We start from the raw sequence: 56,541 nt of genomic DNA, 5'->3' as shown, positions 1-56,541 counted from the left end.
ACCGCTGCGCGATGGCGCAAGAGCACGAAGAGCGGCAACAACGGCGGCTCTTGTGTGGAGGTCGCCGACAACCTCGCGGGCGTCGTGCTGGTCCGGGACACCAAGGACCGGGCCGGCGCGACGCTGGCCTTCGCGCCGGCGGCCTGGCAGGGATTCGTCGACCTGGCCAAGGAGATCGGCGTCAGTGAGCGTCGATGACACCAGCACCGACGCTCGGTGAAGATCTCGATGCCGAACTGGCCCGGCGGGGGATGGCGGTCTCCGCCGAGGGCTGCGCTCGCGCGGGGAGGCAACGTGCTCAGGTGGAGCAGCAGTGGCCTCGCGGTCGTCGGGTCAAGCTGCGCGAACGCATGCGTCAAGCAGCACAGGAGATATCCTCCAGGATCTATGACTGAGCAGCGTGGCTCAGCTGATCCGCCGGACGACGGGATCGAGCGCTGCCGTCAGGAGGTCCGTCTCGCCGGTGTTCAGGTGCTGGATGCAAGCGGCGATGTTGTCCGCCGCATCGAGTTCCGACCAGTCGAGCAGGTAGCCGGCCGCGGCGCCGAGCTGGCGCAGGAAGGCGCGCAGGGTCCGTCCGTTGCCTTCCCGGAACGGATGGCAGACGTTCAGCTCCCCGTAGTAGTGGGCGAGCGACTCGACGAACGCCTCGCGCCTCAACCCGAGCAGGAAACCGTCCTCGGACAGTCCGGTGAGGACGGTACTCACCTGGTCGTCGATGAACCGCCAGTGGCAGAAACGGGCCCCGGGCTTGCTGATGTCGACCGTACGGGTCTGACCCGCCCACTTGTACAGGTCACCGAAGAGATGGCGGTGGAACGCCTGGAGGTGACCCAAACCGTAGTTGCCAGGGATGATGGTCCGAGCGGCCTGCACGTCCCGGATCGAGACGAGGCGGAACTCGGCGTCGCGTAGGGCGGCGGCATCCCTCAGGCCCAACTCGTTGGCCAGGCAATCCGTACCCGGCCAGCAGTACGGATCGGTCATCCGCGCAGGCGGGCGATCTCTTCGGCGATCAGGTCCTCAGCGCTCACCAGACCCGAGGCCACATCGCGAAGGCGCTCCTGCCACTCCTCGTCGAACTCCTCGCCCTCGATCGCGGCGTTCGCAGTGGCCAGGGCGACAGCCGTTTCTGTGCTCGCCATCTGCCTCGCGTAGTAGGTCCGCATCAGGTCGGTGTCGAGATGTTCGGAGGAACTGGCGGACTCGGGCAGTGCCCCCCGAGCGGCTCGCCACGGCAGCTCGTTGTGCGTCATGGTCGACAACTCGGCCGCCGAGAATTTTCCGTACTCGCGGGTGACCCAGCGGACACAGTCGAGCTGGGCGTCCGTGAGCCGGGAGGCATCCCCGAGCGGCCAATCCGACACGTAGAGCTGCTGGCGGTGCTGCCGGTAGAGCAGGGGAACGACAGGGCCTTCCCGCCAGGCCTCGATCGGCTCGGCGAACAGCGGTGCTCCGGTGCGGGCCAGGTGCCACCCCTGGCAGTAGTAGACGAGCTTCTCCAGCTTCATCGCCGTGACGCGGCCGACCTCGGCGAGCACCGCCGCGGCAACGTCGTGTGCGTTGGCCATCGGGGGACACCTCCTTCTTCGGCCCTGCTCAGAGCGTACCGATGATCCGCCTGGCCAGGCGACCCGTGCATCGGTGTCGAATGGGACGTCTGTCGCAGACCAGCACTGCTCGGCCGGCGGCTCCCGAGCGAGAACCGCCGGCCGCTCACCGTCCCGTCAGCGGTGCCCGTTACCCGGCCGCCCCCACGGCCCGGTGATCGCGAACACGTACCCCGGCGACTGGATGTTGGCGAACAGCGTCCTGCCGTCCGCGCTGAACGTCGGCCCGGTGAACTCGCTGTCGTTCAGCTCGTTGCGCGCCAGCGGGTACGCCTCGCCCTGCTCGGTGACGCCGACCAGGTGCGACACGCCCTCGCCGTCCTCGGCCAGGATCACCCCGCCGTACGGCGACACGGTGATGTTGTCCGGCCCGTCGTAGTTGCCGTGGTCGGCGTCCGGGTCGGTGTTCACCCCGAAGATGGTCTTCAGCGTGACGGTCTGCCGGCGCGGGTCGTAGAACCACACCTGCCCGTCGTGCTCGTTGGCGCTGCCGTCGTCGTGCCGGGCGTAGCTGGCCACGAAGTACGCGCCGCCGTCGCCCCACCAGGCGCCCTCCAGCTTGCGGCTGCGGGTCACCTCCGCGTCGGTGAACTGTTTGCGTACGGACACGGTGCGCGCGTCGCGGTCCGGCACCTCGACCCACTCGACCCGGTAGCGGGTGCCGGGGGTGGTGGCCTCGGACAGGTCGGTCACATGGTCGTCGCCGCGCAGGCAGCGCATCGCGGCGAGGCTGCCGGCGGCGCCGCCGTCGGGCCGCTGGGCGAGGGCCCGCAGCGCGCCCTTGCCGGCCCGGAAACCGGGCGGCGGCGTCCACCGGAAGTACAGGCCGTTGGGCCCGCTCGCGTCCTCGGTCAGGTAGATCGAGTGCGTGTACGGGTCGACCGCGACCGCCTCGTGCGAGTACCGCCCGAGGAACGTCAGCGGCACCGGGTCGGTGTTGGCGGACCTGTCGTGCGGGTCGACCTCGAAGACGTACCCGTGGTCCTTCAGGAATCGCCCACCGGCCCGCTGCTCGGTCTCCTCGCAGGTCAGCCACGTGCCCCACGGGGTGATGCCACCGGCGCAGTTGTTGTGCGTGCCGGCCACGCTCACGTACTCGCGCAGCCGCCGCCCGTGCCGGTCCACCTCGATGGTGGTGGTGCCGCCGCGGGCGCCCGGGTCGTAGGTGAGACCGGTCAGCGCCGGCACCGGGTACGGCTCGTCGCCGCCGATCTCGTGGTTGTTCACCAGCACCGAGCCGCGCGGGCCGCGGAAGCAGCCGGTGCCGTCGGCGTCGCTGGGGGTGGGCTGCCCGGACTCCAGCAGCGTCGCGCCCGCCTGCGCGACCACCGTGTACGAGAAGCCCGGCGGCAGCGCCAGCAGGCCGGCCGGGTCCGGCACCAGGTCGCCGTAGCCGACGGCGGGACGGCACGCGGGCCGGGCCGCGGCCGGGCCGGCGATCGCCTCCAGGCTGCCGGCCACCACGATGCCGAGCCCGCCGGCCACGCCGCCGCGCAGCAGGGACCGCCGGGGAAGAGGTGAGGTCACGTCGTCGCCTTCCTGTGCGCCACGATTGCCTGGAGGAAGGCAAGCGGGGCCGGGGGAACGGTGGGCGGCGCGCCCGTCCGCCGCCGGGTGAACAGTGGACGAATCCCCGGGTGCGGAGCGCCATGTGCCGCTGCGCCGCGCGTCCGTTAGGGTTCCCTCGATCGCAAGACGTCGGAGGGCGGACGGTGGGCAGACTCGCGGCGGCGTACCGGCAGGCGGTCGATCGGCACCGGCAGGCACTGCGCCACTGGGAGGCGGCCCGGCGGCTGCTCGGCGCCGCCGGCCCGGCGCCGGTGGGCAGCCCCGAGCTGGTCGCGCGGCTGGCCCGCCTCGGCGGTGAGCTGGCCGCCGCGGTGCCCGGCACCGCCCGCGTCGCGACCCACCCCGTTCCGGTACGCCTCGGCGCGGCGACCACTGTCGACGGCGCTTTCCCGGTGCTCGTGCCGGTGGGGGCGGGCGCGCATCTGGCGCTCGATCAGGACGCCCGCGACCCGCGCGTCGGCGAGCTGCTGCGGGCGGTGGTGGTGCGGCTGCTGACCGCCGCTCCGGCCGGCGCGATCCGGGTCGTCGGCATCGACCAGGCCGCCTTCGGCGCGGCGTTCCTGCCGCTGCGCCCGCTGCACGACGCCGGGGTGCTCGCGGCGGCGGCGACCACCGAGGCGGAGACGGCCGCGCTGCTCGACGCGGCCGAGCGGCACGCGCGTACCGCCCAGCGATCCGCGCCGGAGGACCGGGAGCTGCTGGTGGTGGTGGCCGCGTCCGCGCCGCCGCCCCGGGAGCTGGCCCGGCTCGCCGCGCTCACCCACGCCGGCCCGGCCGCTGCGGTCTGCGTGCTGCTGGCCGGTCACCGGACCACCGGGCCGAGCGCCGCGCCGCCGCTGGGCGCCACCACCCACCTGCGGATCACCGAGCGGTACACGCTCGTCGGTGACCCGCCCGGCCGCCCGTTCAGCGCCGACGGCAGCGGGCTGGCCGCGCCGGTGGTGCTCGACGGCGACCCGTCGCACGCCACGGTGACCGCGCTGGCCCGCCGGTACGCCGAGACCGCCGACCAGGACGTCGTCACGTTCGCCGACCTGCTGCCCGCGCAGCGCTGGGCCGGGTCCGCCGCCTCCGGCCTGCGTACCGTGCTCGGCCGCGCCGGCCGCCGCCCGCTCGCGGTGGCGTTCGACGACGCCACGCCGCACTGGCTGATCGGCGGCCGCACCGGCGCCGGCAAGACGGTGCTGCTGCTCGACGTGCTCTACGGGCTGGCCGCCCGCTACTCCCCGGCCGAGCTGCGGCTGATGCTGCTCGACTTCAAGGAGGGCGTGAGCTTCACCGAGTTCGTGCCCACCGACCGCGACCCGTCCTGGCTGCCGCACGCCGACGCGGTGGGCATCGAGTCCGACCGCGAGTACGGCGTGGCGGTGCTGCGGGAGCTGCGCGCCGAGTTGGGCCGCCGCGCCGACCTGCTCAAGCGGCACGGGGTCAGCCGCCTGGCCGACCTGCCGCCCAACGCCCGGCCGCCCCGGATCGTCACCGTGATCGACGAGTTCCACGTGCTGTTCGCCGGCAACGACGCGCTGGCCCGGCAGGCCGTCGACCTGATCGAGGAACTGGCCCGCAAGGGCCGCTCGTACGGCCTGCACCTGGTGCTGGCCAGCCAGAGCACCACCGGCATCGAGGCGCTCTACGGCCGGGCCGAGGCCATCTTCGGCCAGTTCCCGCTGCGGATCGCGCTGCCCGGCGGGGACGCCGTGCTGGACCCGCGCAACGACGCCGCGCGCGGGCTCACCGTCGGCACGGCAGTGGTGAACACCGCCGCCGGCGCGCCCGGCGCGGACGCGGAGGTGCGGTTCCCCGACGCGCACGCCGCCTCGGCCGACCTGGCGGCGCTGCGCCACGAGCTGCACGCGGCCCGCCCGGCCGGATCGCGCCCGCCGTCGGTCTTCCGGGGACACGAGACCCCCCGGCTCACCGACGACTCCGCCTGGACCGCGCTGACGCCGGGCGCCGACCCGCCGTACGCGCTCGTGGGCCGTGCGGTCGACGTCGCCGGCAGCCCGGCCGGGTTCGCGCTCGACGCCAGCCCGGGCCGGCACCTGGCGGTGGTCGGCACCGCCACCGTCGGCGCGGAGGTGCTCCGGTCGGCCACGCTGTCCCTGGCCCGGCAGCACGCGCCCGGCACCGCCCGGTTCCTGTTCGCGCCGCTGGCGCCCGGCACCACCGACGCCGCCGACGACCTGGCCATGACGCTGGCCGCCGCCGGGCACCCGGTCCGCCGCCTGGCCGCCGAGGCGCTGCGCGCCCAGCTCGCCGAGGCCGCCACCGGTGACGCCCCGGCCTCCGGGCGTACCTACCTGGTGGTGTTCGGGGTGGACGCCGCCGCCACGACGCTCGCCGCCTCCGACCCGGCGACGTTCCGTTCCGGGTACGACGACCTGCGCGCCGTGCTGCGCCAGGGGCCCGCGCGCGGGGTGCACGTGCTCGGCTGGTGGCGCGGGCTGCGCCGGCTCGCCGACGACCTGGGCGGCAGCGGGCAGCGCGACGACGTCACCGGCCTGGTCGCGCTCAACGTGCCCGCCGCCGACCTGGGCCTGCACCTCGGCGTGCACGACCTCGCGTACGTGCCGCGCGAGGGCCGCGCGCTGCTCGTCGACCGGCACGAGCACCGCACCGCGCTGATCGTGCCGTTCGCCGCGGGGAGTGATGTCCCATGAGTGGATTCGACGAGTACGCGGCGCTGCTGCGGGAGTTGTCCACCCGGCAGCGGGGCGGGGAGCGGGAGATCGCGGCCGAGGCGGAGCGCCGCCGTGGCCTGCAGGCCGCCGTCGACAAGCTGGGGCAGCGGCTCGTCGCCCAGGGGCAGCACCTGGACCGGCTGGGCCAGGCGATCGGAACGCCGATGACCTCGGTACCGGCGCCGGCACCGGCGGTTGCGGTGGCCGCCGGACCGGCCGCGCCGGAGGCGGCAGACGCGGGCGGGCGGACGGGCGCCGGGCGGGGGGAGGACGCGGGCGGGCGGACGGGCGCCGGGCCGGGGCACGGCGTGACCGGCGGCGCAGCCGCCGCGCCGGGGCAGGCGGGCGTCGGGGCGTACCCCTCTCCGGGTGTGGCGCCGCGGGCGGGTGACCCGGCGGCGGAGCTGGCTGCGGCGGAGCGGCTCGCCGGGGAGGCCGACGGGTACGGGCAGCAGGCCGACGCGCTGGCCCGCACGCCGGTGCTGTTGCCGACCTGGTCGGCGCCGGCCCGGGCGGTCGCGGTGTACGGCGGTTGCGCGCTCGTCGGCTCGCTGCTGATGCTGGTCGCGCTCGTGGGGTCGCCGGTGCCGGTGGCCGGGCTGGACCTGGTGGCGGCGCTGTCCTGCGCCGGGGTGCCGCTGCTGTCCTTCGTGGCCGGTCAGGTCGTGCTGGCCCGGTGGGGCCGCCCGGCGCTGGCCGGCGGTGAGGCCACGACCGGGCGGTACGTGCCGCTGGGCTTCGTGATCTGCGCGCTGGTCTCCCCGTCGCTGTTCTGCGTCTACCTGCTCCTGTTCCGCCTCCTCCGCTGACCTCAGCCCGGTTCGTCGCCGTCGATCATGGACTTGTGGCCGCGGCGGTGGGCTTGATGTGGCTTTTGCCGGGGCGGAAACTGCAAGATCGCGAAGGCGTGGGGGTGGGGGAGGGGGAGGGCGGTAGGGTTCCCGAGGGTGGGTGAGGTGGGGGAGGGGTTGTGAGCGCGGCGGAGATCATCGCGAGGCTGGCGGCGGCGGCGCAGAAGCTGGACGAGGCCAAGGCGCGCACGGCTGCCGCGGCACAGGACGCGGCGGAGGCGCGGGCGCTGGTGGCGGGCGCGCTGGAAGGGGCCACGGCCGGGCCGTTGATCGGCGTCATCGACTCCTACCGGCAGGCGCTGGCGCAGGCCGCGCAGGGCGGGGAGCCGGCCCGGCAGCACGTCCAGGAGACCATCGCGAAGGTCCAGGCGCTGGGCAACTGAGCCCGGCCCGGCTTGCCGGTTTGCGCGGTGGGCGCGACAAGTGGTTACCGCCGCGTAACTTTTCATTGACGTGTCTGAAATCGGACACGCATCATCGTGTCCACGATCGATCGGATCCCACCCGTCCCCTCCCGGTCCGCCCGGGTGCCTCCCCCTCGGAGGTGCAGCCCATGCTGCTCCGAACGATCCTGGCCGCCACCACCGCCGCCACCGTCCTGCTCGTCCCGGCCGCCGCCCAGGCGGCCGCCGCCGAACCCGCCGCCCCGTCGAACACGGCCACCGTCACCACCGCCGCGCAACGGGCCGCCGCCGCGGCCGCCGACCCGGTGATCGTGGTCGGCGGCCTCAGTGGAATCTCCATCGCGTACGAGCCGATCGCCGCCCGGCTGCGCGCCGACGGCTACCGCGTCTCGATCTTCCAGTTGCCGAACCTCGGCCTCGGCGACATCCGCGAGTCCGCCCGTGCGCTCTCGACCTACGTGGACCAGGTCCGCGCCGCCACCGGAGCGGCCCGGGTCGACCTGGTCGGCCACTCCGAGGGCGGCCTGGTCAGCCGCTGGTACGTCAAGTACCTCGGCGGCGCCGCCACCGTGGACCAGTACGTCAGCCTGGGCAGCCCGCAGTACGGCACGTACGTCGCCAACCTGGTCGCGTTCCTCGGGCTGGGCAGCTGCGCCGGGGTGATCGCCTGTCAGCAGATGTCGATCGGGTCGAGCTTCCTGGCCGACCTCAACGCCGGCGACGACACGCCCGGGCCGGTTCGCTGGGCCACCGTGCGCACCTGGCAGGACGAGCTGGTCCGGCCGGTGGACAACGCGCTGCTCGCCGACGGCGCCACGAACGTGCTGGTGCAGGCGTGGTGCCCGCTGCGGGTCGTCGGCCACCTCGGGCTGGTGCTGGACGGCACCACGTACACGGTGGTGCGCCAGGTGCTCGCCGGCGCCCCGGTCCGGCCGAACTGTTTCGCGGTCTGACACCGGTGCCCGGGCCCGCCGTCGCGCGGGCCCGGGCGCTGTCAGCTCCCGTCCCGCCCGCGGATGACGTCCGCGGCCCGCCAGGCCAGCGCGCTCACCGGGGCGCTGGTCCAGCCCGCCACCATCACCGGCAGCACCGACGCGTCGACCACCCGCAGCCCGTCCACGCCGCGTACCCGCAGCTGCGGGTCGACCACGTGGTCGTCGCCGTCGCCCATCGCGCAGGTGCCGATGGCGTGGTAACCGCAGTAGCCGCGCGCCACCGCCGCCTCGACGATCTCGGCGTCGGTGCGGACCGCCGGGCCGGGCACCGTCTCGGCCCGGATCCGCTTCGCGATCGGCCCGGTGGCGAAGAACTCCCGCATCCGGCGGAACAGGTCCGCCGCCACCCGCCGGTCGTGGTCGGTGGTGAGGTAGTTCGCCACGACAGCCGGCGGCGTACGCGGGTCCGCGTCGGTGATCGCCAGGCGGCCCTCGCTGTCCGGCCGGGTGACGGTGCCCAGGCACATCAGTCCCGGTTCCCGTTCCAGTTCGAGGGCCTTGCCGGGCCGGGGCGGGGCGGCCGAGAACGGCGCCATCAGCAGGTGCGCGTCCGGGCGGTCCAGGTCCGGCCGGGACTTGACGTGGGCCGCCACGTCCAGCACCGGCAGGGCGAGCGGGCCGCCGCCGGTGAGCAGCCAGCGCAGCGTGGCCCGGGCCTGCCCGAGCGGGCTGCCGATGGTCATGTTGTGGCCGCCGGGCTCGGCGAGGCGGTACTGCAGCACCATCGACCGGTGCTCGCGCAGCCCCGCGCCGACCCGGGGCCGGTCGAGCAGCACCGGCACGCCCGCGGCGCGCAGCGTGTCCGCCGGCCCGATGCCGGAGACCTGCAACAGGTGCGGGGTGGCCAGGGCGCCCGCGGCGAGGATCACCTCCCCGGCCGCCCGGCGCTCGACCTCCCGGCCGCCGTGCGCCACCCGTACGCCGACCGCCCGGCCGCCCTCGACCAGCACCCGCAGCACGACGGCGCCGACCTCGACGGTCAGGTTGGGCCGGCGCCGCACCGGGTGCAGGAACGCGTTCGCGGCGCTGACCCGCCGTCCGCCGTGGATGGTGGCGGTGGGGTAGCCGATCCGCTCGTCGTCGGCGGCGTCCAGGTCGTCGGCCCGGCGCCAGCCCAGCTCGGCGCCGGTGGCCACCATCTCCTCGGCGAGCGGGTCGGTGCCGGTGGCGATGGACAGCCGCACCGGCCCGCCCGCGCCCCGGTGCGGCGCGGGGCCCAGCGGGTGGTCCTCCAGCCGCGTGAACACCTGCCGCATGGCCGACCAGCCCCAGCCCAGCGGGTCGAGGGCGTCCCAGTCGCGGGCCGCGCCGCGGCTCCAGATCATGCCGTTCACCGACGTCGAGCCGCCGATCATCCGGCCGCGCTGCCAGATCTCCTGGCGGCCCGGCCCGGTGGTGGCCGGGTAGTGCCAGGCGGTGCGCTCGTCGTCCATCAGCCGGGAGAACGCCTTCGGCACGCGCACGTACGGGCTGCGGTCCCAGCCGCCCGCCTCCAGCAGCAGCACCCGCGTTCCCGGATCCTCGGTTAGCCGGTTGGCCAGCACGCACCCCGCCGCGCCGGCCCCCACGATGACATAGTCGAACTCCTCCACAGCGGACCCCCACTCGTGAGAATCCTTCTGACGGTAGTTGCTCGATCACGTTCCGCGAAAGGGCTGGACGGCGGCCGACTCAGGCCGCCTTGGCCAGCGCCTCGAACTCGTCGTCGGTCAGTTCCACCTCGGCCGCCGCCACGTTCTCCTCCAGGTGCGCCACCGACGACGTACCGGGGATCGGCAGCATCACCGGCGAGCGGCGCAGCAGCCAGGCCAGCGCGAGCTGCGCCGGAGTGGCGCCGTGTGAGGTCGAGATCGCGTCCAGCGGGCCGCCGGGGCGGGCCAGGTTGCCGGTGGCGATCGGGAACCACGGGATGAACGCCAGGTCGTGCCGCTCGCAGTGCGCCAGCACGTCCTCGGCGCCGCGGTCGGCCAGGTTGTAGAGGTTCTGCACGGACACGATCGGGACGATCTCCCGGGCCGCCTCGATCTGCTCGACGCTGACCTGCGACAGCCCGATGTGCCGGACCTTGCCCTCCTGCCGCAGCAGCGCCAGCTCGCCGAGCTGGTCGGCCAGCGGCACCTTCGCGTCGATGCGGTGCAGCTGGTAGAGCGGGATGCAGTCCAGGCCCAGGTGGCGCAGGCTCAGCTCGCACTGCTGGCGCAGATACTCCGGGCGGCCCACCGGCCGCCAGTCGTCCGGACCGGAGCGGGTCAGTCCGGCCTTCGTCGCGATGACCAGGTCGTCGGCGTACGGGTGCAGCGCCTCGCGGATCAGCAGCTCACTGACGAACGGCCCGTACGAGTCGGCGGTGTCGATGAACGTGACGCCCAGCTCGTACGCGCGGCGCAGCACCCGTACCGCCTCGGCCGGGTCCTTCGGGTCGCCCCACACGCCGGGGCCGGTGAGCTGCATCGCCCCGTAGCCGAGGCGGTCGACCCGCAGGTCACCACCGATCCGGTAGCTGCCCGACGCCTTGGCGGGCTGGGTGCTGGTGGCCATCGCGGTCCTCCTGTGCTCGTACGCGGTCGCGGGCGGCGCGCGCCCCGACCCCTGGACATTCCCCGAATCGTGGCGGCGAAGCACTGATAGTTGCGGCGAGCGACCCCGGCGCACCGGACCGCCGTGCGAGGCTGGGCGCAACGGTGGTCAGCAGGAGGTGCGCATGGGCACGACGCCACGGCTCGACTTCGCGCTGGACACGTACGAGTGCATCGTGCTCTACCCGGGGCCGTCCGGCCGGGCCCTGCCGGAGGAGACCGTGCAACGGCTGCAGGCCGAGCATCTGCAGCACATGCGGGCGCTGCAACGGCGCGGCATCGTGCTCGTCGACGGCTCGGTGGACGGCCCGGCCCGGGAACCGGACCCGCCGATCGGCTTCGGCCTGGCCCGCACCGGCTCGGTGGACGACGTGCGCAGCGTCATGGAGGCCGACCCGGCGGTACAGGCCGGGCTCTACCGGGTCGAGGTGCTGACCTTCCTCTGCCCGGCCGGCTCGCTGGAGTTCCCGCTGGTCAAGACGGAGAGCTGACGGCCGGCGCGGTCTCGTCGCCGTTCTCGGCGATCGCGCTGCACCAGTTTCCACGGCGCCGCGAGCCGGGTCCCGCTGGAGCGGACCGCGTCCGGGCTGCGCGCCGACCACCTGCTCGCCGAGATCATCGCGGCCCGGCCGCCCGGCGGCTGCCCGAACCTGCCCCCGGCCGGTCCGGCGGGGCCGCGCCACGGCGAGGGCGGACGGCATCCACGGGAGCACCCGGCCGGCACGTGACGGCGAGGGGTACCATTTCCGCCGCGCGGTCGCCGATGCCCGCCACACACGACGTTCCGGTGCGGTACGCCAACCGCCCGCCCGCGCGGTACACGCGCGTCGTTGGACAACTGTTCCGCTGTCCGCAAGGGGTCGGCCGGGAGGCCGATCCGGAGGAGAGACTAGCCTGATGGGCGTGACACGCCGCGCGAAGATCGTCTGTACTCTCGGCCCCGCCACCTCGTCCCCGGAGCGTATCCGAGGGCTCGTCGAGGCGGGCATGAACGTGGCGAGGCTCAACTTCAGCCACGGCAGTCACGCCGACCACGAATCGGTCTACCGGCTGGTCCGCGAGGCCGCCGAGGCGTCCGGCAAGCCGGTCGCGGTGCTGGCCGACCTCCAGGGGCCCAAGATCCGGCTGGGCCGGTTCGCCGACGGCCCGCACGAGTGGCGCACCGGCGACTCGGTCGTGATCACCGGTGACGACGTCGTCGGCTCGAAGGAGCGCGTCTCCTGCACCTACCGCAAGCTGCCGCAGGAGGTGAAGCCGGGCGACCGGCTGCTGATCGACGACGGCCGCGTCGCGGTCGAGGTCAGCGACGTCACCGGCAACGACATCCGGTGCCTGGTCACCGAGGGCGGCCCGGTCTCCAACAACAAGGGCGTCTCGCTGCCGAACGTGGCGGTCAGCGTCCCGGCCCTGTCCGACAAGGACGCGGAGGACCTGCGCTTCGCCCTCGGCCTCGGTGTCGACCTGGTCGCGCTCTCGTTCGTCCGCTCACCCGAGGACATCAAGCTCGTCCACTCGATCATGGATGAGGAGGGCGTGCGCCGCCCGGTCCTGGCCAAGGTCGAGAAGCCCGAGGCGGTCGACCACCTCGAGGCGATCGTGCTGGCCTTCGACGGCGTCATGGTCGCCCGCGGCGACCTCGGCGTCGAGCTGCCGCTGGACCAGGTGCCGCTCGTGCAGAAGCGCGCCGTGCAGCTCTGCCGGGAGAACGCCAAGCCGGTCATCGTGGCCACCCAGATGCTCGACTCGATGATCGAGAACTCCCGCCCGACCCGCGCCGAGGCCTCCGACGTGGCCAACGCGGTGCTCGACGGCGCGGACGCGGTGATGCTCTCCGGGGAGACGAGCGTCGGCAAGTACCCGGTGCTCACCGTCAGCACCATGGCCAAGATCGTCACCACCACCGAGGCCGGCTCGATCGCCGTCCCCCGGTTGCAGCACGACCCGCGTACGCACGGCGGCGCGCTCACCGTGGCCGCCTCCTCCATCGCCCGGGCCATCGGCGCCAAGGCCATGGTGGCGTTCTCGCAGACCGGCGACACCGTCAAGCGGCTCGCCCGGCTGCACTGCGACCTGCCGCTGCTGGCCTTCACGCCGGTACCGGAGGTGCGCAACCAGCTCGCGCTCTCCTGGGGCGTGGAGACGTTCCTGATGCCGTTCGTCCAGCACACCGACGACATGTTCCGCCAGGTCGACCAGGCGCTGCTGGGCCTCAACCGGGCCAATCCGGGCGACTACGTGGTGATCGTGGCGGGCAGCCCGCCCGGCACCCCCGGCTCCACCAACACGCTGCGCGTGCACCAGCTGGGTTCGCTCGTGGACGCGGCCTCGGCGCGAGCGCTCCAGTGAGTGCTGCGGCGACCGGGCAGGCGGCGGTCGACCAGCTGCTGGAGGTGCTCGACCTGGACCGTACCGGGGAGATGACCTTCCGGGGGATGAGCCCGCCGGTGGGCCCGCAGCGGGTCTACGGCGGGCAGGTCGCCGGCCAGGCCCTGGTCGCCGCCGGCCGCACCGTCGACGCGGAGCGGGCCGTGCATTCCCTGCACGGCTACTTCGTGCGCCCCGGTGACCCGGCCGAGCCGATCGAGTACCAGGTGGAGAACGTCCGCGACGGCCGGTCCTTCTCGGTGCGCCGCTCGGTGGCGTTGCAGCACGACAAGCCGATCTTCTTCATGTCGGCGTCGTTCCAGCGGCAGGACGAGGGGCTGGACCACCACGCCCCGGTGCCGCCGGACGTGCCCGGCCCGGACGACGTGCCGACCATGACCGACCGGCTCTCCCGCTACCCGGAGCGGCTCGGCATCTGGGGGATGATCCCGCGCCCGATCGACGTGCGCTACGTCGGCGAGCCCGGCTGGGTACGCCCCGGCGACCGCCCGGCCGAACCGCACCAGCGGGTGTGGATGCGGCTGGACGGCAAGCTGCCGGACGATCCGCTGCTGCACGCGTGCGCGCTGACGTACGCCTCCGATCTGACGCTGCTGGACTCGGTGCTGTCGGTGCACGGCGAGGTGTGGGGCCCGGGCGGCGTGGTCGGCGCGAGCCTCGACCACGCGCTGTGGTTCCACAGGTCGTTCCGCGCCGACGAGTGGTTCCTGTACGACTGCTGGAGCCCGTCCGCGTCGGGCGGCCGTGGCCTGGCCACCGGCCGCATGTTCACCGCCGACGGGCGGCACATCGCCAGCGCCGTGCAGGAGGGACTGCTGCGCCGCGTCGGCGGCTGAGCGGCGGGTGATGATCGTCCGGGCGCGGGTCGGCGGGGCGGCCCCCACCCGAGCGGACTAACCTGGCCGTATGCGTCTTTCCGCCCGGGTCGACTATGCCCTCCGCGCGGCCGCTGAGCTGGCCTCGGTCGCGGACGGGACCGCCGAGCGGAGCCGCCCGGTGACCGCCGAGCAGATCGCCCGGTCCCAGGACATCCCGCCGAAGTTCCTGGAGAGCATCCTGCTCCAGCTTCGCCGGGGCGGCATCGTGCACGCCCAGCGTGGCCCCGAGGGCGGCTACTGGCTGGCCCGGCCGGCGAGTGAGATCTCCCTGGCCGAGGTGATCCGCGTCATCGACGGGCCGCTCGCGCACGTGCGCGGCCAGCGTCCGGAACAGCTCGGCTATCAGGGCGCGGCCCGCGCGTTGCAGGACGTCTGGATCGCGTTGCGGGCCAGCGAGCGGGAGATCCTGGAGCTGGTCACGATCGCCGACGTGGCCTCCGGTGAGCTGCCCGGCCGGGTCAACGAACTGGCCGCCGACCCGCGCGCCTGGAGCTGACCGCGCCGTCCGGCGCGTCCTACCAACCGGATGGGGGACTTGACCGGGACCACCTTCGTGCCGCATTGTCGACCAAGTCGATAGGAGATACCGAAAAGTCAGGGGGCGCTCGTGCGCAAGCTGCTGGTCCTCGCCCTCGTCGGGCTCGCCGCGCAACTGGTCGACGGCTCGCTCGGCATGGCGTACGGGCTGACCTCCTCGACGCTGCTCCTGTTCGCCGGTGTCGCGCCGGCCGCCGCGTCGGCCTCGGTGCACCTGGCCGAGATCGGCACCACGCTCGCCGCGGGCGTCTCGCACTGGCGCTTCGGCAACGTCGACTGGCGGGTCGTCGGCCGGATCGCGCTGCCCGGCGCGATCGGCGCGTTCGCCGGGGCGACGTTCCTCAGTTCCATCTCCACCGAGGCCGCCGCGCCGTGGATGGCGGCCATCCTGTTCACGCTCGGCGCGTACCTGCTGGTGCGGTTCTCCCGGCCGCTTCGGGCCACCCGCGCCGCCGGCCGGCTGCGGAGCCGCTTCCTCGCCCCGCTCGGCCTGGTCGCCGGCTTCGTCGACGCCACCGGCGGCGGAGGCTGGGGCCCGGTCGCCACCCCGGCGCTGCTGGTCTCCGGCCGGATGGAACCCCGCAAGGTCATCGGCTCGGTCGACACCTCCGAGTTCGTCGTGGCCGGCGCGGCGAGCGTCGGCTTCCTGATCGGCCTGGGCACCGAGGGCTTCCTGCTGCCCACGGTGGCGGCGCTCCTGATCGGTGGCCTGATCGCCGCCCCGATCGCGGCCTGGCTGGTCCGCATCGTTCCCGCTCAGCTGCTCGGCGCCGTGATCGGCGGCGTGATCGTGCTGACCAACGCCCGCACGCTGCTCAGCGCCGGCGGCGTGAGCGGCTCGGCGCCGGTGGTGGTGTACGCGCTGCTCGGTGTCGCCTGGGTGGTCGCCATTGTCCTGGCGGTGCGGGCGCTGCGCCGCACCCGCCGCGCCCGCGCCACCGTCGAAGCGGCGCTGGCCTCCGCGTCCCCGGCCTCCGCGCCGCCGGCCTCCGCGCCGCCGGTCGAGGCCGCGCCCGTCTCCGCGTCGCCCGCGGAGGCGGGGGAGCCCGCTCGGCCGGGGGAATCCGTCGGGTCGGCAGAGGCCGCGAAGTCGGGGCAAGTCCCGGAGCCGGTGGTCACCGCCGAGACCTCCGAGCCTGCCGAGGCCGCGGAGTCGCGGAAGCTCGCCGCCGCCGTCGAGGGCTGAGCCGCTCGCGTTCCCGGGCCGCGCCATCGCCCAGGAGTGCTCTGTCTCGGCGTGTCGCGCGCCGTAGAGACATGTCCTGCTGACCGATATACCTCAGAGTCATAATCATGACTCTGAGGTATATCGGCTTTCAGGCATCTCGTCGGCGTCGGCGTCGGCTGTTGGCCGCCGCGCTCCTGCGCCGCCACTCCACCGCGCCGTTTCGCCGCCCCGCCCGGCCCCGCGCCGCCTCGCCCCGCCGCCCCGCCGCCCCGCCGCCCCGCCCGCACCGCCGCGCCGCCCCGCCCCGCCCGCGCTGCCACGCCCACGCCGCGCCGCCGCGCTGCCCGCCCCGCGCACGCCGCCGCGCTTGTGGGGGTGTCCGGCGGTGACCTAGGCTGACGGAGCGCGGAGCCGAATCATCGACGTCGATGCGTTGACGTCGCCCGTCGCGTCAGGGCACGTATCCGCCGGTCCGGGCAGGCCGGCGTCGTCGCGTGCCTGACCTCCGCGAAAGGCATCTCCGTGCACCTCACCACCCCACGCCGCCGGCTCGCGCTGCTCGCCGCGGCCTCGGCGCTCACCCTGTCGGCCGGCGCGCTCACCACGATGACCGCCGCGGCGGCGGCCGCCGGCTGCCGGGTCGACTACCGGATCACCAACCAGTGGAGCGGCGGATTCGGCGCCGACGTGACAGTGACCAACCTCGGCGACCCGGTCAACGGCTGGACCCTCGGCTGGAGCTTCGCCGCCGGCCAGCAGGTCGTCCAGGCGTGGAACGCGACGGTCAGCCAGTCCGGCGCGCAGGTGAGCGCCCGCGACGCCGGCTACAACGCGGCCATCGGCACCGGCGGCACCGCGAACTTCGGCTTCAACGGCTCGTGGAACAACGCGTCGAACCCGGTGCCGGCCGCGTTCACGCTCAACGGCACCGCCTGCACCGGCGCGCCGTCCACCAGCGCGCCGCCGTCGACGCCGCCTCCGCCCACCACGCCGCCACCCACCACACCGCCACCCACCACACCTCCGCCCAGCACACCGCCACCAACCACGCCCCCGCCCACCGACCCGCCGGCCGGGGCGAAGCAGATGGAGAAGCTCGACCGAGGGCTGGTCAGCGTCCGCTCCGGCAGCGGCAACCTCGTCTCCTGGCGGCTGCTCGGCACCGAGACCACCGGTGTGGCGTTCAACCTCTACCGAGGTGGCACCAAGGCCAACGCCAGCCCGATCACCGGCGCCACCACGTACCTGGACAGCGGCGCGGCGGCCGGGTCCGCGTACACCGTGCGGGCCGTGGTGAACGGCGCCGAGCAGGCGGCGTCGGCCCCGGCGCTCCAGTTCGCCAACGGCTACCTGGACGTGCCGATCCAGCCGCCGCCCGGCGGCACCACCCCGGCCGGGGAGGGGTACGGCTACTCGGCGAACGACGCGAGCGTCGGTGACCTCGACGGCGACGGCCGCTACGAGTTCGTGCTCAAGTGGGACCCGTCGAACGCCAAGGACAACTCGCAGTCCGGCTACACCGGCAACGTCTACGTCGACGCGTACACGCTCACCGGCACCCGGCTGTGGCGCGTCGACCTGGGCCGCAACATCCGCGCCGGCGCCCACTACACCCAGTTCCAGGTGTACGACTACGACGGCGACGGAGACGCCGAGGTGGCCATGAAGACCGCCGACGGCACCCGCTCCGGCACCGGTCAGGTGATCGGCAACGGCTCGGCCGACCACCGCAACTCCAGCGGTTACGTGCTCGCCGGCCCGGAGTACCTGACCATGTTCGACGGCCGCACCGGCGCGGCCCTGTCCACAGTCGACTACGACCCGCCGCGCGGCACCGTCTCGTCCTGGGGCGACTCGTACGGCAACCGGGTCGACAGGTTCCTCGCCGGCACCGCGTACCTGGACGGGCAGCGCCCCTCGCTGATCATGGCGCGTGGCTACTACACCCGGGCCGTCGTCGCCGCCTGGGACTTCCGCGACGGCACGCTGCGCAAGCGCTGGACGTTCGACTCGAACGCCTCCGGCAACGGCGCCGCCGCCGGCCAGGGCAACCACCAGCTCTCCGTGGCCGACGTCGACAACGACGGCCGTCAGGAGATCGTGTACGGCGCCGCCACCATCGACGACAACGGCCGGCTGCTGTACTCCACCGGCAACGGCCACGGCGACGCGCTGCACGTCGGCGACCTCGACCCGTCCCGCGCCGGCCTGGAGGTGTTCAAGGTCGACGAGGACGGCAGCAAGCCCAGCTCCTGGATGGCCGACGCGCGTACCGGGCAGATCATCTGGCAGACCGCGCCGAACGGCGACAACGGCCGCGGCGTCTCCGGCGACGTCTGGGCCGGCAGCCCGGGCGCGGAGTCCTGGTCGTCGGCCGTCGACGGGCTGCTCAACACCCGGGGCCAGAACGTCGGGCGCAAGCCGTCGTCGGCGAACTTCCTGATCTGGTGGGACGGCGACCCGGTCCGGGAGCTGCTCGACGCCACGAAGATCGACAAGTACGGCACCGGCGGGGAGACCCGGCTGCTCACCGGCAGCGGCGTCGCCTCGAACAACGGCACCAAGTCCACCCCGGCGCTCTCGGCGGATCTGCTCGGCGACTGGCGGGAGGAGGTCGTCTGGCGCACCTCCGACAGCACCGCGCTCCGGATCTACAGCACGCCGGTCACCACCGGCCTGCGGCTGCCGACGCTGATGCACGACCCGCAGTACCGGGTGGCGGTGGCCTGGCAGAACACCGCCTACAACCAGCCGCCGCACCCGGGCTTCTACCTTGGCGACGGCATGAGCACCCCGGCCGCGCCGAACATCTACCTGCGCTGAAACGACAGGCACCGGGTCGCCGGCCGCGGAATCCGCTCCGCCGGCGACCCGGTGCACCACACCGCAGCATTCCCGACCCGTCCCGACCGGGAATGCCGTACCACCACCGGGGACAAAGTTATGCGTCCCGCGCGACGCTGCGGTGACGTGGCTATGAAGAGCGTGTTTCAGCCCTCCCGGCGCAGCCCGCCCGCCACCTTCTCGGCGATCAGCTCGAACGAGCGGACCCGGTCCGCCACGTCGTACACCATCGTGGTGAGCATCAGCTCGTCCGCGCCGGTGCGCTCCAGCAGCTCCCCGAGCTGCCGGGCCACCGTCTCCGGCGAGCCGGTCGCCTGGCCGTCGCGGCGCTGGGCGACGAACTCCCGCTCGAACTCCGAGTACGGGTACGCCGCCGCCTCCTCCGGCGTGACCAGCGGCTCCGGGCGCCCCGAGCGCAGCTTCAGGAACGACAGCCCGGCCGGCCCGGCCAGCCACTCGGCCCGCTCGTCGGTCTCCGCGCAGACCGCGTTGACCGCCACCATCGCGTACGGCCGGTCCAGCCACTGCGACGGCCGGAAGTTCTGCCGGTAGAGCTGCAACGCCGGGATCGTGTTCTGCGAGCTGAAGTGGTGCGCGAACGAGAACGGCAGCCCGAGCAGGCCGGCCAGCTGCGCGCTGAACCCGCTCGACCCGAGCAGCCACACCTGCGGCGACTGGCCGCGGCCCGGCGTCGCGGTGATCGGGCCCGGCTCGGCGCCGGAGAAGTAGTTCATCAGGTCGGCCAGCTCACGCGGGAAGTGCTCCGCGGACAGGCCCTCCATGGTGCGGCGCAGCGCCAGCGCGGTCACCTGGTCGGTGCCGGGCGCCCGGCCGATGCCCAGGTCGATCCGGCCCGGGTGCAGGGCCTCCAGGGTGCCGAACTGCTCGGCCACCACCAGCGGCGCGTGGTTAGGCAGCATCACCCCGCCGGAGCCGAGCCGGATGGTGCTGGTGTTCGCCGCCAGGTGCGCGAGCAGCACCGCCGGCGCGGAACTCGCGATCGCGGGCATGTTGTGGTGCTCGGCCACCCAGAACCGGCGGTAGCCCAGTTCCTCGGCGCGGCGGGCCAGCTCCGTGGTGTACCGCAGCGCCTCACCGGCGTTGCCGGTCGCCGCCACCGGGGCAAGATCAAGAACAGACATGGGTACGTCGATCACAGCGTGGTGCAACAGGTCACGTGCCGGAATTGTTCCGCCGGGTGCGCTACCCCATACCCCGGGCCTGCTCGAAGATCAGGCTGGTCTGGGTGTGCTGCACCGCCGGATCGACAGCCAGGTGATCGAGGACGAAGTCCCGCAGCGCGTCACCGGAGGCGGCCCGCACGTGCAGCACGTAGTCCTCCGCGCCGGCCACGTGGAACACCGACACCACCCCTGGTAGCCGCACCGACCGGGCCCGGAACGCGTCCACGGCGGCCCGCTCGTGCGCCGTCAACCGCACCGACACCAGCGCCTGCAACGGCAGCCCCACCGCCGCCGGGTCCACCTCGGCGTGGAACCCGCGGATCGCCCCGCACTCGCGCAGCGCCCGGGTACGCGTCAGGCACGTCGACGGCGCCACCCCGACCCGCTCGGCCAGCGCGTTGTTCGGCAGCCGGCCGTCGGCCGCCAGTTCGGTGAGGATCGCGCGGTCGACGTCGTCCAGGCCGGCGAACGGCCGTACATCATTCGGTGCGGCAGGCATGTGACCATCCTTCACCGAATCGCCGCTGGGCGAAAGCGTGATTTCCAGAATCTTCTTCGCCGCTATTGCCTCTAGTCATCGTCATGTTCGACGCTTCCGGCATGACTTCCGTGGACACCGCAGCCGTACACGCCGGGCGCGCCGACCTCGCCGGGCTCGGCGTCCACGTCCCGCCGATCGACCTGTCCACCACCAACCCGCTGCCCTCGGTGGCCGGCGGCGGTGACGACTACGAGACGCTCGCCACCGGTGGCACCCTCCCGGCCGGCGGCAGCGCCGTCTACCAGCGCCTCTGGAACCCCACGGTGGCCCGGTTCGAGACCGCGCTCGCCCAGCTCGAAGGCACCGCCGAGGCCGTCGCCTTCGCCAGCGGCATGGCCGCGCTCACCGCCGCCCTGCTCGCCGCCACCCGCGACGGCAACCGCCACATCGTCGCCGTCCGCCCCCTCTACGGCGGCACCGACCACGTCCTCGCCACCGGCCTGCTCGGCACCGAGGTCACCTGGGCCACCCCCGCCGACGTTGCCGCCGCGATCCGCCCCGACACCGCCCTGGTCGTGGTCGAGACCCCGGCGAACCCCAGCCTCGACCTGGTCGACATCGCCGCACTCGCCGACGCCGCCGGTGACGTCCCGCTGCTCGTCGACAACACCGTCGCCACCCCGGTGCTCCAGCAGCCCGCCCGCCACGGCGCCGCGCTCGTGCTGCACAGCGCCACCAAGAGCATCGGCGGCCACGGCGACGTCCTCGCCGGCGTGATCGCCTGCGCCCCCGAGTGGGCCGCCCGGCTGCGCCAGGTCCGCGCCGTCACCGGCGCCGTCCTGCACCCGCTCGGCGCGTACCTGCTGCACCGCGGCATCCAGACCCTCCCGCTGCGCGTCCGCGCCCAGCAGGCCGGTGCCGAGAAGCTCGCCGCCTGGCTCGCCGGGCACCCCGCCGTCGAGCGCGTCCACCACCCGTCCCTGCACGACCCGGCCGGGCTGGTCGGCCGGCAGATGTCCGGCACCGGCAGCCTGCTCGCCTTCGAGGTACGCGGTGGCGCGCCCGCCGCGGCCGAGGTCGCCGGCGCCTGCGAACTGATCACCCACGCGGTGTCGCTCGGCGGCGTCGACACGCTGATCCAGCACCCGGCCTCGCTCACCCACCGGCCGGTCGAGGGTGACGCGAAGCCCTGCGGCGGGCTGCTGCGCGTCTCGGTCGGCCTGGAGGACCCGGAGGACCTGCGGGCGGACCTCGCGCGGGCGCTGGCGCGGATCTGACGCCTGCCGGTCGGCCGGGTCGGCGGCGCGGGCCGGTCACGACTTGGGGCCGACGTGCTGGTCGAGGGCGGCGACCGCCTCCCGGCGGGCCACCGACAGGGAGTTGGGGCGGTTCATCCGCCAGGCGATGCCGAGCCGGTCGAGGGCCTGCTGGCACAGGCCCATGATGTCGGCCGACTCGTTGTGGAACATGTAACGGGGATAGACGTACTCCTTTTCCCGGACGACGACGCGGTTGGCGAAGCGGCACCCGTCGGAGTGGAAGAGGCCGCGCAGGAAGTCGCCCGCCTGAGCCTCGACGATGGGGCGCTGCCAGTCCGCCAGGACGATCGGGCGTTGGTGCTTCTTGCCGGGTCCGTGCTGTGGGAACAGGCACGGCCAGTGCTTGCCGTAGCTCTGCACGCTGACGCAGCCCGGATGTTGGACGCGCTGGACCTTCGCCGCCAGGACCCGCCGCATGACGTCGTCGCAAGCCTCGATCAGCCCGGGCCAACTGTCACTGCAGGAGATCCGGAGCACCGGCACCCGCGCCCTGGTCACGAGATGCCCGTCGCCCAGGTAGAGCCCGAGGAGATAGGCATAGGCCGCCGGATCTGTCGGAACGCGGACACCCTCGCGGCAGCGGAAACACCGCAGCGCGGTGCCGTGCTGCCTCGACTCCGGCCGATCCCTGCACCAGTGCCAGACGGTTCGGTAGTTGAGGCCCACTGCGCGGGCCGCCTCCGCGACGGTGGCCCCGGACAGGAAGGCCTGACGTGCTCGCGCGCGTATCTCGGGTGGATGCACGCGGACATCTTCGAACGCGCGTACGACAGTTTCGGTGTCCCCGGTGGGATTCGAACCCACACTGTCGGAGGTTTGAGCTCCGTTTCTCTACCGGTTGGAATACGGGGACAGGCTCGCGCGACGCTCTCGCGTCGTGCCATAGGTTACCTACTACGCTAGGGGCGGCGACACCCGGCAGGGCGGGTGTCGGGCTCGAACCGGTGGGAGTGGCTCGTGGGCGAGATGCAGGCGGACGCCGAGCGCAAGCGCGTTCTGATCGCCGAGGACGAGGCGCTCATCCGGCTGGACCTGGCCGAGATGCTCGTCGAAGAGGGCTACGAGGTGGTCGGCGAGGCCGGCGACGGCGAGACCGCCGTCAAGCTCGCCGAGCAGCTCAAGCCGGATCTGGTCATCCTCGACATCAAGATGCCGATCATGGACGGGCTGGCCGCCGCCGAGCGGATCGCCGGCGCGCGCATCGCCCCGGTGATCATCCTGACCGCGTTCAGCCAGCGTGACCTGGTGGAGCGGGCGCGGGCGGCCGGCGCGATGGCGTACCTGGTCAAGCCGTTCCAGAAGAGCGACCTGGTGCCGGCGGTCGAGATCGCGCTGTCCCGCTACTCGGAGATCGCCGCGCTGGAGTCGGAGGTCGCCGGCCTCACCGACCGGCTGGAGATCCGCAAGACCGTGGAGCGCGCCAAGGGCGCGCTGATGACCACGTACGGCATGACCGAGCCGCAGGCCTTCAAGTGGATCCAGCGCACCGCGATGGACCACCGGATGACCATGAAGGAGGTCGCCGAGCGGATCCTCGCCGAGACCGCCGGCGGCGAGGTGGAGCAGCCGGCTTCCTGACCTGCCGGAAGGTGCCCGATCGATAGGATCGGGTCCATGCCTTCCGTGCGCGTCCGGCCGGCGCTCGCCGCCGTGACCGCTGCCGCGTCGCTCGTGGCGGCCTGTCACGCCACCCCGCGGCCGCTGCCCGTGCCGGCGCCGGTGCGTCCGGAGTGGCGGGCCGTGGAGCTGGCCCTTCCCGCCGGCGCCGCAGGTCGCCCGGTGCCCCGCGATGCCGCGCGCTGTGCCGGCCGCTGGTACGTGGTGGGTGGGCTGGTCGACGCGGCGGGGGAGACCCGGCCGGCGGTGTGGTCCTCATCGGACGGCGTGACCTGGTCGCCGATCCCGGTACGCGGGCAGACGTTCTACGGCCGTCAGCACGTGCTCTACGCGGTCGCGTGCCGCGACGACGGGATGGCGGCGCTGGGTGCGAAGACCGGTGGTGTGCACGGCAATCCGCGTACCGGGACGTGGGTCTGGCGTCCGGGTGGGCCGGTGCGGGAGGTGCCGGCGGCGTTCGAGTTGTTCGGTGGCCCGCGCGCGGTGAGCGCGTCGCGGCTGGCGGCCGGGCCGGGTGGGTGGTTGGTCGCCGGGTCGCGCGCGGACGGCGCGTCGGTGTGGGCGTCGCCGGACGCCGAGGGGTTCGTACTGCGTGAGGGCGTGGCGGAGCTGGCCGGTGACGGCCGGGGCCGGACGGCGGCGTACGACGTGGCGGCGGTGGGCTCGGGTTGGCTGGTGGTGGGGTCGTTGCTGCCGCCCGGCGGTACGGCCCGGGTTCCGCTCGCGTGGTCCTCGGCCGACGGCCGGGTGTGGCGGCGCGCGGCGTTGCCGGTGCCGGCGGGCGCCGCCGGGGCGGCGGAGCGGGTGGTGCCGGCCGACGGCGGGCCGGTGGTGCCGGCCGACGGCGGGCCGGTGGTCCTCGGGCCGGTGGGTGACCGGTTCGCGGTGTGGCGCGGGTGCGACGACTGCGGCTCGCCGTCGGCCGGTTCGGCGGGTGCGGCGCAGGGGTGGCGGCGGGTCGGCGGGTTCGGTACGGCGGGTCCCGGGGTGTCGTCGGTGGACGCGCTCGCGGCGGCGGGTCGGCGGCTCGTCGCGGTGACCGGTGACGGGGCTCAGCGACGGCTCTGGATGTCGCGTGACGGCGGCGCGTCGTGGCTTCCGGTGATCACTCCGGTGCCGGTGCCGGACGGTGGCGACGCGGCGCTGGCGGTGGCCGTCGGCGACGACGGGCTGTTCGTGGTCGCCGACGATGGGAAAACGTCCCGTGCCTGGTGGGGGGCGTTGCCGGCCATCGATCGGTAGCGGGTGATCGCCGATGGGCCCGTTACCGAGGAATAGTTGGTGAAAGCCTTTCCCCGCCTACGGTTCTTACGGCGATCGGCTTGAATCCGCCACCGCGTGTAACGGTTCGGTCAACCCCGCTTTCCAGGTCTTACGCCACCGCTTCCGGTGGGATAACGTCCCGGCCCAGACCGGCGACGACGGTCTTGGTTCGTCCACCCCGCAAGGGCCAATCAGCGGCGGGTGGTTCGGATCATGGACGGAGGAGGGTTCGGGCCTTGAGGCAGAAGCTCGCACGCGTGATCGGCGGGGTCGCCATGCTGGCGCTCGTCGCCGGTGGCACCGCTTGTTCCAGCGGCAGCGACGATGAGGGTTCCGGGGGCAGCGCCTGCGGGAGCAAGATCGCTTTCTTCGGCGCGCTGACCGGTAGCTCGGCCGCGCTGGGCATCAACGAGAAGAACGGCGTCAAGCTGGCCGTCGACAAGTACAACAAGGAGAACCCGGACTGCAAGGTGGAGCTCGCCGAGCTCGACTCGCAGGGCAGCCCGGACCAGGCGCCGGGTCTGGCCCAGAAGGCGATCGACGACACCAAGATCCTGGGTGTCGTGGGTCCGGCCTACTCGGGCGAGTCCGAGGCCGCCGGTCCGCTGTTCAACGAGGCCGGTCTGGTCACCATCACCCCCTCCGCGACCCGTCCCAGCCTCGCCGAGCAGGGCTGGAAGACGTTCTTCCGCGCGGTCGGCAACGACCTGAGCCAGGGCCCCGCCGCCGGTAACTACATCAAGAACGTGATGAAGGCCGACCGGGTCTACGTCATCGACGACCAGTCCGCGTACGGCGCCGGCCTGGCCGACGAGGTCAAGAAGGTTCTCGGCGCCTCGGTCGTGGGCAGCGACAAGGTCCAGGGCGAGGGCAAGCAGGTCGAGTTCTCCGGTGTGGTCACCAAGGTCAAGGCCGCCAACGTGAAGGCGGTCTTCTACGGCGGTTACTACCAGGAGGCCGGCCTGATCCGTAAGCAGCTCACCGCTGCCGGGGTCACCGCTCCGCTGGTCGCCGGTGACGGCGTGAACGACGGCGCGTACATCACCTCCGCCGGTGCGGCCGCCGCCGAGGGCACCATCCTCACCTGCCCCTGCGCTCCGTCCACCGAGGCGCGCGGCACCTTCGCCGCCGACTTCAAGGCGCTCAACGGCACCGACCCGGGCACCTACAGCGACACCGCCTACGACGCGGCGAACATCCTGCTGGCGGGCATCAAGGCCGGCAAGAGCAGCCGCGCCGACCTGCTGGAGTTCGTGAAGGGCTACAGCGGCGAGGGCGTTGCCGCCAGCTACAAGTTCGTCGAGGGCGGCGAGCTCGACCCGGCGCAGGTCAAGGTCTGGGCGTTCAAGGTGCAGGGCGGCAAGGTCGTCCCGGACCAGGAGATCCCCAAGTCCTGATCGTTCGATCGCTGGACTGGCGATTGAGTAGTGATCGCGGGTGCGGCCGGGAGCTGGCTCCCGGCCGCACCCTCTTTTTCTCTTGAGCGACGGAGCGTCCCTCCCTTGGACTTCGACGGATTGTTCTCCAACTTCGGGGAACTCACCACGACCGGCTTGACGCAGGGCGCCATCTACGCCCTGGTCGCGCTCGGCTACACGCTTGTGTACGGCGTGCTCAGGCTCATCAACTTCGCCCACTCCGAGGTCTTCATCGCCGGCGCGTTCGCCGCGATCTGGACCTGGAACGGATTCGGACTCGACCAGAACTCGCAGGTCAGCGGCCTCGGCTCGATCCTGTTCTACCTGCTGGTGGCGATGATCGTGGCGGCCATCGCCTCGGCGGGCACCGCGACGGTGATCGAACGGGTGGCGTACCGGCCGCTGCGCAAGCGCAACGCGCCGCCGCTGGCGTTCCTCATCACCGCCATCGGCGCCTCGATCGCCATCTCCGAGGCGTTCGGCGTCTACACCCGGCGTCGGCCGGAGGGCGCGCCGATCCTGGTCAGCTCGGAGCCGCTGTTCCACATCGCCGGGGTGCCGATCGACGCGGTGCAGCTGCTCACGATCGGTTCCGCGCTGGTGATGATGTTCGCGCTGGACCAGTTCATCAACCGCAGCCGTACCGGCCGCGGCATCCGGGCGGTGGCCCAGGACGCCAACACGGCGGCGCTGATGGGCGTCAACAAGGACCGCATCATCCTGATGGTCTTCATCGCCGGTGGCACCATGGCCGGCGTCGCGGGCCTGCTCTACGACGTGCGGATCCAGACGCTCACCTACAGCGTCGGCTTCCTGCTGGGCCTCAAGGCGTTCACCGCCGCGGTGCTCGGCGGTATCGGCAACCTGCGCGGCGCGCTCGTCGGCGGGTTGCTGCTCGGCGTCGTGGAGAACTACGCCGCGGGCCTGTTCGGCAGTCAGTGGAAGGACTTCGCCGCGTTCGCGGTGCTGGTCGTGCTGCTGATGTTCCGGCCGACCGGTCTGCTCGGCGAATCACTGGGGAGGGCACGCGCATGACGACCACCATCGACCCGCCGGAGCGGCGGGAGACGGCGGCGGACAAGCTGCGGCAGGGCCGGCACGCGATCTCGGAGCGCTGGCACCACGCGCCGCGCTGGGTCCGCTGGGTGCTGCTGGTCGCGGTCATCGCGTTCTTCTACGCGCTGCCGAACAAGGAGTTCTACCAGTACCTCGGGCCGATCCCGACGCCCGGCGCGAACTTCACCCAGGTGATGTTCACGGTCTCGATCTACGTGCTGCTGGCGGTCGGCCTCAACATCGTGGTCGGCTTCGCCGGTCTGCTCGACCTCGGCTACTTCGGCTTCTTCGCCGTCGGCGCGTACACGGTGGCGGTGCTGACCTCGCCGAGCAGTGACCTCAAGACGCTGTGGCCGTGGCTGGCGGTGGTGCCGATCGCGATCGGCCTGACCATGGTCTCCGGCGTCATGCTCGGCACGCCGACGCTGCGTCTGCGCGGCGACTACCTGGCGCTGGTGACGCTCGGCTTCGCCGAGATGATCCGGATCGCTGCGGTCAGCTCCGAGTTCCTCAAGGGACAGCGCGGCTTCAACCAGATTCCGCACCCGCCCGGCCAGTACGCCGACGGCCGGCCGTGGTTCGGCGTGCTCGACGCCCGCCCGTACTACTGGCTGGTGCTCACGCTGATCATCCTGGTGGTGATCGGGGTGCGGAACCTGACCCACAGCCGGGTCGGCCGGGCCTGGATCTCGATCCGTGAGGACGAGGACGCGGCCCAGCTCATGGGTGTGCCGACGTTCAAGTTCAAGCTGTGGGCGTTCGCCTCCGGCGCGGCCATCGCCGGTCTGGCCGGCGCGTTGTTCGCCGGTAAGCAGAACTTCGTCAACTCGCAGAACTTCGAGCTGCTCAACTCGATCATCATCCTGGCCGCCGTCATCTTCGGCGGCTCGGGCAACATCGTCGGCGCGATCGTCGGCGGCGGCCTGGTCGCGTACATGATCGAGCGGTTCCGCGGCATCGAGCTGTTCGGCATCGAGCTGTACGAGTACCGGTTCCTCTTCTTCGGTCTGGTGCTCGTGGTGATGATGATCTTCCGGCCGCAGGGCCTGATCCCGAACCGGCGACGAGCGGCGGAGTTCAAGGACCGCCGCAAGGAGGTGATCGTCGGTGAGTGACACCGAGCAGACCCCGGCAGTTCCGGCCCAGGCGGCGGCCCCCGCCGTCGAGACGGTCGACAAGCGGGAGCCGTTGCTGGAGGTCGACCACGTCACGCTGCGCTTCGGCGGTGTGGTGGCCCTCAACGACGTGGACTTCACCCTCTACAAGGGGGAGATCCTCGGTCTGATCGGACCGAACGGCGCCGGCAAGACCACCTGCTTCAACGCGATGACCGGTATCTACCAGCCCACCGAGGGGCAGATCCGGTTCCTGGGCCAGAAGATCAGTGGCAAGAAGCGCCACCAGATCACCCGGATGGGCATGGCCCGTACGTTCCAGAACATCCGTCTCTTCCCGGAGATGACCGCGCTGGAGAACGTCCAGGTCGGCGCGGACGCGCACCACAAGACCAGCGTGATCGCCGCCCTGCTGCGCCTGCCGCGGCACTGGAAGGAGGAGCGCGAGGGCCGGGAGAAGGCCGAGCGCCTGCTGGAGTTCGTCGGCATCAGCAACCGGATGCACGAGTTCGCCCGCAACCTGTCCTACGGCGAGCAGCGCCGGCTGGAGATCGCCCGCGCGCTGGCCACCGACCCGAAGCTGCTCTGCCTGGACGAGCCGGCCGCCGGCTTCAACCCGGCGGAGAAGGAGGAGCTGCTGCAGCTCATCCGGCAGATCCGGGACCAGGGCGTGACGGTGCTGCTGATCGAGCACGACATGCGCCTGGTGATGGGCGTGACCGATCGGATCGTGGTCCTGGAGTTCGGAAAGAAGATCGCCGAAGGGCTGCCCGCCGAGGTGCGGGACAACCCGAAGGTGGTCGCGGCGTACCTGGGGGTGCCGGACGATGCTGCTTGAGATCGAGGACGTGAGCCTGCTCTACGGGCGGATCCAGGCGCTGCACGGCATCAGCCTGACCGTGGACGAGGGGGAGATCGTCGCGCTGATCGGCGCGAACGGCGCCGGCAAGTCCACTACCATGCGGGCGATCTCCGGCATCCGGCCGGTCGCCTCCGGCACGATCAAGTTCGCCGGTGAGGACATCACCAAGCTCCGCGCCGACCTGCGGGTCCGGCGCGGGCTGTGCCAGGCGCCCGAGGGCCGGGGCATCTTCCCCGGCATGACGGTGCTGGAGAACCTCGACATGGGCGCGTACACCCGGCGCGACAAGGCCGGCATCGCGCAGGACCTGGCCCGGGTGCTGGACCTGTTCCCGCGGCTGGCCGAGCGGCGCAAGCAGGCCGGCGGCACGCTCTCCGGCGGTGAGCAGCAGATGCTCGCGGTCGGCCGGGCGCTGATGAGCCGGCCGAAGCTGCTGCTGCTCGACGAGCCGTCGATGGGCCTCGCGCCGATGCTGATCCAGCAGATCTTCACGATCATCACGGAGATCAACCAGCAGGGCACCACGATCCTGCTGGTGGAGCAGAACGCCCAGCAGGCGCTGGCGCGCGCCCACCGGGCGTACGTGCTGGAGACCGGCCGGATCGTCAAGAGCGGCACCGGCGCGGACCTGCTGCACGACCCCTCGGTCAAAGAGGCCTACCTCGGCGTGGCCTGACCGACCGACCCCTCGCAATAAGGAGTACAGCCATGTTCCACCCCAACCCCGGACGGCGGGCGGCGCTCGGCGTCGCCGGTGCGGCCGTCCTGCTGCTCTCCCTCGCCGCGTGCGGCGAGGAGGAGAGCACCGAGCAGCCCGGTGGCGGCCCCAGCGTCTCGTCGTCGGTCGACGCCGCGCTGGCCGCGAAGGTCCCGGACGCGATCAAGTCGGACGGCAAGATCGTGGTGGGCACCGACTCCACCTACGCCCCGGCGGAGTTCCTGGACACGGACGGTAAGACCGTGATCGGCTTCGACGTCGAACTGTTCACCGCGGTGGCGGCCAAGCTGGGCCTCAAGGCGGAGTTCGTCTCGGCGCCGTTCGGCGACATCATCAACGGCGTCAACTCGGGCAAGTACGAGGCGGGCGTCTCGTCGTTCACCATCAACGACGAGCGCAAGGGCCAGGCCAACATGGTCAGCTACTTCCAGGTCGGCACGCAGTGGGTGACCAAGAAGGGCAACCCGGCCGGGGTCGCGCTGGACAACGCCTGCGGCAAGAAGATCGCGGTGCAGAAGGACACGGTCCAGGTCGAGGACATCCAGAAGCGCTCCAAGGCGTGCACCGACGCCGGTAAGCCGGCCATCACCGTCGACCAGTTCCCGGGCCAGGACGCCGCCACCGCCGCCGTCGTGTCCGGCAAGGACGACGCGATGCTGGCCGACTACCCGGTCGGCGTGTACGCGGTGACGCAGTCCAACGACGCCCTGGAGCTGCTGGACAAGCAGTACGAGGCGGCGCCGTACGGCTACGTGCTGGCCAAGGAGCAGACGCAGCTGGCCGAGGCGGTGCGTGACGCCACCAAGGCCGTGATCGCCGACGGCTCCTACAAGCAGGTGCTCGACAAGTGGAAGGTGGGAGACGGCGCGATCACGGACCCCGCGATCAACCCGTGACGACATGACCACCGAGGAAGCGACAACCGCACGGGCACGGCCGGAACCGATCAAGGCCGTGCCCGTGCGGCACCCCGGACGATGGGTCGCGGTGGCGGTGCTCTCCGTCCTGGCCGCGATGTTCGTCCACCTGCTGGTGACCAATGAGGCCTTCAACTGGTCCTTCATGGTCGACAAGATGTTCCGGCCGCCGATCATCGAGGGCCTGCTGCGCGGCACCGTGCTGATGACGGTCAGCGCGATGCTGATCGGTGTCACGCTCGGCGTGGTGATCGCGGTGATGCGGCTGTCGGACAACCCGATCCTGCGCGGCGTGGCGTGGCTCTACACCTGGTTCTTCCGGGCCGTGCCCCGGCTGGTGCTGCTGGCCGTCTTCGGCAACATCGGCATCCTGTGGAGCCGGGTCGAGTTCGGGGTGCCGTTCGACACCCAGATCGGCCAGCTGTTCGGCATCGACAACCTGCAACTGCGGCTGTTCGGGTTCTCCTCCCGTGACATCCTCACCGGGTTCATGGCCGGTCTGCTCGGCCTCGCGCTCTCCGAGGCCGCGTACATGGCGGAGATCGTCCGGGCCGGCATCCAGTCGGTCGACCCCGGCCAGACCGAGGCCGCCCAGGCGCTCGGCCTGAGCCGTTCCCAGTTGCTGCGCCGGGTGGTGCTGCCGCAGGCGATGCGGGTGATCATTCCGCCGACCGGCAACGAGACGATCGCCATGCTCAAGGACACGTCCCTGTTGCTCTACGTGCCGGTGAGCGTGGAGCTGTTCTTCCAGCTCGACGCGGTCGGCAAACGGACGTTCCAGATCTTCCCGATGTACGTCGCGGCCTGCCTGTGGTACCTGTTCCTGACCAGCATCCTGCTCGTCGGGCAGTACTACCTGGAACGCCACTTCGGCAAGGGCTACGGCGTGACCGGACGGGCCCGGCTGAAGCTGCGGGGGATGACTGCCGAGGCCGGCGGCGGCGCGGGGGTGGTGAAGTGACCGAGCTGATCGTGCCCGCGCAGGCCACCGCGTCGGCCGCCGAGTCCGGGCTGATGGTCCGGGCCGAGCAGGTGCACAAGTCGTTCGGGCCGCTGGAGGTGCTCAAGGGCATCGACCTGGAGGTCCGCTCCGGCGAGGTGTGCTGCCTGCTCGGGCCCTCCGGCTCCGGCAAGTCGACGTTCCTGCGCTGCATCAACCACCTGGAGAAGATCGACGCCGGCCGCATCTGGGTCGACGGCGACCTGATCGGCTACCGGGAGCGCGGCGGCAAGCTGTACGAGATGCGCGACCGGGACGTGGCCGCGCAGCGCCGTGCCATCGGCATGGTGTTCCAGCGGTTCAACCTGTTCCCGCACATGACGGTGCTGCAGAACGTCATGGAGGCCCCGGTGCTGCTGCGCCAGGCCAAGAAGACGGAGGCCCGGGAGCACGCCGCGCAGCTGCTGGACCGGGTGGGGCTGGGCGACAAGCTCGGCGCGTACCCCGGTCAGCTCTCCGGCGGCCAGCAGCAGCGGGTGGCGATCGCCCGGGCGCTGGCCATGCGGCCGAAGCTGATGCTGTTCGACGAGCCGACCAGCGCGCTCGACCCGGAGCTGGTGGGCGAGGTGCTGGACACGATGAAGGACCTGGCCCGCGACGGCATGACGATGATTGTGGTGACCCACGAGATCGGCTTCGCCCGCGAGGTGGGCGACCACCTCGTGTTCATGGACGGCGGCGTGGTGGTCGAGCAGGGGGACCCGCGCGAGGTGATCTCGGCGCCGAAGCACGAGCGGACCAAGGCGTTCCTGGCCAAGGTTCTCTGACCTCGGCCTCCGGTGCGGCGCGCGCCGCACCGGAGGCCGGAGTTGTCGGGCGTACGGACTAGAGTCGCAGCCGTGACAGCTACGACGCCGCGCCTGCTCCTCGTCGACGGACATTCCCTGGCATACCGGGCGTTCTTCGCCCTGCCTGTGGAGAACTTCTCCACCACCACGGGGCAGCCGACGAACGCCGTCTACGGCTTCACCTCGATGCTGATCAACGTGCTGCGCGACGAGCAGCCGACGCACATCGTGGTCGCGTTCGACGTGTCCCGCCGTTCCTTCCGCACCGAGAAGTACTCCGAGTACAAGGCCGGCCGCAGCGAGACCCCCACCGACTTCAAGGGCCAGGTCAGCCTGGTCAAGGAGGTCCTCGCCGCGCTGCGCGTGCCGGTGGTCGAGAAGGAGGGCTACGAGGCCGACGACGTCATCGCCACGCTCGCCTGCCAGGCTCGCGACCAGGGCATGGACGTGCTGATCACCACCGGCGACCGGGACGCGTTCCAGCTCGTCGGCGAGCGGGTCACGGTGCTCTACCCGCGCAAGGGCGTCTCCGACCTGGCCCGGATGGACCCGGCCGCGGTCGAGGCGAAGTACGGCGTCACCCCTGATCGCTACCGCGACCTGGCCGCGCTGGTCGGCGAGACCAGCGACAACCTGCCCGGCGTGCCCGGCGTCGGCCCGAAGACCGCGGCCAAGTGGATCAACCTGTACGGCGGCGTCGAGGGCGTGGTGGCCCGCGCCGACGAGATCAAGGGCAAGGCCGGCGACAGCCTGCGCGAGCGGCTCGCCGACGTGATCCGCAACTACGAGATCAACTGCCTGGTCTCCGACCTGGAGCTGCCGGTACGCCCCGAGGACGCCCGCTGGCAGGGCTGGGACCGCGAAGCGGTGCATCAGGTCTTCGACACGCTCCAGTTCCGCATCCTGCGCGACCGGCTCTACCAGTATCTGGAAGCGGTCGAGCCGGAGGCCGACGCGGGCTTCGAGCTGGCCGGCGAGGTGCTCACCGAGCCGGGCTCGCTCGCGGGCTGGCTCGACACGCACGCCCCGGCGGGCGCGCCGGTCGGCCTGGCGGTCACGCTCGACACCGGCCCGAACCGCCGCCACACCGCCACCGTGACGGGAATGGCGCTGGCCACCGCCGCCGGCGCGGGCGCCTGGTTCGACCCGAGCCGGCTGGACGCCGGCGACGAGGCCGCGCTGGCCGGCTGGCTGGCCGACGCCGACCGCCCGAAGGTGCTGCACGACAGCAAGCCGGCGGTGCTGGCGTTCGCCGCGCACGGCTGGGAGCTGCAGGGCATCGCCCGCGACACCCAGATCGCCGCCTACCTGGCCCGCCCCGACCAGCGCTCGTACGACCTGACCGACCTGGCGCTGCGCTACCTGCACCGGGAGCTGCGCGTCGACGCGCCGGAGACCGGTCAGCTCACGCTCGACGGGTTCGGCGACGAGGGCGCGGCCGAGCAGAACCTCATGCTCCAGGCCCGCGCCACGCTCGACCTGGCCGACGCGATCGACGCCGAGCTGTCCCGCGACGGCGAGCAGTCGGCCCGGCTGATGGCCGGCGTCGAGCTGCCGCTGATGCGGGTGCTCGCCGCGATGGAGCGCACCGGCATCGCCGCCGACACCGACTACCTCTCCGAGCTGGAGGCGCACTTCGCCGCCGAGGTGAAGGCCGCCGCCCAGAGCGCGTACGAGGTGGTCGGCCGCGAGTTCAACCTCGGGTCGCCGAAGCAGTTGCAGGAGATCCTCTTCACCGAGCTGGGCCTGCCCAAGACCAAGCGGATCAAGACCGGCTACACCACCGACGCGGACGCGCTCCAGTGGCTCTACGCCCAGACCGAGCACCCGCTGCTGCACCACCTGCTGCGCCACCGCGACGTCGCGAAGCTCAAGTCGACAGTCGACGGGCTGCTCAAGTCCGTCTCCGACGACGGCCGGATCCACACCACGTTCAACCAGACGGTGGCGGCGACCGGGCGGCTGTCCTCCACCGAGCCGAACCTGCAGAACATCCCGATCCGCACCGAGGAGGGGCGGCGGATCCGCCGCGCGTTCGTCGTCGGTGAGGGCTACGAGTGCCTGCTCACCGCCGACTACAGCCAGATCGAGATGCGGATCATGGCGCACCTGTCCTCGGACGACGCGCTGATCGAGGCGTTCAACTCCGGGCACGACTTCCACGCCGCCACCGCGTCCTCCGTCTTCACCGTCGAGGTCGGCGAGGTCACCGCCGACCAGCGCCGCAAGATCAAGGCGATGAACTACGGCTTGGCGTACGGCCTCAGCGCGTTCGGCCTGTCCCAGCAGCTCGGCATCTCCGCCGAGGAGGCGCGCGGGCTGATGGAGAACTACTTCGCCGGGTTCGGCGGAGTCCGCGACTATCTCCAGGAGGTGGTGGCCCGGGCCCGCCAGGACGGCTACACCTCCACCATCCTGGGCCGCCGCCGCTACCTGCCCGACCTGGTCAGCGACAACCGGCAGCGCCGGGAGATGGCCGAGCGGATGGCGCTCAACGCCCCGATCCAGGGCTCGGCGGCCGACATCATCAAGGTCGCCATGCTGCACGTCGACAGCGCGCTGCGCGAGGCCGGGCTGCGGTCCCGGATGCTGCTGCAGGTGCACGACGAGCTGGTCTTCGAGGTCGCGCCGGGCGAGCGGGAGACGCTGGAGGCGCTGGTGCGCAAGCAGATGGGCGAGGCGTACCCGCTGTCGGTGCCGCTGGAGGTGTCGGTGGGCGAGGGCCGCGACTGGAACAGCGCCGACCACTGACCCTCCGCCCACCCGCCCCCGCCCACTCAGGCGGTGATCAAGGAGTTTGGGTCACGCCCGAGCTCGTTCGGGCACACGAACTCCTTGATCACCGCATGCGAGGCGGTGGCGAGAGCAGAGGCGATGGTGGAGGCGCGGCGGGTGGGGTTGCGGCCTGGAGTGCTGCGGCCAGGCGGTCCCGGACGGCCACCTGGGCGGCGATCCGGGCGTCCAGCACGGCCAGGCGCTCCCGGCCGATGCGCAGCCCGGCCGGTGACGGCGGGGCCGACGCCACGTCCCCGTCCAGGCAGGGCAGGAAGGCGCGCACGTCGTCCAGCGTCAGCCCGGCGTCGAGCAGGTGACGGATGTTGCGGACCCGGGTGACCACGGCGTCGTCGTACTCGCGGTAGCCGTTCGCCGCCCGGGCCGAGGCGATGAGCCCTTCCCGCTCGTAGTGCCGCAGGGCACGCGGCGTGCAGCCCGTCGCCTTCGCCACCGCGCCGATCCGCACCGTCGCCACCGTCCTCTCACGCGACCACCGCGCCCCCGTCCACCGGCAGCACCACGCCGGTGACGAAGTCCGCCTCCGGCTCGCACAACCGCAGGATCGCCCAGGCTACGTCCTCCGGGCGGCCGATCCGGCCCGCCGGGGTGTGCGCGAGCTGCCAGTCCCGCACCGCCGCGCGCCGCTCGGGGGACAAGCCACTGTGCTCGCCGATCGGGGTGTCGATCGCGCCGGGTGCCACCGCCACCACCCGGATTCCCCGTGGCGCCAGTTCCACCGCCCAGCTGCGGGTCAGCGAGTCCAGCGCGGCCTTGCCGCCCGCGTACACCGAACTGCCCGGCCAGGCGCGCGCTCCGACCGACGTGGTGACGTTGACGATCACCCCGCGGGCCTCGGTGAGCGCCGGCAGAGCGGCGTGCGCCAGCCGGATCGGGCCCAGCAGGTTCGTCTCCAACTGCCGCCTGGCGGCGTCCTCGTCCAGTTCGGCCAGCGGACCACCGCCCGCCACGCCCGCGTTGTTGACCAGCACGTCCAGGCGGCCGTACCGGGCAAGGGCCTCGCGGACGATCATGCCGGGCCCGTCGGGGGCGGTGACGTCGGCGGTCAGCGGCGTGACGCCCGGCCGGCCGACGGCGGTCTCCACCAGCGGCGCGGCGCGCCGGCCGACGGCGACGACGGCGTACCCGCAGGTGGCGAAGGCTTGTGCGGTGGCCCGGCCGATGCCGGTTCCCGCGCCGGTGACCACGACGACGCGCGGTGTGCTGTGTTCCATGCCGGCATCGTCCGACCCTGCCGCCGGCGGCAGGGTCAAGTCAGAGGCCGGTCAGCGTGGGCATCGCGTTGAGCGCGCCGTGCACCACCAGCAGCGGCCACATCCGGCGGTACCGCGACCACAGGTAGCCGAGGAACAGGCCGAGCACCCCGTGGTTGACCAGCACCGTGGCCAGGTCGACGGCGGGCCGCCCGCTGCCCTGGATGGCCACGTGCCAGACCGCCCACACCAGCGACGCGAGCACGATCGCCGGCCAGCGTCCCAGCAGCGACTCCCACCGGGTCTGCAGCCACCGCCGGTAGAAGACCTCCTCCAGCAGCGCGTTCACCGCGAAGGCCACCAGCAGCGTCACGACCAGCTCGACCGGCGTGACCGTCCGCCCCCAGTCGCTGGCCGGCACGGCCAGCGGCGTCGCGTAGCTGAGCGCCAGCCACACCGCCACCGGCAGCGCCGGACCCCACCGGTGGGCGGCGTCCGCCGGGGCCGGGCCCGGCGACCACCGTGGCGGCCGGCGGCGCGCGGCCAGGAACACCACGAGGGGTACGCCGAGCAGCAGCGCGAGCTTCAACATCGTGTACGCGGGTTCGCCGCCGAGCAGCGGCATGACGGCGGCGAACGCGATCCCGGCCAGCAGCAGCGGCACCGCCTCGCGGTACGGCGCCACCGGGTCCGGCCACCTCGGGTCGGGCGCGGGCGGGATCAGGCGGATCAGCGCGATTCCGGCCAGCGCCGGGATCCAGCGGCTCCACATCGGTACGGTGCCGTCGTGGTCGGCGCTGTACCGGACACCGGTGTTCCCGGTCGCCACCAGGACGATCGCGGCGACGGCGACGAGCCCGAGGCCGGCCAGGAGGACCACCCGTCCGGCGCGGAGATGACGGCCGGCGGTCGAGACGTCTGTCGTCATCGCCGGCACGGTACCAACGCGCGGCGAACGACCGGCCGGGTCAGCTCTTGAGCGGGTCGTGACCCCAGTTCATCAGCGACCAGCGCCACCTCGTGTCGCGGACGTCCCCGGAGGGGCGCTGGGCCAGGTGGCGGTGGACGTACCCGATCACCTTGCGCATGTGCTTGTAGTCGGCGGCGGTGAGGTCGGCGCGCTTGCGGCGCAGCAGGTCGACGATGCGCCGGCCGGAGTCGTGCCCGACCGACTCGCCGCCCTGCGTGCCCTTCTTGTGCCAGCCGACGTGCTTGGACTCCTCGGTCTCCAGCCAGCGGGTCAGCTCACCGGGCTTCATGTTCACCGCGTCGGTGAACTCCCGGTACGTCTGCTGCGGGTCCTCAGCGCGACTCATGGCGCAGCACCTCCGGGCGGTGGGCGACGTCGCGGCCCGAGTCGTCGTTGGTGATCCGGTACTGCGGCTGCTCCGGCGAGGCGTTCACCGTGTGCCCGCGTACGTGGGTGCGCTCGGTCAGCTTCTCCTTGACCACCCCGTACGCCCGGCCGCTGTGGCTGGCCCAGGAGACGTGGTCGCCGGCGCGGAACTCCTTCTCGGCCATGCCGGCCGGTTACCCGCGGCCGGTACCGAGTAACGGCGTCGTCAGGGCCGGATCTCCGCGATCGGCAGCTTGATCGCGAAGGGCTCGGACAGCTCGATCACCTCGCTGCTGTCGTCGACCAGCTCGTACTGCCGCTCGCCGCCCGGGCCGATCCGGTCACCGAGGCGGTACGCGTAGAGGTGCACCGGATCCTGCTCGATCCGCCAGTAGAACGGGATTCCCGCGGCGGCGTACTCGCCCGGCTTGGCGAACCGGTCGACCCGGCGGGTGCCGGGGGAGACGATCTCGACGGCCAGGACGACGTCCGCCGGCCGCAGGAGGGACCAGTCGCTCGGCAGCCCGGCGTGGTGGAGCAGGACGTCCGGTTGCCGGCTGGTGTTGGGGCTGAGCCCGACTCCGATGGCCTGGGCGACCCGCAGCCCGGCCGGAGCGTGCGACCGCAGCCAGAGGCTGAGCAGGAGGGAGATGTCCTGGTGGCCCAGGGTGGGGGAGGGTGTCACCTGGATGACTCCGTCGACGAGTTCGACGCGGGGGGCGTCGTGCGGCAGGGTGAGCAGATCCTCCAGCGTGTAGTCCGCACGCTGCTGCCGCATCGGGTCCGGACACCAGGGGCCAGGTGATGCCGGGATGGGCTCGGCGCTCATGCGGCGAGCGTACCGCCGGGTGCCGGAGTTCATGTCGCACCGGACGTGCGACGCGCTCAGCCTGCCGGCTTCTCGGCGACGAAGATGGCGGTGCCGGGGAACAGCCGGCCGCGCAGCGGGCTCCACTGGCCCCAGATCCCCTCGTGCCCGGCCGGCCACTCCGGTTCCACCAGGTCCAGCAGGCGGAAACCGGCGCCGACCAGCTCCCGGATCCGGTCGCCGAGCGTGCGGTGCTGCTCGACGTACGTGGCCACCCCGTGCTCGTCCTGCTCGACGTAGGGGGAGCGGTCGAAGTACGAGTGCACGGCGGTCAGCCCGCCCTCGCCCGGGTCGTCCAGGAAGATCCAGCGCATCGGGTGGGTGACCGAGAAGACCCACCGGCCGCCGGGGCGCAGCACTCTCGCCACCTCGCGCATCGCCGCCGCCGAGTCGTCCACGAACGGGATCGCGCCGAACGCGGTGCAGACGGCGTCGAACGCGGCGTCGGCGAACGGCAGGGCGAGCGCGTCGGCCTGCACCAGCGGCACGCGTACCCCGGTGCGGTCGGCGGCCTCGGCGGCGTGCCGCAACATTCCGGCGGACAGGTCCAGCGCGACCGGCCGGGCGCCCTGGGCGGCGAGCCAGCGGGCGGCGGCGGCCGCGCCGGCGCCGAGTTCCAGGATCCGCTGGCCGGTCACGTCGCCGAGCAGCCGGGCGTCGGCCTCGCGCAGGCCCTCCGGGCACCAGACGAAGTCGACGTCGCCGAGGAACGCGCCGTGCTCGGCCTGGTACGCGTCGGCGTCGGTGTCCCACCAGCCGCGGTTGGCCCGGCGGATCTCGCCGGCGTCGACCCGTCGGCGGGTCACCCTGTCGTCGTCCACCCGTCCACGCTAGGTCCGGCGGCCTCCGGCCGAACGGGTGGGGTGGCGGTTGGGACCGGTGTGACGGACGAGACAGCTGTGGCCCCTTACCGCGCAAAATCTCCGCTTTCGCAGACGATGAGTTCGCGCGGACCCGGGAGGGCTTGCACGCTGTGGTAATGCAGCGGGTAGGCTAGACGATGCGCTCGCGGATCGTGTGCCTCGGCAGGGAGCAGGTGCGCGGTCACCGGAGCCACTAATGATCTTCTCGCGTCGATCGTTCGGTGTGCCCGGCGACGGATCCGTTGGCGCGGAAGAGTCACTGCGACACCCATGCCCGCTGTGACAACCCATCCGACCGGAGCAACCGCCCACATGACGAGCAGCATCGAGGCCACCTCGAGCGCCAACAAGGTCACCCACGACGACCTCGGCTCTGAGGAAGCTTTCCTCGCCGCGATCGACGAGACCATCAAGTACTTCAACGACGGCGACATTGTCGAAGGCACCGTCGTCAAGGTCGATCGGGACGAGGTCCTGCTCGACATCGGCTACAAGACCGAGGGTGTCATCCCCTCTCGGGAGCTGTCGATCAAGCACGACGTGGACCCGGCCGAGGTTGTTTCGGTGGGCGACCACATCGAGGCCCTCGTCCTCCAGAAGGAGGACAAGGAGGGTCGGCTGATCCTCTCCAAGAAGCGGGCGCAGTACGAGCGGGCCTGGGGCACGATCGAGAAGATCAAGGACGAGGACGGCGTCGTCCGCGGCTCGGTCATCGAGGTCGTCAAGGGTGGTCTCATCCTCGACATCGGCCTGCGTGGCTTCCTGCCCGCGTCGCTCGTCGAGATGCGGCGTGTGCGTGACCTGCAGCCGTACGTCGGCCGCGAGCTCGAAGCCAAGATCATCGAGCTGGACAAGAACCGCAACAACGTGGTGCTGTCCCGCCGGGCCTGGCTGGAGCAGACGCAGTCCGAGGTGCGCACCGAGTTCCTCAACAAGCTGCAGAAGGGGCAGGTCCGCAAGGGCGTCGTCTCTTCGATCGTCAACTTCGGCGCGTTCGTCGACCTGGGCGGCGTGGACGGCCTCGTGCACGTCTCCGAGCTGTCCTGGAAGCACATCGACCACCCGTCCGAGGTCGTCGAGGTGGGCCAGGAGGTCGAGGTCGAGGTCCTGGACGTCGACCTGGACCGCGAGCGGGTCTCGCTGTCGCTGAAGGCGACGCAGGAGGACCCGTGGCGTCAGTTCGCCCGCACCCACGCGATCCAGCAGATCGTGCCGGGTAAGGTCACCAAGCTGGTGCCGTTCGGCGCGTTCGTCCGGGTGGACGACGGCATCGAGGGCCTGGTCCACATCTCCGAGCTGGCCGAGCGCCACGTGGAGATCCCGGAGCAGGTCGTGCAGGTCGGCTCCGAGGTCATGGTCAAGGTCATCGACATCGACCTGGAGCGTCGCCGGATCTCGCTGTCGCTCAAGCAGGCCAACGAGGGCTTCGTCGAGGGCGAGGAGCACTTCGACCCGACCCTCTACGGCATGGCCGCGACCTACGACGAGCAGGGCAACTACATCTACCCGGAGGGCTTCGACCCGGAGACGGGCGAGTGGCTCGAGGGCTACGACAAGCAGCGCGAGACCTGGGAGCAGCAGTACGCCGAGGCGCGTCAGCGCTGGGAGGCCCACACCAAGCAGGTGCAGACCTCCCGCGCCGCCGACGCCGAGGCCGCCGCCAACCCGGCTCCGCCCGCCACCAGCGGCACCACCACCTCGACCTCGGCCCCGAGCCGTCAGGCCGAGGAGCCGGCCGGCACGCTCGCGACCGACGAGGCGCTCGCCGCGCTGCGGGAGAAGCTCGCCGGCGGCAAGTGACCGGACGCTGACGCCTGCTCGTCCCACCGGACGAGCCGGCGACCGCCTCTGACGACGGGCCCCGTCCCCGCGTTCCGCACCAGCGGAGCGCCGGGGGCGGGGCCCGCGTCGTGTGCCGGGACGGTTTGGCATGTGGACGAGCGATCCGGTTGACTGTCCGGGTGCTGAAAGTGGGGCTGACCGGCGGAATCGGATCGGGCAAGAGCGCTGTGGCGAGCCGCCTCGCCACGCTGGGCGCGGTGATCGTCGACTCGGACCGCATCGCCCGCGAGATCGTCGCGCCCGGCACCGACGGGCTGGCCGAGGTGGTAGCCGCCTTCTCCGACAAGGTCCTCGACGCCGACGGGGCGCTGGACCGGGCCGCCCTCGGCGCGCTCGTCTTCGGTGACGAGGCCGCCCGCCGCACGCTCGAAGGAATCACCCACCCCCGGGTACGCGCCCGCAGCGCCGAACTTGTCGCCGCCGCCCCCGCCGACGCGATAGTCGTCAACGACGTACCGCTGCTGGTGGAGGTGGGGCTCGCGCCGACGTACCACCTGGTGGTCGTGGTGCAGACGGCCGTGCCGACCCGGATGGCCCGGCTGACCCGCGACCGGGGCATGGCCGAGGCGGAGGCGCAGCGGCGCATCGCCGCGCAGGCCGACGACACCACGCGCCGCGCGGTCGCCGACGTGCTGCTCACCAACGACGGCACGCTCACCGAGCTGCACGCCGCCGTGGACGCCCTCTGGCGGGACCGCCTGGTGCCCTACGAGCGCAACGTCCGCGAGCGCCGCGCCGTGCCGCCCGACCCGGCGGCGCTCGCCGAGCCGGACCCGGCCTGGCCCGAGCAGTACGCCCGGCTGGCCGCCCGGATCCGTCACGCCGCGGGCGGTGACATCCGGGTCGACCACGTCGGCTCCACCGCCGTGCCGGGGGTCGCCGCGCCGGACGTGATCGACATCCAGGTGACGGTGTCCTCGCTGGACGAGGCGGACGGGCCGCTCGCGCAGCGGCTGGCCGAGGCGGGCTTCCCGCGGCTGCCGGACGACTGGTGGGACGCGCCGCGACAGCCGGAGCCGGTGCGCTGGCCCAAGCGGCTGCACGGCGGCGCGGACCCGGGGCGTCCGGTGCGGCTGCACCTGCGCGAGGCCGGCTCGCCCGGCTGGCGGTACGCGCTGCTGATGCGCGACCACCTGCGCGCCGACCCGGCTCGGCGGGCCGACTACCTGCAGGTGAAGCGGGACCTGGCGGCCACCGCGCCGGAGCGCGCCGCGTGGGGCACTGTCAACGACCCGTGGTTCGACGAGGAGCACCTGCGCGCCGAGGAGTGGGCCGCGCAGACCGGCTGGCGTCCCTGACCGTTCTCCCACCGCGCCGCACTGATCCGACGCGGCGGCGGGCGGGTCAGCGCGACGTCGGGGCCGACGAGTCGCCGGGCACACGACCCGGGGTGAGGTCGAGCCGGACCCAGACACCGGAGCCGGTGCGTAGCTCCAGCCGGCGCGGCAGCCCACCGTGGTCGAGCCACCAGCGCCTGCCGCCCGGCACCTCGACCACGTCGACGGCCCGGTCGGCGAGCCGGTCCTCCCGCACCCGGACGGCGGCGCCCTCCGGCGCGTGCGTCCCGGCCCGCAGCGCCGCGTCCAGCAGCCGGTCCAGGTCGTCGCCGGGCGGGCGCGCGGGCGCGGCGAGCAGCCCGGCGGGCACCGGCGTCGGCGGCGTGGCCGGCCCGTCGGGGGACCGCTGCACCTCGGCGACCCGGCCCGGCCGGGCCCAGCGCAGGGTGCGCCGGCCGCTGCCGTCCTCGATCACCACCAGGTACGCCGACGAGGTCGCCCAGCTCAGTGTGCCCGAGCCGCGCAGGGTGGCGGACGGGCCGAGCGGGGCGGTCACGGTCACCGCCGCTCCGCCGGCGGCGCGGAGGCGGGCGGGCAGCGCGGCCAGCCGCTCGGCCTCGTCGTCGGTGAGGTCACGGGGTTGCCCGGGCCGGCCGCCGAGGGCGTCCACCGGGTGCAGCGTGGGCCGGTCCGCGCGGCTCAGCTCGACGGTGACCGGGGTGCCGTCGGCCAGCCGTCCGGCGAGCCGGTGCAGGCGGGCGTCGGCGTCCAGCCAGAGCGTGGGCAGCGGGTCGCCCGGCACGGCGAGCGGGGCCTGGAACACGTCCACCGGGATCCCGCCGACGCTGTCGTGGCGCAGCCACCGGCCGTTGGCTCCGGGCGGGTCGACCCGCGCGGCGCCGAGCCCGATGAGCAGGTCGCGTACCGCGCCCAGGCCGTGCCCGCCGGCCGGGGACCGCATCCGCCAGCCGTCCGCGGGTGGCACCAGCGGCGGCCGGGCCGGGGTGGGGAGCGCGCCGGGGTCGGGGCGCACGAGCAACGCGGAGCCGGTGGCCTGGGCCAGGCCCCGGTCGGTGTCCGCGCCGGGGCCGCCGACGTCCAGGTAGACCAGGGGGCGGGCCCAGTCGACCCAGCCGACCAGTTCGGTACGGGCGCCGCCGGCGCCCACAGTGACCCGGACGCCGGCACGTACGTCGCGCAGGTTGGTGACCCGCAGCGCGGCCACCCGGTCGGCCTCGGCGGAGGTGAGCGGGCGAGCCGTCCCGGCCGGTGCGTCGCGCTCGGGCGCCCCGGTCAGCAGCGCGGCGACCAGCGCCGTCGCGGAGATCACGGCGGCGCCGGCGAGCGCGACGAGCATGATCCGGCGGCGGCGCGGCCCCTCCGGTGGGTCGTCGGCGCCGTCCAGCTCCGGGTCACCCCCCGGCCGGGCCGGGCGAGCGGGGGAGCGGCCGGTGACGACCTCGCGGCGGCGCCGGCCGGCCACGGTGGCGGGCCGGGCCGGCGTGCTGGTGCGGGCGCGGCGGTGCCGGCGGCCGGGCTCACGGGGCACGGCCTGGTCGCCGCCTCCCCGGGCGGTGGGCCGGTGCGGGCGACCGCCGCCACGCGGGCGGCCGGTGTCGTCGGCGGGCGGGGGCGCGCCGGTGTCAGTCGGCTCGCGTCGCGGCCGGCGGTCGGGAGAGGTCCCCACGAGTGGAAAACGCGAGAGCGGGGTTTCGGTGACGAGCAGGGGCGCTCGCGGCGGCCGGTCAGCGCCTGCGCGCGACCACCGTCGGCGCGCACGCCGGTCGACCCGGGTGCTGCGGCCCTGGCGCCGGGGGCAACCGGGCCCCGGAAGGGGGCGGTCGCCGGCCCGGTCGGCCGCCGCGAGCGGCCTACGGTACGAGGGTAAACCCGTGAGATGAGCCACACAATGGGAATATCGAAGCTGATCAGGGACGGTCCGTGGTCGTGGCCGGAAGTGTCGGACCGCGGGCGTACGGTTGGTGTCATGGCGCTCGACATTCCCCGGCTCGACGGCCGCTTCCAGGTCGTCAGTGAGTTCCAGCCGGCCGGTGACCAGCCGGCTGCCATCGACGAGCTTGAGCGTCGCGTGCGGCGCGGCGACCGCAACACGGTGCTGCTCGGCGCGACCGGCACCGGCAAGAGCGCCACCACGGCGTGGCTGGTCGAGCGGCTGCAGCGGCCGACCCTGGTGCTCGCCCCCAACAAGACCCTCGCCGCTCAGCTGGCGAAGGAGTTCGGCGAGCTGCTGCCGCGCAACGCCGTCGAATACTTCGTCTCCTACTACGACTACTACCAGCCCGAGGCGTACATCCCGCAGACCGACACCTACATCGAGAAGGACTCCTCGATCAACGAGGAGGTCGAGCGGCTGCGGCACTCGGCCACCATGTCGCTGCTCACCCGGCGCGACGTCATCGTGGTCGCCACCGTCTCGGCGATCTACGGCCTGGGCACGCCGGAGGAATACCTCGACCGGGCCGTGCGGGTGAAGGTGGGGCAGGAGCTGGACCGCGACCAGTTGCTGCGGCGACTGGTCGACATCCAGTACACGCGCAACGACATGGCCTTCCAGCGGGGCACCTTCCGGGTCCGGGGCGACACGCTGGAGATCATCCCGGCGTACGAGGAGCTGGCGGTCCGCATCGAGCTGTTCGGTGACGAGATCGAGAAGCTCTACTACCTGAACCCGCTGACCGGTGACGTGGTCCGCGAGGTCGACAGCTTGATGATCTTCCCGGCCACGCACTACGCCGCCGGCCCGGAGCGGATGGAACGGGCGATCCGCGACATCGAGGCCGAGCTGGGCGAGCGGCTGGCCGAGCTGGAGCGGCAGGGCAAGCTGCTGGAGGCCCAGCGGCTGCGGATGCGCACCACCTACGACATCGAGATGATGCGCCAGGTGGGCTTCTGCTCCGGCATCGAGAACTACTCCATGCACATCGACGGCCGGCTGCCCGGCAGCCCGCCGCACTGCCTGCTCGACTACTTCCCCGATGACTTCCTCACCGTGGTCGACGAGTCGCACGTGACGATCCCGCAGATCGGCGGCATGTACGAGGGCGACGCCTCCCGCAAGCGGATGCTCATCGACCACGGCTTCCGGCTGCCCAGCGCCGCGGACAACCGGCCGCTGCGCTTCGACGAGTTCCTGGAGCGGGTGGGCCAGATGGTCTACCTCTCCGCCACCCCCGGCCCGTGGGAGCTGGAGCAGGCGCAGGGCGAGTTCGTCGAGCAGGTGATCCGCCCGACCGGCCTGATCGATCCCGAGGTGGTGGTCAAGCCGACCAAGGGCCAGATCGACGACCTGATGCACGAGATCAAGCTGCGCACCGAGCGGGACGAGCGCGTGCTGGTCACCACGCTCACCAAGAAGATGGCCGAGGACCTCTCCGACTACCTGCTGGAGAACGGCATCCGGGTGCGCTACCTGCACTCGGAGGTCGACACGCTGCGCCGGGTCGAGCTGCTGCGCGAGCTGCGCAAGGGCGACTACGACGTGCTCGTCGGCATCAACCTGCTCCGGGAGGGTCTCGACCTGCCCGAGGTCTCCCTGGTGGCGATCCTCGACGCCGACAAGGAGGGGTTCCTGCGCAGCGGCCGGTCGCTGATCCAGACCATCGGCCGGGCGGCCCGTAACGTCTCCGGCCAGGTCCACATGTACGCCGACAAGATCACGCCGTCGATGGCGGACGCGATCGACGAGACCAACCGGCGCCGGGCCAAGCAGATCGCCCACAACGAGGCCAACGGCATCAAGCCGGAGCCGCTGCGCAAGAAGATCCACGACATCCTCGACGACATCTACCGCGAGGCGGAGGACACCGAGAACAGCAACGTCGGCGGGGCCGTGCGGCAGCTGTCCCGGGGCAAGGCGCCGGTGAAGGAGACCCGCAGCCGCCGGGGCGCCGCGACCACCCCGTCCCGCGAGGGCATGGCCCGGGCCGACCTGGCCAACCTCATCCAGGAGCTCAACGACCAGATGCTCGCCGCCGCGCGGGAGCTGCAGTTCGAGCTGGCCGCACGCATCCGGGACGAGGTCGCCGACCTCAAGAAGGAGCTGCGCGGGATGGACGCCGCAGGGGTCCGGTGACCGGCGCGACGGCCGGGGCGGCGCGATGCTGACCGAGGCCGTCGTGGCGCGCCCCGATCCGCGACTGCGCCAGTGGGTGGACCGCTACCTCGGCTACCGCGAGGACGTGTCCGTCCCGCTGGCGCGCCGGGAGGTGGCGGGCGCGTTCGTGGTGCTGATCCTGGGCTGGGGCGCCCCGATGGACGTCGCCGACCCGCGTGACCGGGCCCGGGGCGCGTACGGCACGAACGCCTTCCTGGCCGGCCCGTTCGACAGCTGGTGCGCCACCCGCACCGTGGGGACGGGCACCGGGGTCCAGGTGATGCTGACCGCCCCGGCGGCCCGCCGCCTGCTCGGGCTGCCGCTGGCCGAGCTGGCCAACCGGGCGGCGCCGGTCGACGCGGTGGCGGGCTGGCTGGCCCGGCTGCGCGACGAGCTGGCCGCAGCACCGGGCTGGCCGGAGCGCTTCGCCCGGCTCGACGCCGCGCTGTCCGCGCGGCTGGCGGCGACCACGCCGGTGGACCCGCACCTGCTGGCCGCCTGGCGGCGGCTGGACGGCGGCGGGGAAGCGGTCGGTGTGGCCACCCTGGCCGAGGAGCTGGGCTGGTCGCGTCGCCACCTGTCGGTCCGGTTCCGGCGGGAGTTCGGCCTGCCGCCGAGGACCGTCGCCCGTCTGCTGCGTTTCGACCGGGCGTACGCGAGCCTGGGCCGTACCGTGCTCACCGCGCCCTCCGCCGTGCCCGACGACACCGGCTGGGCGGAGCGGGCGGCCCGGTGGGGCTACTACGACCAGTCGCATCTGATCCGGGAGTTCCGCGAGTTCGCCGGCGTCACCCCGGCCGCGCTGGCCGGGCCGGGATCTCATTCGTCCAATCCGGCCTGACCGAGGCGGCGGCAGACTGGCGGCATGCAGAGCGTTTATCCCGTCTTGCGCTATCCCGACGTGCGAGCCGCCGTCGACTTCCTCTGTTCCGCGTTCGGCCTCACCGTGCGCGAGCTGCACGAGCTGCCCGACGGCACCCTGGTCCACGTCGAGCTGGAGTACGCCGGCGATCTGGTGATGCTCGGCCCGGGGCCGGCGCCGCAGCCCCGCCCGGCCGACGACGACTACCGCGTCTACCTGGCGATCGAGGACGTCGACGCGCATCACGAGCGGGCCGGGGCGGCCGGCGCGGAGATCATCAGGGCGCCGTTCGACACCGACTACGGCTCCCGTGACTACATCGCCCGCGACCTGTCCGGGCACGTCTGGTCGTTCGGCACCTACCGCCCCTGAACGACTGGCGCCTACTCCGGGCGTGGTAGCGCTGTGTGGGCGAGGTATTGCCGAGCGTGATGGTCATGCGTACTCTCCTCCCCTGGGAGGCGTGCATGCCGTTGTCAGCAAGTCCCGTGGTCCGGAGGGCGCGGCTCGGTGTGGAGCTGCGCCGGCTGCGCCGTCGCGAGTCGCTCACGTTGGAGCAGGTCTGCGTCCGGCTGGGTTGGGCGTCCACCTCGAAGCTGTCCCGCATCGAGCTGGGGCAGAGTCGGCCCGACCTGGCCGACGTGCTCGACCTGCTCGACGTCTATCAGGTGCCGTCACCGCAGCGGGACGAGCTGATAGTCATCGCCCGGGACGCCGCCACCGGACGCGGCTGGTCCCGGGCGCTCGGCGAGATGGGCGAACGGCAGCGGGCGTACGTCGAGCTGGAGGCGGGCGCCGAGCGCATCGTCGAGTATCAGTGCGCGCTCGTGCCCGGCCTGCTCCAGACCCCGGCGTACGCCCGGTTGCGTGTGTCGGCGGGCGCGGCGCTGACCGTGGACGTGGACGTGGAGGCCGAGGTCCGCGCCCGCGCGGCCCGCCAGGAGCTGCTGATCCGGCCGGACCCGCCGCACTACACGGCGCTGATCGACGAGCGGGTCTGCGACCCGGACGGCCTGCCCGGTGACGTGTGGCGCGACCAGATGCGGCATCTGCTCGCCCTCGCCGAGCGGCCTCGCGTCAGCGTCCGGCTGCTGCCCGGCGCGTCCTGCGGCGACGGCCCGCACCCGCTCGCGCCGTTCTCCTACTACGCCTATCCCGATCCGGCGGACCCGCGCACCGTGCTGGTGGAGACGCTGACCACGGACGTGCGCCTGGTGTCCGAGGCGGACGTGACGCACTACGAGCGGGTCATCGAGCGGCTGCTCGCGGTCGCGCTGCCAGCCGATGCCACAGCCGAGCTGGTGGCCCGGCGGCTGGGCTCGCCGGTGCCCCGCCAGCGCGATCCGCACGAGCTGGACTGACCGGCGCGAGCTGGGCCGACCGGCGCGAGCGGGGCTTCTTTGGGGCGACCACCGGGCCCGGCGCCCCCGATGACCGTCGGGGCCGGTGGCCGCGCAGCGCGCAGGCTACGGCACGGGTACGACAGTTCAGGCCGGGACGTCGGTGAAGTGCTCCACCAGCGGCGGCCCGGCGAAGTACGGGCCGATCAGCCCGCGCCACTGCGCGAATCGATCGGTCTGGCGGAAGTTCACGTCGTGCGCCTCGACCGAGTCCCACTCGACCAGCAGGACGAACCGGGTGGGCGACTCCACGCCCCGGGTCATCCGCACGGAACGGCAGCCCTCGGCGCTGGCGAGGATCGGCCGCGCCTGCGCGTAGGCGGCGGCGAAGTCGTCCTCGTTTCCGGGTGTCACATCGATAAGCGCGACCTCAAGAACCATGTCCGCAGCCTGCCATGCCGCCCCGCCGGGTGTGCGCACCGGGGGAGACACCAGATCAAGGTTCATGGGCTAGCCTCCTAGGATGCGTTACGCGGAGTGAGGCGGCGCACGTCACCCAGCCGTACGACGGCCCGGAGATGCGGCACCCGGGTGTGATGGTGAACAATGGCGGCCGAGGAGGGGAGTATTCCCTCGCGGCGGAGTCGTCAGCACGGAAGAGCGCCGGTACCCCCACGGTGGCCCGACCCGGCTCCGTCGGTCGGAACCGGCTACCAGGTTCCGGCGGAAGAGACCTCCGACAGTCACCCCTGTCAGCGTCGACGCACCCCGGCAGCCCACCCGGCGTACGGTGTGCCCGAGGCCGCGTGTCTGCCGGAGGATGGATTTGAACGTGTCCGCATTGGTGTGGGCGGTAACGCTGATCGCGATGATCGCGGTCCTGCTCGCCGACCTGTTCATCATCGGCCGGCGACCGCACGAGCCCAGCGTCCGCGAGTCCAGCCTCTGGGTGGGCTTCTACGTCGGCCTGGCGCTGATCTTCGGCGCGGTGCTCTGGCTGACCGCCGGTGGCCGCGTGGCGGGGGAGTTCTACACCGGCTGGCTCACCGAGTACAGCCTCTCGGTGGACAACCTCTTCGTCTTCGTCATCATCATGGCCCGCTTCGGGGTGCCCCGGCAGTATCAGCAGAAGGTGCTGCTCGTCGGCATCATCCTGGCGCTGGTCATGCGCGGCGGCTTCATCGCGGCCGGCGCGGCGCTGATCTCCCAGTTCTCCTGGGTGTTCTACATCTTCGGCGCGTTCCTCATCTACACCGCGGTGAACCTGGCCCGGCAGGGCGAGCCGGACGAGGACGAGTTCAGCGAGAACGTGCTGATCCGGTGGAGCCGGCGGGCGCTGCCGCTGTCCCGGGACTACGACGGGGCGAAGATCACCACCCGGGAGAACGGTCGGCGGCTGTTCACCCCGATGCTGATCGTGATGATCGCGATCGGCACCACCGACCTGATCTTCGCGCTCGACTCGATCCCGGCGATCTTCGGCATCACCCAGGAGCCGTACCTGGTCTTCACCGCCAACGTCTTCGCCCTGATGGGGCTGCGGCAGCTCTACTTCCTGCTCGGCGGCCTGCTGGACCGGCTCATCTACCTCAGCTACGGCCTCGCCGTGGTGCTCGGCTTCATCGGCGTGAAGCTGATGCTGGAGGCGCTCGCCGACAACCACCTGCCGTTCATCAACGGCGGCGAGCCCGTGGGGTGGGCCCCGCACATCCCGATCTGGCTGTCGCTCACCGTCATCCTCGGCACCCTGGCCGTGGCCACTGCGGCAAGCCTGGCGAAGTCGTCGCGGGACCGGCGACGGGAGCTGGTCAAGACCCGCCCCTGACCGCAGGGTCAGACGCGGTGCGCGCCGACGAGCGTGGCGGCCCGGTCGGCGGGCAGCTCCTCCTCGACCACCCGGCGGGTCAGGTAGCAGGCGTGCAGCATCCGGCGCCGGCCGCCGTGCGGCTCGGCCGAGACGATCCCGACGTGGTGGACGCGCCGGCCGGGCCGCGCGAAGAAGTAGAGGTCGCCGGGACGTTCGTCGCCGAGCGCCACCGGCGTCGTCGCGTCCGCCTGGTCGTCGGCGTCGCGGGGGAGCGTGATCCCGTGCCGCCGCCAGGCCAGGTGGACCAGCCCGGAGCAGTCGATGCCGTCGGTGGACAGGCCGCCCCAGACGTAGAGCAGGTCACGCAGCCGCTCGGCGACCGCGAGCACCTCCTTGGCCTCGGGGCGTTCGGCCGGCAGCGGCACCAGGTCGCCCTCCGGGGCCCACAGCGGGTCGGCCCGACCCGGTACGCGGACCGGTCGCCCGCCGTCCACCGGCCGCCCGGCCGACTCCAGGCGGGTGCCGAGCACCAGGCCGCGAAGCGCCGGTGCGCCGCCCGGCGAGGCGTGCAGCGTGGTGTGGGCGACGTCGACGGTCAGCGCGGCGCCGGCCGGCTCGGCTGTGGTCAGGTGGGCGGTCCGCACCCAGCCCGGGTAGCCGTCGGCGCCGTGTTTCGCGGCGGGCTGGCCGAGCGCGACGACGCGGGCCCAGCCGTCCGGCCGCGTCTCGGTGATCCGCACCGGCTCGCCGAGCAGCAACTGGGTCAGGACGCAGTCACCGACCCGCTGGTCGCGGTCCATCCCGGCGATCCAGCCGGCGACGTCGGGGCAGTCGGCGAGAGCGGGCCGGTCGATCGGGCGCACCGCATCGGGTGCTGTCCACAGGGTCGCCACCGGCACCCGTACGACGGCCTGTCGGCACGGTTGAGGCGCCACGCGTACCCCTCTCTGGAATGGTTCTCCGGGCGACCATATGAAAAATTCTGCCGCTACTCAACCATGTGACTGAATTTTAGCTTCACGGAGGCCGGTGACGCCGAGACCCGGCGTGTCCGGCAGCAGCACGCTCGCGCCCTCGTACCGGATGCCGCCGGTCACCGGCGACCAGGCCAGCCACCAGGCGGCGTCGAGGTCCGACACGGCGGTGGTGCCGTAGGCGGCGACCAGGCTGGCGGCGGCGCCCACGCCGACCGGGCCCTCCATCATCGAGCCGACGATGGTGCCCATGCCGTGCGCGGCGGCCAGGTCCAGCAGCGTGCGGGCCGGTTGCAGCCCACCGCACTTGGCCAGCTTCACGTTGACCATGTCGGCGGCCCGCCGCCGGATCACCTCGACCATGTCCCGCACGTCGAAGACGGACTCGTCGGCCAGGATCGGCAGCCCGACCCGGTCGCTGACCCAGGCCAGCCCGTCCAGGTCACGGCGGTGCACCGGCTGCTCGACCAGTTCGACGTCGAGCCCCGCGTCCTCGATCGCGCGGATCACCCGCACCGCCTCCCGGGGCGTCCAGCCCTGGTTGGCGTCCAGCCGGATGCGCACGTCCGGCCCGACCGCGGCCCGCACCGCGCGCACCCGGTCCAGGTCGCCGCGGGCGTCGGTGCCGACCTTGAGCTTGAGCACCCCGAACCCCTCGGCGCCGCGCCGCGCCGCCGTCGCGGCCAGGTCGACCGCGTCGCCGGCGGCCAGCGTGACGTCCGTCGGCACCCGCAGCGCCGTGCCGCCGAGCAGACGCACCAGGGGTACGCCGAGCCGCCGCGCGGCCAGGTCGTGCAGCGCCACGTCGACCGCCGCCTTCGCCGACTCGTTGCCGACCACCGCGCGACGCACCAGCGCGCAGCCCGCCTGGAGGTCGTCGGCGTCCCGGCCGATCAGCAGCGGCGCGAGCAGTTCGCGTACGCACGCCTCGGCGCCGGCCACCGACGCGCCGGTCACCTGCCAGACCTGCGGCGCCTCACCGAAACCCGAGCGGCCGTCGCCGTCGATCACCTCCACGACCAGCGTGTCCACTGTGGTGGTGCGGCGCAGCGCGGTGACGAACGGGGTGTGTAAGGGGGCCGACAGACGGTGGGTGCGTACCGCGGCGATGGTCATGTGGGGCACCCTATAGCCAACTGGCGGCGAGCAGGGGAGGGCCGATGACCGGGCGGGAATGGGAGCTGGTGGGCGCGCCGAACGCGCGTGACCTGGGCGGACTGCCGACGACAGACGGGCGGCGGATACGCGCCGGGCGGCTCATCCGCACGCCCGCGCTGGGCCGGCTCACCGACGAGGACCTGCCGGTGCTGGGCAAGCTCGGCCCGGCCTGCGTGGTGGACCTGCGTGACGTCCACGAGCAGGCGGTGGCCCCGCCGGACCGGCTGGCCGGTGCGCCCCGCGTGGTGCACCTGCCCGTCTACGACGCGGCGCATCCCGTTTTCACGTACGTCTCGGCGGTGCTGCAGGGCCACGACCTGAACGCCTACGCGGCGCTGGCCCGGGAGGGCATGCCGGGGGCGATGACGGCGATCTACCGCTGGTTCGTCACCGGCGAGTCGGCGCGGGCCGGTTTCAGCGCGGCGGTGCGGCTGGCCGTCGAGGACGCGAACCTGCCGCTGCTGTTCCACTGCTCGGCCGGCAAGGACCGCACCGGCTGGCTGTCGGTGGTGCTGCTGACCGCGCTGGGCGTCCAGGAGGAGGCGATCCGCGCCGACTACCTGGTGCACAACGAGCTGACCGAGAGCCTGCGCGAGGTGCTGCTGTCCGCGATGATCCAGCGCCGGCCGGACCTGGATCCGGCGGTGGCGCGGCCGCTGCTGGAGGTGCGCCCGGAATACCTGGACGCCGCCTACGACGAGGTGCGCCGGACGCACGGCTCGTTCGAGGCGTACCTGCGCGACGGTCTGGGGGTGACCGACGCGGACCGCGCGGCGCTGCGCGAGCGGCTGCTGGAGTAGCCGGGTCAGCCGGCCAGGTCGTGTCGCGCCGCCCAGACCCGCGCGGAGACGTGCGCGATCAGCCGGCAGGCGTCGTCCTCCACCTCGTCGCCGTCCGCGCCGCCGTCGGCCAGGTCGGTGGTGGTGCAGACGACGATCGTGTACGGCGGCGCGTCGTCCGGGAAGACCACGCCGGCGCCGTGGCGCACGCCGCGCACCCAGCCGTTCTTGTGCGCGACGCGGGTGCCGTCGGGCAGCCCGGCGGCGAGGTCCTCGCGGTGCTCCTGGGCGGCGAGCACGTCGAGCATGGCCGCGCAGGCAGACGGCGAGGCGAGCGGGCGGGGCCGGGTCGCGCCGAGCGCCAGCTCGCCGAGCAGGGCGGCCAGGTCGGCGGCGGTGACCAGGTTGTCGATGCCGGAGTCGCGGGCGGCGAAGTCCTCGATGCCGCGGCCGGTGACGCTGTGCCGCGCCCCGGCGAGCGCCCACGCCCGCGCCACGGCGGGCAGCCCCACCTGGCCGATGCAGATGTTCGTGGCCAGGTTGCTGGACCGGACGATCATCCGTTCGGCGAGCCAGCGCAGCGGCGCGTCCCCGCCGACGCGGTCCCAGACCGCCTCGTCGTTGTCGTAGTTCCGGGCGTTGGCGAACCGGGGCGCGCCGGGCAGCGCGGAGTCGAACGAGTTGCGCACCGGCACCGGCGCGTCCAGGTCGAGCCGGCCGGCCTCGGCGGCGCGGAACAGCGCCACCAGCACGGCGAGCTTCATCGTGCTCGCCGCGTAGTGGGTGGCGTCGGCGCGCCGCGTCCACGTCGGCCGCGCGCCGGGCCGGCCCACGTACGCGGAGACGGTGCCGGGCACCTTGTCCAGGTGCGCGTCGAGCTCCTCCCAGGTCATGGGGGCACCGTAGCCGATCTGCGGGGCAGCGGCGGGCCCGGTGCGGGGCTAGCGTGCGGAGATGACGACCCCGTTGTACGACGACATCGCCGACTGGTACGAGGAGTACGCCAGCGAGACCTCGTCGGTCTACATGGACCGGATCCGGTCGGTGCTGGCCGGCCTGCTGGGCGAGGGCCCGGGCCGCTGCCTGGACCTGTGCTGCGGCACCGGCGCGCACGCGGCCGAGCTGCGCCGTCTCGGATGGACGCCGGTGGGTGTGGACCTGTCCGGCGGGCAACTGCGCCACGCCCGGTCGCGGCTGCCGGTGGCCCGGGCTGACGCGACAGCGCTGCCGCTGGCCGCCGGCGCGGTGCCGGCCGCGGTGTGCGTGCTCGCGCACACCGACATGCCCGACTATCCGCCCGCGCTCGCGGAGGCGGCGCGGGTGCTGGCGCCCGGTGGCCGGCTGGTGCACGTCGGGGTGCATCCGTGTTACGTGGGCGCGTTCGCCGACCGGTCCGAGCCGGAGCGGATCGTGATCGACGGCGGGTACGCCTCACGGGAGCACACGCTGCGGTCGTGGAACGTCGTCGGGGTGCGGGCGCGTGTCGGCGCCTGGCACCTGCCCCTGGCCGACCTGCTCAACGCCGTCACCGCGGCCGGTCTGGTGGTGACCCGGGTGGTCGAGTCCGGCTCCGGGCCTGTCCCCGACGCCCTGGCGATCGCCGCCACCAAGCCCCGCTGACGCCTCGTCCCCACGATCGTCCTGTTACGGGCGTTCGTCCGGGGCAGTGCCGCCACCGCTGTCGCCCGACCTCCACCGTGGTCGGCCACTCGTCCGCCCGCTTCCGGGATCCGCCCGCCCGCTCCTGCCCCCGTCCGCCGGCTTCCGCCTGCGTCGGCCCGCTCGCTTCTCCTCCGCCCACCGGTTCCGGCCTGCGTCGGGACGTCCACTGCTGGCTCAGTCCGCCAGTTCCACGTCATCCGACGGCCGCTCCCATGCCGTCCGCGGAGACCGCCCAATCTCCCACTATCCGGGATCTAGAAGGTCATATCCCGAGACCCCGTGTAGATCTTGGTACGAATCGGCCCCTCCAGGGGCCGATTCGTACCAAGATCTCGCGCTTTGGCGGTCGATCATGAGGTTAGCGGCGGTTATGGAGATCGAAAACGCCGCCAACCTCATGATCAACCGGGCAGGGCAGGGCAGGGCAGGGGGAGAGACGGGGGAGCCCGGTCCGCCTGGGGGCGGGCCGGGCTCCGGGTGGGGCGGGGTGGGTCAGCCGGCGTGCTTGCGGCGGGCCGCCATCCGGCCGCGCTGGGTCTGGTCCAGCACCACCTTGCGGATGCGCACCGCGGCCGGGGTGACCTCGACGCACTCGTCCTCGCGGCAGAACTCCAGCGCCTGCTCCAGGGACAGCTTGCGCGGCGGGATCAGCTTCTCGGTCTCGTCGGCGGTCGACGAGCGCATGTTGGTGAGCTTCTTCTCCTTGGTGATGTTGACGTCCATGTCGTCGGAGCGGGAGTTCTCGCCGACGATCATGCCCTCGTACACCTCGGTGCCCGGCTCGACGAAGAGCTGGCCGCGCTCCTGGAGGTTGGTCATCGCGAACGCGGTGACCGCGCCGGCCCGGTCGGCGACCAGCGACCCGTTGTTGCGGGTGCGCAGCTCGCCGAACCACGGCTCGTACGACTCGAAGACGTGGTGCAGGATGCCGGTGCCGCGGGTCTCGGTGAGGAACTCGGTGCGGAAGCCGATCAGGCCGCGCGCCGGGACCAGCCACTCCATCCGGATCCAGCCGGTGCCGTGGTTGACCAGCTGCTCCATCCGGCCCTTGCGGGTGGCCAGGAGCTGGGTGATCGCGCCGAGGTACTCCTCCGGGGCGTCGATGGTCAGCCGCTCGACCGGCTCGCAGGTCTTCCCGTTGATCTCCCGGGTGACCACCTGCGGCTTGCCGACGGTGAGCTCGAAGGACTCGCGGCGCATCTGCTCGACCAGGATCGCCAGGGCCAGCTCGCCGCGGCCCTGCACCTCCCAGGCGTCCGGCCGCTCGGTGGGCAGCACCCGCAGCGACACGTTGCCGATCAGCTCCTTGTCGAGCCGGTCCTTGACCATCCGGGCGGTGACCTTGGCGCCCTTGACCCGGCCGACCAGCGGCGAGGTGTTGGTGCCGATGGTCATCGAGATGGCCGGCTCGTCCACGGTGATCAGCGGCAGCGGCAC

Annotated in this window: 54 protein-coding genes and 1 tRNA gene (3 of these 55 cut by a window edge); 33 read left to right on the top strand and 22 right to left on the bottom strand. The window is 72.8% G+C overall.

Annotation, left to right across the window (positions count from 1 at the left end):
• On the top strand, nt 1 holds a 1-nt sliver of the coding sequence (locus tag J3R08_RS22110; RefSeq protein WP_209962663.1) for a Scr1 family TA system antitoxin-like transcriptional regulator. It extends 767 nt beyond the left edge of the window; just 1 of its 768 coding nucleotides falls inside the window; the start codon falls outside the window, past its left edge; only part of the stop codon is in view: it crosses the left edge, with 1 base visible at nt 1.
• Nucleotides 1-198, top strand: the 3' portion of a protein-coding gene (locus J3R08_RS22105) for a DUF397 domain-containing protein (protein ID WP_082930880.1). 9 nt of this gene lie to the left of the window's left edge; the window shows 198 of its 207 coding nt (coding positions 10-207); its start codon lies beyond the left edge, outside the window; its stop codon occupies nt 196-198. The genes J3R08_RS22110 and J3R08_RS22105 overlap by 10 nt, the downstream gene beginning before the upstream one ends.
• Before the next feature lie 207 nt (nt 199-405).
• Here J3R08_RS22105 and J3R08_RS22100 read toward each other — a convergent pair whose 3' ends face one another.
• The 3 genes from J3R08_RS22100 to J3R08_RS22090 form a co-directional block, all read right to left on the bottom strand.
• A complete protein-coding gene (locus J3R08_RS22100) occupies nt 406-987 on the bottom strand; it encodes a Fic family protein (protein ID WP_209962661.1) in 582 nt (193 codons plus the stop codon).
• Nucleotides 984-1,571 carry a Panacea domain-containing protein gene (locus J3R08_RS22095; protein WP_043329544.1) on the bottom strand — a complete coding sequence of 196 codons (588 nt, stop codon included), beginning with the start codon at nt 1,569-1,571 and terminating at the stop codon, nt 984-986. The genes J3R08_RS22100 and J3R08_RS22095 overlap by 4 nt, the downstream gene beginning before the upstream one ends.
• 156 nt (nt 1,572-1,727) lie before the next feature.
• Nucleotides 1,728-3,137 carry an alkaline phosphatase PhoX gene (locus tag J3R08_RS22090; protein WP_209962659.1) on the bottom strand — a complete coding sequence of 470 codons (1,410 nt, stop codon included), beginning with the start codon at nt 3,135-3,137 and terminating at the stop codon, nt 1,728-1,730.
• A gap of 185 nt (nt 3,138-3,322) precedes the next feature.
• Between J3R08_RS22090 and J3R08_RS22085 the strand changes: the two genes are divergently transcribed.
• From J3R08_RS22085 to J3R08_RS22070, 4 genes are all read left to right on the top strand, one after another.
• The gene (locus J3R08_RS22085) at nt 3,323-5,839 is read left to right on the top strand and encodes an FtsK/SpoIIIE domain-containing protein (RefSeq protein ID WP_209962657.1); all 2,517 of its coding nucleotides are present in this window, start codon (nt 3,323-3,325) and stop codon (nt 5,837-5,839) included.
• Nucleotides 5,836-6,669, top strand: coding sequence for a hypothetical protein (locus tag J3R08_RS22080; protein WP_209962655.1), 834 nt, complete (start codon nt 5,836-5,838; stop codon nt 6,667-6,669). Before J3R08_RS22085 ends, J3R08_RS22080 begins: the two co-directional genes overlap by 4 nt.
• Nucleotides 6,670-6,830: 161 nt before the next feature.
• Nucleotides 6,831-7,094 (top strand): DUF6244 family protein, encoded by a 264-nt coding sequence (locus J3R08_RS22075; protein ID WP_013287536.1) that lies wholly within the window; start codon nt 6,831-6,833, stop codon nt 7,092-7,094.
• 170 nt (nt 7,095-7,264) lie between these two features.
• Complete coding sequence (locus J3R08_RS22070; protein WP_064445267.1) at nt 7,265-8,068, top strand: alpha/beta fold hydrolase; 804 nt, start codon at nt 7,265-7,267, stop codon at nt 8,066-8,068.
• Nucleotides 8,069-8,109: 41 nt separating this feature from the next.
• Here J3R08_RS22070 and J3R08_RS32745 read toward each other — a convergent pair whose 3' ends face one another.
• Together J3R08_RS32745 and J3R08_RS22060 are read right to left on the bottom strand one after the other, a co-directional pair.
• Complete coding sequence (locus tag J3R08_RS32745) at nt 8,110-9,702, bottom strand: GMC family oxidoreductase (RefSeq protein ID WP_209962654.1); 1,593 nt, start codon at nt 9,700-9,702, stop codon at nt 8,110-8,112.
• A gap of 79 nt (nt 9,703-9,781) precedes the next feature.
• Complete coding sequence (locus J3R08_RS22060; RefSeq protein ID WP_209962652.1) at nt 9,782-10,648, bottom strand: aldo/keto reductase; 867 nt, start codon at nt 10,646-10,648, stop codon at nt 9,782-9,784.
• Between the two features lie 163 nt (nt 10,649-10,811).
• Here J3R08_RS22060 and J3R08_RS22055 point away from each other — a divergent pair, with 163 nt between their 5' ends.
• The 6 genes from J3R08_RS22055 (at nt 10,812) to J3R08_RS22030 (ending at nt 18,477) form a co-directional block, all read left to right on the top strand.
• A complete protein-coding gene (locus tag J3R08_RS22055; RefSeq protein ID WP_043329557.1) occupies nt 10,812-11,177 on the top strand; it encodes a YciI family protein in 366 nt (121 codons plus the stop codon).
• 406 nt (nt 11,178-11,583) lie between these two features.
• Nucleotides 11,584-13,032 carry a pyruvate kinase gene (gene pyk / locus J3R08_RS22050; RefSeq protein ID WP_043329559.1) on the top strand — a complete coding sequence of 483 codons (1,449 nt, stop codon included), beginning with the start codon at nt 11,584-11,586 and terminating at the stop codon, nt 13,030-13,032.
• Nucleotides 13,029-13,907: an acyl-CoA thioesterase II gene (locus tag J3R08_RS22045; protein WP_043329561.1), complete on the top strand. Its 879-nt coding sequence runs from the start codon at nt 13,029-13,031 to the stop codon at nt 13,905-13,907. The genes pyk and J3R08_RS22045 overlap by 4 nt, the downstream gene beginning before the upstream one ends.
• 70 nt (nt 13,908-13,977) lie before the next feature.
• Nucleotides 13,978-14,445, top strand: a complete 468-nt coding sequence (locus tag J3R08_RS22040) for an Rrf2 family transcriptional regulator (protein ID WP_043329564.1) — start codon at nt 13,978-13,980, stop codon at nt 14,443-14,445.
• A gap of 111 nt (nt 14,446-14,556) precedes the next feature.
• Complete coding sequence (locus tag J3R08_RS22035; RefSeq protein ID WP_209962650.1) at nt 14,557-15,672, top strand: sulfite exporter TauE/SafE family protein; 1,116 nt, start codon at nt 14,557-14,559, stop codon at nt 15,670-15,672.
• A 504-nt stretch (nt 15,673-16,176) separates the two neighbouring features.
• Nucleotides 16,177-18,477, top strand: a complete 2,301-nt coding sequence (locus J3R08_RS22030) for a cellulose binding domain-containing protein (RefSeq protein ID WP_209962648.1) — start codon at nt 16,177-16,179, stop codon at nt 18,475-18,477.
• Between the two features lie 167 nt (nt 18,478-18,644).
• Here the strand turns inward: J3R08_RS22030 and J3R08_RS22025 are convergent, their stop codons facing one another.
• Together J3R08_RS22025 and J3R08_RS22020 are read right to left on the bottom strand one after the other, a co-directional pair.
• Entirely contained in the window at nt 18,645-19,640 is a 996-nt protein-coding gene (locus J3R08_RS22025; protein WP_187694485.1) for an LLM class flavin-dependent oxidoreductase, read from the bottom strand.
• A gap of 61 nt (nt 19,641-19,701) precedes the next feature.
• Entirely contained in the window at nt 19,702-20,181 is a 480-nt protein-coding gene (locus J3R08_RS22020; protein WP_030503801.1) for an Lrp/AsnC family transcriptional regulator, read from the bottom strand.
• 83 nt (nt 20,182-20,264) lie between these two features.
• Between J3R08_RS22020 and J3R08_RS22015 the strand changes: the two genes are divergently transcribed.
• Complete coding sequence (locus tag J3R08_RS22015) at nt 20,265-21,440, top strand: PLP-dependent aspartate aminotransferase family protein (protein ID WP_064445273.1); 1,176 nt, start codon at nt 20,265-20,267, stop codon at nt 21,438-21,440.
• Nucleotides 21,441-21,476: 36 nt separating this feature from the next.
• Here the strand turns inward: J3R08_RS22015 and J3R08_RS22010 are convergent, their stop codons facing one another.
• Nucleotides 21,477-22,226, bottom strand: a complete 750-nt coding sequence (locus J3R08_RS22010) for a hypothetical protein (protein ID WP_064445274.1) — start codon at nt 22,224-22,226, stop codon at nt 21,477-21,479.
• Between the two features lie 35 nt (nt 22,227-22,261).
• Nucleotides 22,262-22,335 (bottom strand) — tRNA-Leu (locus tag J3R08_RS22005).
• 104 nt (nt 22,336-22,439) lie between these two features.
• On the opposite strand from J3R08_RS22005, the gene J3R08_RS22000 reads away from it, so the two are divergent.
• The 11 genes from J3R08_RS22000 (at nt 22,440) to polA (ending at nt 34,987) form a co-directional block, all read left to right on the top strand.
• Complete coding sequence (locus J3R08_RS22000) at nt 22,440-23,060, top strand: ANTAR domain-containing response regulator (protein ID WP_043331122.1); 621 nt, start codon at nt 22,440-22,442, stop codon at nt 23,058-23,060.
• A 36-nt stretch (nt 23,061-23,096) separates the two neighbouring features.
• On the top strand, nt 23,097-24,341 hold the full coding sequence (locus J3R08_RS21995) for a hypothetical protein (protein WP_064445275.1): 1,245 nt from the start codon (nt 23,097-23,099) through the stop codon (nt 24,339-24,341).
• Nucleotides 24,342-24,598: 257 nt separating this feature from the next.
• Complete coding sequence (locus J3R08_RS21990) at nt 24,599-25,759, top strand: branched-chain amino acid ABC transporter substrate-binding protein (protein WP_064445276.1); 1,161 nt, start codon at nt 24,599-24,601, stop codon at nt 25,757-25,759.
• 105 nt (nt 25,760-25,864) lie between these two features.
• Nucleotides 25,865-26,815, top strand: coding sequence for a branched-chain amino acid ABC transporter permease (locus J3R08_RS21985; RefSeq protein ID WP_043329571.1), 951 nt, complete (start codon nt 25,865-25,867; stop codon nt 26,813-26,815).
• Nucleotides 26,812-27,951 (top strand): branched-chain amino acid ABC transporter permease, encoded by a 1,140-nt coding sequence (locus J3R08_RS21980; RefSeq protein ID WP_030503807.1) that lies wholly within the window; start codon nt 26,812-26,814, stop codon nt 27,949-27,951. Before J3R08_RS21985 ends, J3R08_RS21980 begins: the two co-directional genes overlap by 4 nt.
• Nucleotides 27,944-28,789: an ABC transporter ATP-binding protein gene (locus J3R08_RS21975; protein WP_030503808.1), complete on the top strand. Its 846-nt coding sequence runs from the start codon at nt 27,944-27,946 to the stop codon at nt 28,787-28,789. The genes J3R08_RS21980 and J3R08_RS21975 overlap by 8 nt, the downstream gene beginning before the upstream one ends.
• A complete protein-coding gene (locus J3R08_RS21970) occupies nt 28,779-29,489 on the top strand; it encodes an ABC transporter ATP-binding protein (protein ID WP_043329572.1) in 711 nt (236 codons plus the stop codon). Before J3R08_RS21975 ends, J3R08_RS21970 begins: the two co-directional genes overlap by 11 nt.
• 32 nt (nt 29,490-29,521) lie before the next feature.
• Nucleotides 29,522-30,427 carry an ABC transporter substrate-binding protein gene (locus J3R08_RS21965; protein WP_064445277.1) on the top strand — a complete coding sequence of 302 codons (906 nt, stop codon included), beginning with the start codon at nt 29,522-29,524 and terminating at the stop codon, nt 30,425-30,427.
• Nucleotides 30,428-30,431: 4 nt separating this feature from the next.
• On the top strand, nt 30,432-31,409 hold the full coding sequence (locus J3R08_RS21960; RefSeq protein WP_064445278.1) for an amino acid ABC transporter permease: 978 nt from the start codon (nt 30,432-30,434) through the stop codon (nt 31,407-31,409).
• Between the two features lie 53 nt (nt 31,410-31,462).
• Nucleotides 31,463-32,215 (top strand): amino acid ABC transporter ATP-binding protein, encoded by a 753-nt coding sequence (locus J3R08_RS21955; RefSeq protein ID WP_166456915.1) that lies wholly within the window; start codon nt 31,463-31,465, stop codon nt 32,213-32,215.
• Between the two features lie 72 nt (nt 32,216-32,287).
• Nucleotides 32,288-34,987 (top strand): DNA polymerase I, encoded by a 2,700-nt coding sequence (polA, locus tag J3R08_RS21950; protein ID WP_209962646.1) that lies wholly within the window; start codon nt 32,288-32,290, stop codon nt 34,985-34,987.
• Between the two features lie 88 nt (nt 34,988-35,075).
• On the opposite strand, the gene J3R08_RS21945 is transcribed toward polA, so the two are convergent.
• Genes J3R08_RS21945 through J3R08_RS21915 form a run of 7 tightly spaced genes read right to left on the bottom strand, consistent with a single transcriptional unit; the run spans nt 35,076 to nt 39,247 of the window.
• Complete coding sequence (locus tag J3R08_RS21945; RefSeq protein ID WP_209962643.1) at nt 35,076-35,486, bottom strand: MerR family transcriptional regulator; 411 nt, start codon at nt 35,484-35,486, stop codon at nt 35,076-35,078.
• Nucleotides 35,487-35,493: 7 nt separating this feature from the next.
• Nucleotides 35,494-36,243, bottom strand: a complete 750-nt coding sequence (locus tag J3R08_RS21940; protein ID WP_209962642.1) for an SDR family NAD(P)-dependent oxidoreductase — start codon at nt 36,241-36,243, stop codon at nt 35,494-35,496.
• Between the two features lie 40 nt (nt 36,244-36,283).
• Complete coding sequence (locus tag J3R08_RS21935) at nt 36,284-37,150, bottom strand: CPBP family intramembrane glutamic endopeptidase (RefSeq protein WP_209962640.1); 867 nt, start codon at nt 37,148-37,150, stop codon at nt 36,284-36,286.
• Nucleotides 37,151-37,190: 40 nt separating this feature from the next.
• Nucleotides 37,191-37,538: a DUF3140 domain-containing protein gene (locus J3R08_RS21930; RefSeq protein WP_073830920.1), complete on the bottom strand. Its 348-nt coding sequence runs from the start codon at nt 37,536-37,538 to the stop codon at nt 37,191-37,193.
• Nucleotides 37,525-37,743: a DUF2945 domain-containing protein gene (locus tag J3R08_RS21925; RefSeq protein WP_030503817.1), complete on the bottom strand. Its 219-nt coding sequence runs from the start codon at nt 37,741-37,743 to the stop codon at nt 37,525-37,527. Before J3R08_RS21925 ends, J3R08_RS21930 begins: the two co-directional genes overlap by 14 nt.
• A 41-nt stretch (nt 37,744-37,784) precedes the next feature.
• Complete coding sequence (locus tag J3R08_RS21920; protein WP_245254789.1) at nt 37,785-38,387, bottom strand: Uma2 family endonuclease; 603 nt, start codon at nt 38,385-38,387, stop codon at nt 37,785-37,787.
• 56 nt (nt 38,388-38,443) lie between these two features.
• Nucleotides 38,444-39,247: a class I SAM-dependent methyltransferase gene (locus J3R08_RS21915; protein ID WP_174535928.1), complete on the bottom strand. Its 804-nt coding sequence runs from the start codon at nt 39,245-39,247 to the stop codon at nt 38,444-38,446.
• Between the two features lie 312 nt (nt 39,248-39,559).
• Between J3R08_RS21915 and rpsA the strand changes: the two genes are divergently transcribed.
• Nucleotides 39,560-41,089, top strand: a complete 1,530-nt coding sequence (gene rpsA / locus J3R08_RS21910) for a 30S ribosomal protein S1 (RefSeq protein ID WP_051611429.1) — start codon at nt 39,560-39,562, stop codon at nt 41,087-41,089.
• Between the two features lie 161 nt (nt 41,090-41,250).
• Nucleotides 41,251-42,429, top strand: coding sequence for a dephospho-CoA kinase (coaE, locus tag J3R08_RS21905; protein WP_174535929.1), 1,179 nt, complete (start codon nt 41,251-41,253; stop codon nt 42,427-42,429).
• A 46-nt stretch (nt 42,430-42,475) separates the two neighbouring features.
• On the opposite strand, the gene J3R08_RS21900 is transcribed toward coaE, so the two are convergent.
• A complete protein-coding gene (locus J3R08_RS21900; protein WP_245254788.1) occupies nt 42,476-43,957 on the bottom strand; it encodes a hypothetical protein in 1,482 nt (493 codons plus the stop codon).
• A gap of 438 nt (nt 43,958-44,395) precedes the next feature.
• On the opposite strand from J3R08_RS21900, the gene uvrB reads away from it, so the two are divergent.
• The 4 genes from uvrB (at nt 44,396) to J3R08_RS21880 (ending at nt 48,745) form a co-directional block, all read left to right on the top strand.
• Nucleotides 44,396-46,501: an excinuclease ABC subunit UvrB gene (uvrB, locus tag J3R08_RS21895; RefSeq protein ID WP_043329585.1), complete on the top strand. Its 2,106-nt coding sequence runs from the start codon at nt 44,396-44,398 to the stop codon at nt 46,499-46,501.
• Between the two features lie 25 nt (nt 46,502-46,526).
• Nucleotides 46,527-47,363 (top strand): helix-turn-helix transcriptional regulator, encoded by an 837-nt coding sequence (locus J3R08_RS21890; protein ID WP_209962637.1) that lies wholly within the window; start codon nt 46,527-46,529, stop codon nt 47,361-47,363.
• Between the two features lie 24 nt (nt 47,364-47,387).
• Nucleotides 47,388-47,756, top strand: coding sequence for a VOC family protein (locus J3R08_RS21885; protein WP_043329588.1), 369 nt, complete (start codon nt 47,388-47,390; stop codon nt 47,754-47,756).
• 95 nt (nt 47,757-47,851) lie between these two features.
• Entirely contained in the window at nt 47,852-48,745 is an 894-nt protein-coding gene (locus J3R08_RS21880; RefSeq protein WP_209964364.1) for a DUF5753 domain-containing protein, read from the top strand.
• A gap of 126 nt (nt 48,746-48,871) precedes the next feature.
• Here the strand turns inward: J3R08_RS21880 and J3R08_RS21875 are convergent, their stop codons facing one another.
• Entirely contained in the window at nt 48,872-49,165 is a 294-nt protein-coding gene (locus J3R08_RS21875; protein WP_209962636.1) for an antibiotic biosynthesis monooxygenase, read from the bottom strand.
• A gap of 385 nt (nt 49,166-49,550) precedes the next feature.
• On the opposite strand from J3R08_RS21875, the gene J3R08_RS21870 reads away from it, so the two are divergent.
• On the top strand, nt 49,551-50,549 hold the full coding sequence (locus J3R08_RS21870) for a TerC family protein (protein ID WP_209962634.1): 999 nt from the start codon (nt 49,551-49,553) through the stop codon (nt 50,547-50,549).
• An 8-nt stretch (nt 50,550-50,557) separates the two neighbouring features.
• Here the strand turns inward: J3R08_RS21870 and J3R08_RS21865 are convergent, their stop codons facing one another.
• A complete protein-coding gene (locus J3R08_RS21865; protein WP_223201373.1) occupies nt 50,558-51,394 on the bottom strand; it encodes a C40 family peptidase in 837 nt (278 codons plus the stop codon).
• Nucleotides 51,395-51,523: 129 nt separating this feature from the next.
• Nucleotides 51,524-52,621 carry a mandelate racemase/muconate lactonizing enzyme family protein gene (locus J3R08_RS21860; protein WP_209962633.1) on the bottom strand — a complete coding sequence of 366 codons (1,098 nt, stop codon included), beginning with the start codon at nt 52,619-52,621 and terminating at the stop codon, nt 51,524-51,526.
• Nucleotides 52,622-52,665: 44 nt separating this feature from the next.
• Between J3R08_RS21860 and J3R08_RS21855 the strand changes: the two genes are divergently transcribed.
• Entirely contained in the window at nt 52,666-53,463 is a 798-nt protein-coding gene (locus J3R08_RS21855; protein ID WP_064445288.1) for a tyrosine-protein phosphatase, read from the top strand.
• A gap of 5 nt (nt 53,464-53,468) precedes the next feature.
• On the opposite strand, the gene J3R08_RS21850 is transcribed toward J3R08_RS21855, so the two are convergent.
• Nucleotides 53,469-54,335: a serine hydrolase gene (locus J3R08_RS21850; protein WP_064445289.1), complete on the bottom strand. Its 867-nt coding sequence runs from the start codon at nt 54,333-54,335 to the stop codon at nt 53,469-53,471.
• 61 nt (nt 54,336-54,396) lie between these two features.
• Here J3R08_RS21850 and J3R08_RS21845 point away from each other — a divergent pair, with 61 nt between their 5' ends.
• A complete protein-coding gene (locus J3R08_RS21845; RefSeq protein ID WP_064445290.1) occupies nt 54,397-55,062 on the top strand; it encodes a class I SAM-dependent methyltransferase in 666 nt (221 codons plus the stop codon).
• Nucleotides 55,063-55,596: 534 nt separating this feature from the next.
• On the opposite strand, the gene typA is transcribed toward J3R08_RS21845, so the two are convergent.
• Nucleotides 55,597-56,541 carry the 3' portion of a translational GTPase TypA gene (typA, locus tag J3R08_RS21840; RefSeq protein ID WP_166456867.1) on the bottom strand. It continues 924 nt past the right edge of the window, so only the last 945 of its 1,869 coding nucleotides appear in the window; its start codon lies off the right edge, out of view; it ends in the stop codon at nt 55,597-55,599.

Origin of the sequence: Micromonospora sp. HB375 (genome assembly GCF_017872985.1) — a bacterium.
Classification (GTDB): domain Bacteria; phylum Actinomycetota; class Actinomycetes; order Mycobacteriales; family Micromonosporaceae; genus Micromonospora; species Micromonospora chalcea.
The sequence above is the reverse complement of the archived record's forward strand: the minus strand, read 5'-3'. Positions and strand labels throughout refer to the sequence as shown.

Bases quoted from the DNA above. Each gene is read 5' to 3' on its own strand.
- J3R08_RS22100 (WP_209962661.1), bottom strand. From the start codon at position 987: ATGACCGATCCGTACTGCTGGCCGGGTACGGATTGCCTGGCCAACGAG.
- J3R08_RS22095 (WP_043329544.1), bottom strand. From the start codon at position 1,571: ATGGCCAACGCACACGACGTTGCCGCGGCGGTGCTCGCCGAGGTCGGC.
- J3R08_RS22080 (WP_209962655.1), top strand. From the start codon at position 5,836: ATGAGTGGATTCGACGAGTACGCGGCGCTGCTGCGGGAGTTGTCCACC.
- J3R08_RS22070 (WP_064445267.1), top strand. From the start codon at position 7,265: ATGCTGCTCCGAACGATCCTGGCCGCCACCACCGCCGCCACCGTCCTG.
- J3R08_RS22060 (WP_209962652.1), bottom strand. From the start codon at position 10,648: ATGGCCACCAGCACCCAGCCCGCCAAGGCGTCGGGCAGCTACCGGATC.
- J3R08_RS22055 (WP_043329557.1), top strand. From the start codon at position 10,812: ATGGGCACGACGCCACGGCTCGACTTCGCGCTGGACACGTACGAGTGC.
- pyk (WP_043329559.1), top strand. From the start codon at position 11,584: ATGGGCGTGACACGCCGCGCGAAGATCGTCTGTACTCTCGGCCCCGCC.
- J3R08_RS22040 (WP_043329564.1), top strand. From the start codon at position 13,978: ATGCGTCTTTCCGCCCGGGTCGACTATGCCCTCCGCGCGGCCGCTGAG.
- J3R08_RS22025 (WP_187694485.1), bottom strand. From the start codon at position 19,640: ATGTCTGTTCTTGATCTTGCCCCGGTGGCGGCGACCGGCAACGCCGGT.
- J3R08_RS22020 (WP_030503801.1), bottom strand. From the start codon at position 20,181: ATGCCTGCCGCACCGAATGATGTACGGCCGTTCGCCGGCCTGGACGAC.
- J3R08_RS22015 (WP_064445273.1), top strand. From the start codon at position 20,265: ATGTTCGACGCTTCCGGCATGACTTCCGTGGACACCGCAGCCGTACAC.
- J3R08_RS21995 (WP_064445275.1), top strand. From the start codon at position 23,097: ATGCCTTCCGTGCGCGTCCGGCCGGCGCTCGCCGCCGTGACCGCTGCC.
- J3R08_RS21980 (WP_030503807.1), top strand. From the start codon at position 26,812: ATGACGACCACCATCGACCCGCCGGAGCGGCGGGAGACGGCGGCGGAC.
- J3R08_RS21970 (WP_043329572.1), top strand. From the start codon at position 28,779: ATGCTGCTTGAGATCGAGGACGTGAGCCTGCTCTACGGGCGGATCCAG.
- J3R08_RS21965 (WP_064445277.1), top strand. From the start codon at position 29,522: ATGTTCCACCCCAACCCCGGACGGCGGGCGGCGCTCGGCGTCGCCGGT.
- J3R08_RS21960 (WP_064445278.1), top strand. From the start codon at position 30,432: ATGACCACCGAGGAAGCGACAACCGCACGGGCACGGCCGGAACCGATC.
- J3R08_RS21955 (WP_166456915.1), top strand. From the start codon at position 31,463: ATGGTCCGGGCCGAGCAGGTGCACAAGTCGTTCGGGCCGCTGGAGGTG.
- J3R08_RS21940 (WP_209962642.1), bottom strand. From the start codon at position 36,243: ATGGAACACAGCACACCGCGCGTCGTCGTGGTCACCGGCGCGGGAACC.
- J3R08_RS21935 (WP_209962640.1), bottom strand. From the start codon at position 37,150: ATGACGACAGACGTCTCGACCGCCGGCCGTCATCTCCGCGCCGGACGG.
- J3R08_RS21930 (WP_073830920.1), bottom strand. From the start codon at position 37,538: ATGAGTCGCGCTGAGGACCCGCAGCAGACGTACCGGGAGTTCACCGAC.
- J3R08_RS21925 (WP_030503817.1), bottom strand. From the start codon at position 37,743: ATGGCCGAGAAGGAGTTCCGCGCCGGCGACCACGTCTCCTGGGCCAGC.
- J3R08_RS21920 (WP_245254789.1), bottom strand. From the start codon at position 38,387: ATGAGCGCCGAGCCCATCCCGGCATCACCTGGCCCCTGGTGTCCGGAC.
- rpsA (WP_051611429.1), top strand. From the start codon at position 39,560: ATGCCCGCTGTGACAACCCATCCGACCGGAGCAACCGCCCACATGACG.
- uvrB (WP_043329585.1), top strand. From the start codon at position 44,396: ATGGCGCTCGACATTCCCCGGCTCGACGGCCGCTTCCAGGTCGTCAGT.
- J3R08_RS21890 (WP_209962637.1), top strand. From the start codon at position 46,527: ATGCTGACCGAGGCCGTCGTGGCGCGCCCCGATCCGCGACTGCGCCAG.
- J3R08_RS21885 (WP_043329588.1), top strand. From the start codon at position 47,388: ATGCAGAGCGTTTATCCCGTCTTGCGCTATCCCGACGTGCGAGCCGCC.
- J3R08_RS21880 (WP_209964364.1), top strand. From the start codon at position 47,852: ATGCCGTTGTCAGCAAGTCCCGTGGTCCGGAGGGCGCGGCTCGGTGTG.
- J3R08_RS21875 (WP_209962636.1), bottom strand. From the start codon at position 49,165: ATGGTTCTTGAGGTCGCGCTTATCGATGTGACACCCGGAAACGAGGAC.
- J3R08_RS21860 (WP_209962633.1), bottom strand. From the start codon at position 52,621: ATGACCATCGCCGCGGTACGCACCCACCGTCTGTCGGCCCCCTTACAC.
- J3R08_RS21855 (WP_064445288.1), top strand. From the start codon at position 52,666: ATGACCGGGCGGGAATGGGAGCTGGTGGGCGCGCCGAACGCGCGTGAC.
- J3R08_RS21850 (WP_064445289.1), bottom strand. From the start codon at position 54,335: ATGACCTGGGAGGAGCTCGACGCGCACCTGGACAAGGTGCCCGGCACC.
- J3R08_RS21845 (WP_064445290.1), top strand. From the start codon at position 54,397: ATGACGACCCCGTTGTACGACGACATCGCCGACTGGTACGAGGAGTAC.